Raw genomic sequence first — 40,771 nt, 5'->3', positions numbered from 1 at the left:
GAATATATCTACATAGTGACCACAAAGAATCACAATACCAGCCATAACAACAAACCAAGGAATACGTTTATAATCACTATTCATTAATAGTAAAAATGGAAATACAAAGTTCATCGCTACCATACCAAAGAATGGTAGATTATAATCTTCAATACGTGTTACAAAATAAGTTACTTCTTCAGGTATATTTGAATACCAGATTAACATAAATTGAGAAAACCATAAGTAAGTCCAGAAAATACTAAAACCAAACATAAATTTAGCTAAATCATGTATATGACTATCATTTACATGTTCTAATAAACCTTTAGATTTTAAATAAATCGCAATCATAGCAATTACAGTAATACCACATACAAGCATACCAGCTAATAAATACCATCCAAATAAAGTACTAAACCAGTGTGGATCTACACTCATTATCCAATCCCAAGACATCATTGACTCCGTATAGATAAAGAATACTAGGAAAGCTGCAGAAATTCTGAAGTTCTTTTTAAAATATCTATTATCATTTACATCAGTATTATCTTGTGCAACAGAAAACTTTCTTGAAAAATGGCGATATGCATACCAACCTCCTAAGAAAATTAAACCTCTAATAAAAAACCAAGGTTTATTTAACCAGCCAGATTTTCCAGCTACTAAAGCATCATAATTATCATGACCTTCGGTAGTCATACCTTCTTTTAACCAGACAAACAAATGACTATCTGCAAGAAAAGCAATTGCTAATACAATTAAACCACCTGGAAGTACATAAGCTGTTATCCCTTCCATAACTCTAAACAGTACTGGTGACCAACCTGCTTGAGATGCATATTGAACAGCATAAAATGCTAATACACCCAATGCAATCATAAAGAAGAAAAAGGCAGCAACATATAATGCAGAATAGGGTCTGTTATGTATTTGGTGTAATACATGTTCTTCATGACTCATTCCATGATCTTCATCTGCATGTGACGCTCCATGCGCTTCTTCACCATGACTATCTTCTACATGTAAATCAGCTTCTGCATGAGAGTCCGTATGAGTGTCCTCAGCATGGGCATCTCCATGTCCATGATGTTCTTCGGCTAAACGCTCTGTAATGTTTGCTTCGGTATATCCTTGTGAGTCAAAGAATCCATAAGCTACACCAAGTGCGCCAAGTACTATCATAATAATAGCACCCATTTTCAATCGATTTGAAATTTTATATTCCATTTATATAATCTTTATCTAAATCTTATTTTTCTAAATCTGCCTTTAGTTTTTCAACATAAGCAACAACTTGCCAACGCTCTGTCTCATTCAATTGGTTAGCATAAGAACCCATCGTATTTTTACCGTAATAAATTACGTGGTAAATACTACCTGTTGTAATTGCTCTACCAGCATCATCATAACTAGGAACACCTAATATTTTTTCACGCTGTACCAATTTCCCTTTTCCATCACCTTTAGTACCATGACAAATACCACAATAAATATCATATAATATCTTACCTTCCGTGTAATCAATTTTGGAAGTGTCTAATGGATTTTTAAGATTTTCTTTCGCAAACGCAAAGCCTTCATTTGTGTTTTCAATCTCGAAAGGCATAAAATCACCTCTTGGAATTGAACCTTCAGCAGGCAATTGTCCTTCTACTCCATTAGCAAAGGCATCAGATTCTTGATACGCTTCATATCCAACTGGTTCATACATATTTGGCATAAACTGATAGTTTGGTCTAGAGTTCTTTTGGCAAGACACAAGTCCAACTAATAGTACTAATACTACGATATATTTTAAGGATGTCTTCATATTAATGTGCATCTTCATCTTTATCAACAATATTTATCTCAACAGCTCCTGTTTCTTTTAACAATGCACTTAATGAGTCTTCATTATCATGCACAGCAATTTCCATTAAGAAATGATCATCTGTTGTTCTTGGATCTGGATTCTCTGCTTTTTTAAACGGCCACATTCTACTTCTTAAGTAAAAGGTAATTACCATTAAATGAGCTGCAAAAAATACCGTAAGTTCAAACATAATAGGAACAAATGCTGGCATATTTTCTAAATAACTAAAACTTGGTTTACCACCAATATCTTGTGGCCAATCTTTAATCATTATAAAATTCATCATTACAATAGAAACTGCAAGACCTACACAACCATACATAAATGATGTAATAGCGATACGAGTTGGAGCAAGTCCCATTGCCTTGTCTAGTCCATGGACCGGAAAAGGTGTATATATTTCTTCAATGTGATGCTTTTCTGCCTTAACCTTTTTAACGGCAGACATTAACACATCATCATCTGTATAAATAGCATGAATTACTTTTGAAGCTTCCATAGACTATATTAGTTGTTTAATAAATTTTTAGCTTGTCCTGACCAATCATCACGTTCTGCTCTTCCAGGGAAAGAACCAGTAATTGAATCTAACAAGTCGTATTCTTTTTTAGTCATCTTACTCACCTGAAGGAAAGAATAAATACCTATACTATTAAGTACCTCTTCCATCTTTGGTCCAATACCATTTATAATTTTTAAGTCATCAGCAGATTGTGTTGCTGAATCAAAAGCGCCTATAGATCCTAAAAGATCATTGACCTTACCCGAATTATCTTCAGTTGTTGATGTTTCTATTTTCTTTGGCGACACATCGTTTGCAATTAAACTTGATGTTCTTGCATCTGCACCTGTACCTACTAAACTATCACCACGTTCTCTAATATTCTTATAACGTTCACCAGATGACTTTAAAATTGTTTTAACCTCTGCTTGTGCAATTACTGGGAATGTACGTGCATACAATAAGAATAACACAAAGAAGAAACCTATCGTTCCGATAAAGATTCCGATATCAACAAATGTTGGAGAGAACATAGACCATGATGATGGTAAATAATCTCTATGTAATGATGTTACGATAATTACGAAACGCTCAAACCACATACCAATATTCACAACAATTGAAATAAAGAAAGAGAACATAATACTCGTTCTTAATTTTTTGAACCACATAAATTGCGGAGAGAACACGTTACAACACATCATAGACCAATAAGCCCACCAGTAAGGTCCTGTCGCTCTGTTTAAGAAGGCGTATTGTTCGTACTCAACACCAGAATACCATGCTATAAATAACTCTGTAATATATGCCACACCTACAATAGAACCTGTAATCATAATTACAATGTTCATTAGTTCGATATGCTGTACTGTAATATAATCTTCAAGGTTACACACTTTTCTCATAATAATAAGAAGTGTATTTACCATGGCAAATCCTGAGAAAACTGCACCTGCAACAAAATAAGGTGGAAAAATAGTTGTATGCCAACCTGGTATAACCGATGTTGCGAAATCAAATGATACAATTGTATGTACAGAAAGTACTAAAGGTGTCGCTAAACCAGCAAGTACTAAAGACACTTCTTCAAAACGTTGCCAATCCTTTGCTCTACCAGACCAACCAAAACTTAATAATGAATAAATTTTCTTTTGGAATGGTTTAACAGCTCTATCTCTAATCATTGCAAAATCTGGCAATAAACCTGTCCACCAGAATACTAATGATACAGATAAATACGTAGAAATCGCAAATACATCCCAAAGTAGAGGTGAGTTAAAGTTTACCCATAACGAACCGAATTGATTAGGAATTGGTAATACCCAATATGCTAACCATGGACGACCCATGTGAATAATTGGGAATAAACCTGCTTGCACTACTGAAAATATTGTCATGGCTTCCGCAGAACGGTTAATTGCCATTCTCCATTTTTGACGGAAGAGTAAAAGTACTGCAGAAATCAGAGTTCCTGCGTGACCAATACCAACCCACCAAACGAAGTTAGTAATATCCCAAGCCCAGTTTACGGTCTTATTAAGACCCCAAACTCCAATACCAGTTGAAATGGTATAAATAATACAACCTATTCCCCAAAGGAATGCGACCAATGCAATGCTGAAAACAATCCACCATGCTCTGTTGGCTTTACCTTCTACAGGTCTAGCTACATCAACAGTAACATCGTGATACGATTTTTCTCCGGTTACTAAAGGTCTTCTAATAGGTGCTTCGTAATGAGACGCCATAATTATATACTTGTTTCTTTAATTTATTATGCTTTTGATGTGTTTCTCACTTTTGTCTGGTAAATCACGTTAGGTTTTGTTCCAACGCTTTCTAACAAGTGATACATACGATCATCTTCTTTTAATTCTGCAATCTTACTGTGCTTGTCATTAACATCACCGAATACCATTGCTCCGTTTCCACATGCTGCAGAACAAGCTGTTTGGAATTCCCCATCTTTAACCTCTCTACCATCACGCTTAGCATCTAGAATTGTTTTTTGTGTTTTTTGAATACACATAGAACACTTTTCCATCACACCACGAGAACGTACTACAACATCTGGATTTAATACCATACGTCCTAAATCATCATTCATGTAGTAATCAAACTCATCATTCTGACTATATAAGAACCAGTTAAAACGACGTACTTTATAAGGACAGTTGTTTGCACAATATCTAGTACCTACACAACGGTTATAAGCCATCTGGTTTTGACCTTGGCGACCATGTACTGTCGCTGCAACAGGACAAACCGTTTCACAGGGTGCATGATTACAATGCTGACACATTACAGGCTGAAAAGCTACTTGAGGATTATCAGCAGGACTTTCCATCTCACCAAACTCACTCAATGAGCTATTTAAACCTGAAATATTATGCTTCTTTTCGTTATCTCCTTCAAATGAATCTTCAGACGAATAGTATCTATCAATACGCAACCAGTGCATATCTCTACTTCGTCTTACTTCAGCCTTACCAACTACTGGAACATTGTTTTCAGCGTGACATGCAATTACACATGCACCACAACCTGTACAAGCGTTTAAGTCAATAGATAAATTGAAGTGATGACCAACTGAACGATCAAATGAATCCCATAAATCTACTTCAGGCTCAGTAACTTTAACAGGATTATGATTTAAAGACACTACAGGAACTTTATTCCAGCCATGCTCTTTATCTTCTCTATTGTATGTGTTAAATATCTCTAAATTAGTTTCTTTAATGATATCTCCACGCCCCATTAAAGTATTATGCAACTGCGTACAAGCAAACTCATGATCACCTGTAGTCTTGGTAATCGTTACATCTTGAGCTCTATTAAAGTTCTGATATAATGGATAAGCATTAACACCTGTTTGCATTTCAGGTTTTAAACCTGCTGTTCTACCATAACCAAATGATAAACCTACAGAACCTTTAGCTTGTCCTGGCTGAATAATAACTGGCACGTTAGAAATCGTAGCATCATTTACTGTAACATCAACATAACTACCATTCAATCCTCCATTAGCAACATTCCAATTTTTCAACTCTAGTCTATCAGCATCTGCCTGAGAAATAGTTAAGTAATTGTCCCATGTTGTTCTTGTGATAGGATCTGGAAATTCTTGTAACCAAGGATTATTTGCTTGTTGACCATCACCCATACCTGTTTTGGTATATAATGATAATTCCATAGCACCACCTCTAGCAGAACTTACTAAAGCTCTAGCTGCATTGCCACTTGGAGTTTCAATAGCGTTTTCTTCATTTGTTTCTGATGAAGGTTCTACTAAAATCTCAGCATCTAATGTTGTAGAAACAAATACGCCATCCTGAACCGCTTTATTGTAAGAAGCTCCATTAAGAATATCTGCAGTCCAAACTGACTTTAAATAATCTCTGTACGAAGAACTATTTTCATTCCAAGCTAATAATACGTCTTGAAACTGCTTTGTATCAAATAACGGACGAATTGTTGGTTGCATCATTGAATAATGACCAGTTTTCATCTCTACATCTCCCCAAGATTCTAAATAGTGAGGTGTTGCTGCTATATATTGACAATTTGTTGATGTCTCATCTTGTTTCATTGAGAACGCAACCGATAAATCTGTTTGCTTTAAACCTTTAGCAAAATCTGAAGTATTTGGCAATGTGTACATTGGATTAACCCCATTCATAATGATGGCACCAACTTTACCTGCATTCATATCAGAAACTAATTGCATTACAGCTTTATCGTTTCCTTGTCTTGTTTTTATTGTTGTCTTAGGATCAAATGCTTTACTATTTAAGTAAGTATTTATTTCTAATACTACAGTCTGAGCATTAACATCTTGAATACCTGTAACTACTACAGCATTACTTCCTGCTAAACTCAATTCTTTAGCAGCTGCTTTAACTGCTACGTCTAATCCTTCTGGAAGTTTAGTTCCACCAGCAGAATTCCCTGTAACCTCACTATACAATTTAGCTAAAGCTAATTTTTGCTGAGTTGGTGTTAGTGGCACACGCTTGTCTGCATTTGCACCAGATAATGACATATTAGATTCAAACTGAATATGTCTAGACATCTTACCATGATCTGGAATACGCTTTGCAGCATAACCAGAATCAAAACCTCCGCCTTGCCAATCTCCCAAGAAATCAGCTCCAACAGAAACAATAGTCTTTGCTTTAGAGAAATCGTAATTAGCCATTCCTCTTGTTCCATACTTCGCTTCGTAAGCATCTAATGCTGCAGATTCTGAAATAGCATCATAAGCCACATGACTTACATTACCATATTTAGATTTAAAATCTGCAATTAATTTATTTGTAGATGGACTTGGTAATGATTGTGTTAAAAACACTATAGCTTTTCCATCGCTAAGTCCATTTAATTTTGAAGTCGTCTCAGACATAAAAGTCTCCCAAGAAATAGCAGTCTCACCTTTCATTGGTGACTTAACTCTTAGGTTATCATACAATCCTAAAACTGAAGCATTAACTCTAGCATTTGCGATACCTTTGGTAGCAGCGTCAGTGTTATTTTCAATTTTAATAGGCCTTCCTTCCCTTGTCTTTACTAAAACACTAGCAAAATCATAACCGTTTGCAATTGTTGTTGCATAATAGTTGGCCACACCAGGAATAATCTCGTTTGGTTGTACTACGTAAGGAATTGATTTAATTACAGGTCCTTCACAAGCTGCTAAAGAAGCTGCAGCTGTACTAAAACCAACGTATTTTAAGAAATCACGACGCGAGGTAGATGAAGACTCTAAAGCTTCTTTGTCTCCTAAAAACTCATCTGTTGGAATCTCTTCCACAAACTCATTTTGTTGTAGCGCCTCAACAATAGAACTATTTTCGTTTAGTTCTTCAACACTTTTCCAGTATTTCTTGTTTGATGACATATAATTATGAATTACTTCTTATTTAATTTAATAATGACACTTACCACATTCTAACCCGCCCATTTGCGCCACAGTTAACTGATCAACACCATACTTTTTAGATAACTCTTCATGTATCTTAGTATAGTAATCGTTGTCTTTAACTTTTACATTTGTTTCTCTATGACAGTTAATACACCAACCCATTGTTAATGGCGCGTGTTGATACATTACTTCCATTTCTTCAACTGGACCATGACATGTTTGACATTCAACACCTCCAACCATAACATGTTGTGAGTGATTAAAATAAGCAAAGTCTGGCAAGTTGTGAATACGTATCCATTTTACAGGTTGAGATTCTCCAGTATAACCAGTTCCGTCCCATCCTACTGCTTCATATAATTTCTGAATTTCAGCATCGTAATCTACACCATATTCTTTTCCTTCTGCCAAAGTTTCTGGAGCCACTTCTGAAATTGATTTGTGACAATTCATACATACATTTAATGGAGGTATTCCCGAATGTTTACTAACTCTTGCAGAAGAGTGACAGTATTTACAATCGATACCATTATCACCAGCATGTATTCTATGCGAATAATGAATTGGCTGTACTGGCTCGTATCCTTGATCAACTCCAACTTGCATAAAATAACCATACACAAAATAACCACTTGCTAACAAGAAGAATATTGCTGTTACTAATACTAAGAATTGATTTTGAACAAAAGCTTTCCATATAGGTGTGCTTTTTGCATCTGAAATAGCTTCAATACCTTTAGCCTCAGCAAAACGATTTAATGTACGCTTCACTAAAATCAGTGCCATTGCTAACAAACCAAATAAGACTGCTAATGCACCAAGAATTAAATTATTTGAAACTCCACCTGATGCTTGATCAGCTACTTCTGCCCCAGGAACAGGTGCTGGTGGCACAGGTTTTGGTAAAGCAGTATAAGCTAAAATATCTGAAATATCTTGATCCGTAAAACCCGGATAAGGTGTCATTGCAACTCCATTATACCCCTTGAAAATTTTATTAGCATAAGCATCACCAGACTTAATCAATGCTGAACTGTTACGAATCCAAGCACTAAGCCAAGCTTTATCTAAACCTTGCTCATCAGCTAGTCTTGCTTCTATATTACGCAATGCAGGACCAGTCATTGGCTTATCTAGCTTATGACAAGCAGCACAGTTAGCATTATAAAGTGCTTTTCCGTTTACTGGGTCACCTTCTTGAGCTGTAAGTGAGGTTGAAAACGTAAGTAATAAAATAAAACCGAGATGAAGAATCTTTGAGGTTAAATTACGGTAGATCACCTGTTTCATATTGTTAGTTGAATTATCTTCTAAACTTTGGTACGATTTTTTCATTCAAATGTAGACAAAGATGTTTATAAAAACTCACGCAAAAGTAATATTTAAAGTCGATTTTGGAAATGTTAGCGAACTGTTAATGCTTAATTTATACCAATTCTAAATAACATTTTTTAACCATTTGCGTTGAATATAATATCTTTGCATTTTAAATACAGAATTATGACATTTAAAACCAAATATTTAAGTATTGCTATTTTACTATTAGCGATTTCCCTTACAGCAAATGCGCAAGAAGGTAAGGTTAACGTTAGCCAAGATAATGATATTGACAAGTTATTAGAATACAAGAAGGATATTAAAACTACAAAGGTTTATAGAATCCAGGTATTTGACACTACAGATCCTGATAAGGCACAACGCGAAAAATCTAATTTTTTAAATTCTTATAGCCAATGGCCTGTAGAAATTGTTTGGAACACTCCAAATTATAAGGTTTGGGTAGGTAATTTTGCGACACAATTAGAAGTTGACAGAGCTCTGAAAAAAATTAAAAAGAAATATATGAATGCTTTCCCTTTTCAGCCTAAGTTAGATAAAAAATAAGCTCTTTAGGATTGTTTTAGTTTTCTTCTCAACGCATTTATTAGTCGAGGAATAAAAGGTCTTCCTTTTACAAAAGATCTCCTCTTATCTTTATTGTAATCTTCATAATTACATATTACTAATTCCTCTGGGATTTTGGTAAAACTATTATTAGAACCATGCATGCTATAATTGCAAATTGCATAGTTTTTATTCTCTTTGTTTCCAATGTTGAAGAATGGCGAGGAATCATTAAATGTTCTCACAGAGATATCACAATTATCTACGATATACATTTCTATGGCGAATAGCAAATAGTTATCCTTTATGTCTCCAAGTAAAGCTTTAAATTTATTGCTTGAATGAAACTTAGAATTATTAATCGAGTAATTCCTATCATTAGTGCAATAAAAAACAGAGTTATATTCGAAACGACTTAACTTTCTTAACATTGTTTCTTCACTCATACTGTCGTTCAATTTTTTATTTAAACGATCACCTCGTCTTAGGTGCACTCCAATTATTGGTTTTTCTAAACTATTCAATATTTGATCACCAATATCTTTAATGTGCTTTGGAGCTGCAACCAATGGCACTACAAATTTAACACCAACACCATGATATAATTTAGCCTTACTAAAAACATCATAGGTGTTTTTTAGGTTCCAAAAATTATCGTCTTGCAGATTTCTAATCACTAAAGTTTGAGGCGTATCATAATCGAACGGACTATTTTCAATATTTAAAATTTCGTTGGAGTCAATATTCTTTTCTATGTCTAAAAATTTTTCTTCGAGAATATGTTCAACATCGATGTTTTCCAAACTTATATATTCATCAATCAAATAACTTTCTAGAAGTTCTCCATTATTATGTTGTGAACCAAGTCGAAACCTAGGAACAACAGCTGTTCTATTACTCAACTTTGCTTCAGCCAATAAAATCATTAAACAAGAGCGACGGTCTAATAGACCTTCTCCAAATTTTTTAGATGCTTTGTAATAAAGATATCTCATTGATCAACTTTAAATTATCAGGTTCTAAATCTAACAAAAAAAGCGACCAAATGGTCGCTTTTTTATTTCTACAGTTGTTATTATTTCAACTTTTTCTTCACTTCTACTTCTTGGAATGCCTCTATAACATCTCCTATTATAATATCGTTGAAGCCTTTAATTTGCATACCACAATCGTAGCCTTTTGCAACTTCTTTAACATCATCTTTAAATCGTTTTAAAGCTTCTAAAGCACCTGTATGAACTACTACACCATCTCTAATGATTCTAATTCCAGAATTTCTAAAGATTTTACCATTCATTACCATACAACCAGCAATGTTTCCAATTTTAGAGACTTTAAATATTTCTCTAATTTCTGCAGTACCTGTAACTTCTTCTTTAACCTCTGGAGATAACATACCTTCCATAGCGTCTTTAAGATCGTTAATTGCTGCATATATAATAGAATACGTTCTGATATCAATCTCTTCTTTATCAGCAATCATTCTTGCATTTCCGACTGGTCGTACATTAAATCCGACAATAATCGCATCAGAAGCTGTTGCTAATAATACATCACTTTCTGTAATTGCACCAACACCTTTATGTATAATATTAACCTGAATTTCTTCTGTAGATAATTTCTGGAATGAATCAGTTAATGCTTCAACAGAACCATCCACATCACCTTTAAGTATAATATTCAACTCTTGGAAATCACCAAGTGCAATACGTCTTCCGATTTCATCAAGTGTAATATGACGTTGTGTTCTTACAGATTGCTCACGTTGTAATTGTGTACGCTTAGTTGCAATTTGTTTCGCCTCACGTTCATCTTCAAATACATTGAATTTATCACCTGCTTGAGGTGCGCCATCTAAACCAAGGATAGATACTGGAGTTGCAGGACCTGCCTCTTTCACATCATGTCCTCTCTCATCTTGCATCGCTTTTACCTTACCACTATTCTTTCCTGCTAAGACATAATCTCCAACTTTTAGAGTACCTGCTTGTACTAAGATAGTAGATACATAACCTCTACCTTTATCTAGATAAGCTTCTACTACTGTTCCTATTGCAGGTTTATTAGGATTAGCTTTTAATTCTAAAAGTTCTGCTTCGAGTAATACTTTTTCGAGTAATTCTTTTACACCTGTTCCCATCTTAGCAGAGATATCATGAGATTGAATTTTCCCTCCCCAATCTTCTACTAAAAGGTTCATTTGCGCTAATCCTTCTTTTACTTTTTCAGGATTAGCATCTGGCTTATCAATTTTATTTATTGCAAAAACGATTGGTACTCCAGCCGCTTGTGCATGAGAAATTGCTTCTTTAGTTTGTGGCATTATAGCATCATCTGCAGCAACCACAATAATTGCAATATCAGTAACTTGAGCACCACGAGCACGCATCGCTGTAAAGGCTTCGTGACCTGGTGTATCTAAGAATGCTATTTTTTGTCCATTTTCTAATTCTACTCCATAAGCCCCAATGTGCTGTGTAATTCCACCTGATTCTCCTGCAATAACGTTTTCTTCACGTATATAATCTAATAAAGATGTTTTACCATGATCTACGTGACCCATTACTGTTACAATTGGCGCACGTGGTAGTAAATCTTTTGGATCATCGATAACTTCTTCAATAGACTCTTCTATATCTGAAGTCACAAATTCTACTCCATAACCAAACTCTTCTGCAACAATAGTTAAGGTTTCTGCATCAAGTCTTTGATTCATCGTTACCATCATACCCAATGACATACATGCCGAAATAACTTGCGTTACTCCAACCTCCATCATTGTAGCAATCTCACTAACGGTTACAAACTCAGTAACTTTTATAGTTTTACTTTCTGCTGCTGCAATTTCTTGATCAATTTCAGTCTGTTCTCTGTGTTGATCTCTCTTATCTCTTCTGTATTTAGCCCCTTTTCCTTTATTAGATTTACCTTGTAGTTTTTCAAGTGTTTCTCTAATTTGTTTCTTTACATCTTCTTCAGTAGGCTCTTCCTTAACCACTTTTGGTCTAGAGTTACCTCCTCTTCCTTTTTGACCACCTCTTCTATTATCGAAGTTTGGTTTTCCTCCAGGTGCATTTCCGCCTTTACTAATACGACGTCTTTTGCGCTTATTAGCATCTCCTGCAGCAGCTGGTTTATCTTCTTTCTTTTTCTTAGGCTTATTAAACTGAGAAAGGTCAATTTTCTTTCCTGTCGTTGTTGGACCAGAAAGTTTTTTATATTGTGTTTTTAAAGTTTCTTCAACTGGTTCTACCACTGCCTCAGCAGTTTTTTCAGTTGATTCTTCTTTTTTAACTTCTTTTTTTGGTTCTTCTTTAGCTTCGACTTTTTCTACCTTCTTAGTTTCTGCTTTTGGTTTTGAAACTTCTTTCTTAGGCTCTTCAATCTTATCCTTAGCCTTAGGTTTAACCTCTATCTTAGGCTCTTCCTTAACCTCAGCAACTTTAGGTTCTTCTTTCTTCTCGGCTTTAGGCTTTTTATCTAAGTCGATTTTACCAACTTGCTTTGGCCCACTTAAGTCGGCTTTAGCCTTAACTACAGTAGCTTCTTTTACAACTTCCTCTTTCTTTTGCTTTTCCTCAATTTCGCGTTCACGTTTTTCGCGAAGCTCCTCTTTTTCTTTGAGTTTAGCCTCACTAACTTCTTGAGCTTTTTCACGCTTAGTTGCATCTGTCTGAAATTCATCAGAAAGCGTATCATAAACCTCTTGCGAAATTTTGGTATTTGGACTTTTCTCAATCTCTACACCCTTGGATTCTAAAAAATCCACAGCGCGATCAATAGAGATGTTTAACTCCCTTAATACCTTATTTAATCTTGTTTGAGCCATAAATGCCTGTAATATAACTTAAATATATAGTATACCTATTCAACTTCAAAATGTCAGTATAACATTTTTGAAAATTTAAGATGGTATTATTCTTCAAATTCTTCACGTAGAATTCTAATCACTTCTACGATAGTCTCTTCTTCTAAATCTGTACGTTTTACCAAATCAACAACATCTTGTTCTAAAATACTTTTTGCAGTATCTAAACCAGCTTTGCTAAATTCAGCAATAATCCATCCTTCAATTTCATCAGAGAATTCTTTTAATTCTACATCTTCTTCTGCACCTTCTCTAAACACATCAATCTCATAACCTGTTAACTGACCAGCCAAACGAATGTTGTGACCGCCTCTACCAATAGCTTTAGAAACCTCTTCTGGTTTTAACAATACCTCAGCACGCATGTTCTCTTCATCTAATTTTAAAGAAGTTACTCTTGCCGGACTTAATGCTCTTGTTACAAACAATTGAATGTTGTTTGTATAATTGATAACATCAATATTTTCATTTCCTAACTCACGTACAATCCCATGAATTCTTGATCCTTTCATACCAACACAAGCTCCAACTGGGTCAATTCTATCATCATAAGAATCTACTGCCACCTTCGCTTTTTCGCCTGGAATACGAACCACTTTTTTAACTGTAATTAAACCGTCGAATACTTCTGGAATTTCCTGCTCAAATAATTTTTCTAAGAACGTTGGTGATGTTCTAGACATTACTATCGCTGGCTTGCTTCCTTTTAATTCTACACTTTCAATAATACCTCTTACGTTTTCTCCCTTTCTGAAGAAATCTGAAGGAATTTGCTTATCCTTTGGAAGAATAATTTCGTTACCATCATCATCTAACAAAATAATTGCTCTGTGACGAATGTGATGTACCTCTGCTGTGTATATTTCTCCTTCGAGCTCTTTAAAGTGCTTGTATATATTAGTGTTATCGTGTTCGTGAATCTTAGAAATCAAGTTTTGTCTTAATGCTAAGATTGAACGTCTTCCAAGGTCAATCAACTTCACTTCTTCAGCAACATCTTCTCCAACTTCAAAATCTGGCTCTATTTTCTGAGCTTCAGATAATTCAATTTCCTGATTTGGTTCTTCTACCTCTCCATCTGCAACAACAATACGATTTCTCCAAATTTCTAAATCCCCTTTATCTGGATTTATAATGATATCAAAATTATCGTCATCGCCATATTTCTTCTTCAATGCATTACGTAATACATCTTCAAGAATCGCCATCAGCGTAACTCTATCTATTAATTTGTCGTCTTTAAATTCTGAAAATGATTCAATTAACGCTACATTTTCCATAATTGATATGAATTAAAATTTTATTTTAACTTTTGCTTCTTTAATATTTTCAAACGTAACATTGGCCTCTTTGGTTACTGTTACTTTTCCTTTTCCAACAGGTTTTGGCTCTCTAGTTTTCCACTTTAAAACCACACCTTGGTCGTTTACATCTATTAGTTCTCCTTCTAAATCCTGACTATCTAAAGTTATAATTTCTAAGTTTCTACCAACATGTTTTTTGTATTGTCTTGGTAAAGTTAATGGTGTTGCTGCGCCAGATGACAATACTTCTAGAGAAAAGTCGTGCTCATCTCTATCTATATTATGCTCAATAGCTCTACTAATGAACATACAATCTTCTACCAAGACTCCATTATCACCATCTATTACAATCTTAATTGCATTATCTCCAGACAAGACAAAATCTATTAAGAATAGATTTTGTCTTTCGTTTAATGCATTTTGCAATAAGTCTTCTACTGTTTTTCGGAACATTTCTTGATATAAAAAGAGAGGACTTTTCGTCCTCTCGTGTATTCATTTTCGTAAACAACGGTGCAAATATACGATATTTATATTGATTTTTCAAAGCTTCATTATATGGATTTATTTTCTTAGATTTATAAGACTAACAAATATCAAAATCAATGAATAAAATACTAGTCCCTACAGATTTTTCAGAACAGGCAGAAAACGCCTTAAAAGTAGCTGCAATGCTAGCAAATAAGCATGATGCAGAAATTTATCTGCTACATATGATGGAAATTCCAATGCAACAAATAGATCCGGGAGCTGTACAAAGTGATATACCTGAAGCCTTATTCTTTATGAAATTGGCTCACAAAAAATTTGAAGATTTACTAGAAAGTGATTTTCTAGAAGGGCTCACTGTGCATGAAACTGTAAAAGCTGACATTACATTTAATGAGATTAAAGATGCTTGTAAAGAGTTTGATATTGACCTTATTGTTATGGGATCTCACGGAGCTTCGGGTTTAAAAGAAATGTTTGTTGGTTCTAATGCAGAAAAGGTAGTTCGTACTTCTGATGTCCCTGTTTTAGTTATAAAAAATGAACATAGCACATTCGATATTACTGATTTTGTATTTGCTTCAGACTTTAAAAATGACAATAAAGAAACTTACAAGCAAGCTGTAAAATTTGCTAAAGCAGTTAGTGCAAAAATTCATTTATTAATGGTAAATACAGCAAATAACTTCATTACAACACATGATGCAAATACTCGTGTCAACGATTTTATTGCTGGACAAACCTTTGAAAATTATACCATCACAATCCATAATGATACTACTGTAGAACAAGGTATCTTAAATTTCTCTAAAGATATTGATGCTGATCTTATTGGTATTAGCACACATGGACGACAAGGCATTGCTCACTTTTTTAATAGCAGTATTAGTGAAGACTTGGTTAATCATGCTAATAGACCAGTGATTACATTTAAGATTTAGAAACAATAACGTATAGAAATGAAAAAATCCTAATCAATTTTGATTAGGATTTTTTTTCTGGTTGGCCCACTAGGGATCGAACCTAGACTCTTTGGTACCAAAAACCAATGTGTTGCCAGTTACACCATAGGCCAATCTCTCAAAATGAGGATGCAAATTTATAACAAAGTTTCACTTGTACAAAAAAAATACAAGAAAATAATTGAAATTACTTAACGTTAACTTAAAAACGTAGGCTGTATCGTAATTATTAGTAAATTCGCCAGCATCAATAAGAATGGTTTTCATGACAGATTTTAACTTTAAAAAGTGGAATAATATTTTAGCATGGTTTGCTTTCGCTATAGCATTTACAGTGTATGCACTAACCATTGAACCAACCGTTAGTTTTTGGGATGCTGGAGAATATATTTTAACCTCATCTAAATTGCAAGTAGGACATCCGCCTGGAGCACCACTATTTCAGATGTTGGGAGCATTTTTCTCAATGTTTGCTTTAGAGCCGTCACAAATTGGTATGATAATGAATATGATGAGTGGAGTAGCAAGTGCTTTTACCATTCTGTTTATGTTTTGGACGATAAGCATTTTACTTGTGAAATTAGTTAATTACGAAAAAGATCCAAGTCCTAGTAAAGGATATGCTATATTAGGAAGTGCTTTAGTTGGTAGTTTAGCTTTTACATTTACAGATTCGTTTTGGTTTAACGCAGTAGAAACCGAAGTTTATGCCATGGCAACCCTTATAATGGCTGTGATGTTTTACCTCGCCTTACGCTGGGAACAAGACATGCATAAACCTAGAGGCAATAGATGGCTTATCCTTATTGCCTTTGTCATTGGCTTATCTTTTGGAGTTCACTTTATGGGTTTATTAACTATTCCTGCAATTGGTTTAATCTATTATTTTAAGAATTATAAAACAATTACTATAAAGAATTTTATAATTGCCAATGTAGCTTCAGCGGCAATTTTACTTTTTATCTTTAAACTTCTATTACCTTCAACCTTAAAACTCTTTGGTTATTTAGAAGTATTTTTTGTGAATTCAATTGGGCTACCTTTTAATTCAGGCACCATAATTACAGCTTTAATTGTTATTGGTCTATTCTATTTTGGTTTGAATTTTACTAGAAAAAAAGGAATGCTACATACCAATACTCTAGTACTTGCCCTTATGTTTATTTTTATTGGATTTTCATCTTGGATGATGCTTCCAATACGTGCAAATGCTCAAGTTATTATTAATGAAAATGACCCTTCTGATGCAAGAGAATTACTAGCTTATTATAATTTAGAACAATATCCTGAGACTCATTTATTCTATGGACCACAGTTTACTGAAATTTATTCTGGACAGGATGAAGATAAGCCATTTATAGATGACAAGAAGAATTACGAACGTGATGATGAACTAGGGAAGTACGTTATCATAAACGACTGGGAGAATAGTAAACAAAACTATAACCACGGACATGCTTCTATACTACCACGAATGTGGAGTAGCGAACATGCAGAAAACTACATGATGTTTACTGGTTTAATCGACTTTAAAGTCGATCCTAATCTACAAACTCGTGCTTATAAAGAAGCCCTTAATGCTGGTCTAGATGAAGAACAAGCTGGTCAATATTCTGTACAAGAAAAACGACGATTCGATCAAATTGTGAATGATTTTAGAATGCGTATAGCTCAAGGCGAGATAGATTATGAAGATTACGATCAGTTCTTGAGACGTTATGGACAGCAATATTTAGTCATAGAAAAGCCTTCGTTTGTAGACAATACCATGTACATGTTTCAATACCAGTTTGGCTATATGTATTGGCGTTATTTTATGTGGAACTTTACAGGACGACAAAATGATATTCAAGGAAAATATGATGATTTCAATGGAAATTGGATTTCTGGAATACAATTTATTGATGAACTTCATTTAGGCCTTTCTCAAGACAACTTACCTACAGATGTAGTAGATAATAAAGCGAGGAACACATACTATTTCTTACCATTATTACTAGGCTTAGCTGGATTCTTCTTTTTATTATACTCAGATATGAAACGCTTTTGGGTATTACTTGTGTTTTTCTTATTAACAGGCTTAGCTATTCAGTTTTATACTAACGTAAGACCTTTTGAACCTCGTGAAAGAGATTATTCTGTTGTAGGTTCGTTTTATGTATTTACTATTTGGATTGGTTTTGGTGTATATGCTATTTATGATCTTTTAAAATCTAATATAAAGTCAAAACTTTTAGCACCAGCAATTACATTAGCATGCATTATTATAGTGCCTGGTGTTTTAGCTGCTAATAACTGGGATGACCATGACCGTTCAGGAAAGCACACTGCAAACGCTATGGCTCGTAAGTATTTAGAGTCTTGTGCGCCAAACTCAATTCTGTTTACAATTGGAGATAATGACTCATTCCCATTGTGGTATTTACAAGAAATTGAAGGAGTCCGTACTGATGTGCGTGTGGTTAATACCAGTTTATTTCAAACCGATTGGTATATCGATCAAATGAAGCGTAAAGCCTATGAAAGTGACCCTATTCCGTCGCAATTAACTCATAAGCAATATCGAGGTGGAACTAGAGATGTTATTATTAGAAGAGAAATAACCAAGGACACTTTACCTCTTCAAAGTTTTATGGATTTTGTCGCTAGTGAAAAACCTAGTACAAAATTTAGATATGTAGTAGAAAAGCAAGGTGAAGATCCAAGACAATATCCTAGCCACTTATTAAACTCTAATTATTTTCCAACACGTAGTATAAGTATTCCTGTAAATAAAGATATGGTTCTAAAAAATGGGATCGTTAAACCAAAGGACGCTGATAAAATAGAGGACAATCTATATACAGAAATTGAAGGTAGTTATATTTACAAAAATCGACTCTTAATGTTAGATATTATTGCCAATAACAATTGGGAACGACCAATTTATTTTACTGGTGGAGCCTTTGGTGCTGAAGATTACGTATGGCTTAAGGATTATTTACAATTAGACGGTATGTGCTACAAATTAGTGCCTATAAAAACAGCTGTTGATAGAGCTAATCCTTATGATATGGGTCGAGTAGATCCCGATTTAATGTACGACATGGTTAAATCATGGGAATGGGGAGGAAGTGGAGAAAACATTTATCATGATATTGAAACTAGACGAAACGGAATTACATACAGAGGTAATTTAGCACGACTAATTGAGCAACTTATCAACGAAGACAAATTAGATAAGGCTGAAGAAGTTGCAGATATAGCTATGAAAAAAATGCCAGTGGATAAATTTGGATTTTACTCATTACTAGAGCCTTATGTAAGTGCCTATTACGAAATTGGCAACATAGAAAAGGGGAGAGCACTTTATAAAGATGTAGCTAATAAATATCAAGAAAATTTAATGTATTACAGCAGTCTTTCGTTAGAGAATCAAGAACGAAAAGTTGGAGAGGACATTTATTTAGATATTCAACGCTATAGAGCATTGATTGATATTTTAGTTATATATAATGATAAGGAATTTGCTTTAGAAGAAACTAAGAAATTTAATGGTTACTTAGGTCTTTTTGATAAATTAATGAATCGTTATAATAATGACGAATTACCTGAAGTTCCTGATGATATCGATTTACAATCAACTGTTAAGGATACTATTAAAAATATATCACCAGAAGATTAAATTAGTATGCAGATAATTCCAGCAAAAACACCTGGATTTGTAAAAACATTATTTCCGAATTTTGTCTGGAATATCCAAACAGATAAAAAAGAACTATATCTCACTTTTGATGATGGTCCAACACCAGAAATCACGAATTGGGTACTTCAAACATTAAAAGATTTTAATGCTAAAGCGACTTTCTTTTGTATTGGAAATAATATCGAAAAGCATCCAGAAATTTTTCAACACATAATTACTGAAGGTCACACCGTTGGAAATCACACATATAATCATCTAAAAGGCTGGAAACATAAAACTAAGGTATACTACAAAGATGTTTTAAAAACGGAAAAAATTATCAATAATTTTAAAACTGATGATTCCACACCAATGTTTAGACCACCTTATGGCAAGTTTAAAAATAAGCAGAGTAAAAAACTATTAAAACGTGGTTATAGAGTTATACTTTGGGACGTTTTGTCCTATGATTGGGATAGTTCTATAAACGAGAATACGTGCTATAATAATGTAATTTCAGCAGCAAAAGAAGGTAGTATTATTGTTTTCCATGATAGTATAAAAGCATCACGAAATTTAAAACATGTGTTACCTAAAGTTTTAGAATATTATAAAAAAATGGGCTACGTATTTAAAGCCTTATAGCCTAAATGTATTCTTGAATAATTCCGATTAAAGTATTAGCATCTTGCTCACCACTGTGTCTCCATTTCATTTCACCATTTTTGTAGATAATCAAAGTCGGCAATCCCTTAACTCTAAGTGCTTCGGCTAGTTCCTTATTTTTATCCACATCAATTTTAATGACTTTGGCTTTATCTCCCATTGCAGCAGCTACATCTCTAAGTACAGGATGCATTGCAGTAGATGGATCATTCCATTCTGTATAGAAGTCTAATAGAACAGGAATATCTACATCTATTAATTCCCCAAATTTTGACATACGTTATAGTTTTTAGTCAAACGTGTTATACAAACCTACATCAAATTTTAATGGCAAACTCTAGTAAGTTCGTAATGAGCAACATAAAAATAAGCATTTTAAAACAATTAGGCTTCTTTCTTTCCTTTTTTGAGCTCTATTACTGTAATTTCTGGCCATATACCTACACGACCAGGAAAAGCTAAATACCCAAAACCTCTATTGACATTTATATATTGATCTAGCGCTTCATAGATGCCTGCCCAACGCTTGTATCGCCATTTTACTGGACTCCATTTAAACCAACCTGGTATTTCAATTCCAAATTGCATACCATGAGTATGACCACTTAATGTTAAGTGATAATGATAAGCATCATTAACTACCTCAGCATCCCAATGACTTGGGTCGTGACTCATTAGTATTTTAAAATCATCTTTATCTACTAGGCTAGACGCTTTCTTTAAATCACCAGCTTGTTTAAAACCACCTATTCCCCAATTTTCAACACCAACCAAAGCAATACGCTGTCCATCTTTTTCTATAAATCGGTTTTCATTCAAGAGTAAATCGAAACCAATATCTTTTTGAAGTGTTTTTAAATCCAAAAGATTTTGCACTTTTGCTTCATCAGAATCCCAATCTACGTAATCACCATAATCATGATTTCCTAAAACCGAATACATACCATCTTTAGCCTTTAGTTTTTTGAAGATATCCAAATAAGGATGCATCTCTGTGGCTTTATTATTTACCATATCACCTGTAAACAAAATAACATCAGATTGTTGCTCGTTTATTAAATCTATAGCGTATTCTACTTTGTCAATATTATCAAAACTGCCAGAATGTACATCACTTATTTGAGTGAGTTTATAACCATCAAAGGCATCTGGTAAATCTTCAAAATACAACGTATAGTTTAAAACCTTAAAGTTATATTTCCCTTTATAAATACCATATAAAACTGAAGCGAAAGGAATCGCTGCCATACCTAAAGCAATCTGACTCACAAACTTTCTACGAGCTGGAAAATGATTACCCTCTAGATTACTATTCTGAGTGAAGTAACTGTAAATAGCTTGTGGTACTCTAAAAATATCTTCACCAAACATGACGATAATTAATACCAATTTTGGCACAGCCATAGCTATTAAAAAACCAACAGCGTAAGAATTACTATGAGAAAATCCATCACTACGATTAAAGCCAAAAAATTGATAGATAAAATTTCCTAAAATGGCAATTGTAAACAACCAATATACAGCATACCACCAAGTACTCTTAGTTAAGGTACGTAAAGTTTGAAAGGCGTAAAAATCTGCAACACCAATGATTACAATAAAAATTATCCAACGGATCATATAAAAAAATTAATTATCAAAGATACTAATATGCTTACAGCCTTATCTTATGAAATTGTTAAAGCTTTTTAGCTGTAAATCATCTAGTGTTTTATGCTCTGTTTTAAAATGAATAATAAGTCTATCATTTGGTAGCATATCAAAGAAATTATCTGAAAAATGACCTTTGTTTTTAGTAAACAAAAACACATCCTTTTGAAGTGTTCTACTCGATAATTCAATATTAAAACCATCATTAATTTTTGTGATTTTCTTTTGAATAACTTTAGATTTTAATTTTAAGTCTTTTGGTTTTACAAAATAGAAGTATGAAATTTCATTATTGAATTTTGAAACTAAAACTACGTCATCTTTATTAAATTGAATTGTATTTAAATCTACCTCGAATTGCATAGTACTTGAGTTTGCATCAACCTCAATTGATTTAGAATTTTTCCATATCACTTTACCATCAAAATCTAATAATCGCATTGATAACTGTCCTTTTTTAGATTGAAGACTATCATTAACAATCCATGTTTTAAGTATGTTATTTTCAACTTTTGAAGAAATCAATACATCCTCAAAACTTCGCTTAGCTTTATAATGCAGAGCTTTCCAATTCCCAAAATAATCAATACTCGACCATGAAACCGCTGGCCAACAATCATTGAGTTGCCAATATAAAGTTCCCATATTATAAGGCTTTGCTCGTCGTTGTGCTTCAATACCTTTTGTAATTCCATAAGCTTGCAATAATTGGCTCATATACACATAATCTTCTGACTCAGTCGGAACAGGAAAATCACGCTTCATATAATCTTCTATTATCTGAAAACCTCTCGAATGCTTTTGATGGTTCTTAAAACCTTCCGAACTTATTTCAATTGAATCATTCTGATTGATATAGCGAATTGTTTCATAACTAGAAAAAGACTGAAAACCAAACTCACTCATAAAACGTGGCACGTTTTCTTCGAGATGTTCAAAAGGATAACCATCATGCCAAATCCACCAATCGTGTGCGTCTCCTTCCGTTTTATATTTAAGATTTCCTCGTCCATATTTAGGTGAAGACTCCCAATAATCTACATCTGTTAAACTAGCAACTGTTTTTGGCAAAATAGAATCGAACACTTTTAAGTAGTTATTCCAAATCTCTTCTTTCTCTTCCTCGCTTCTATCTGCTTGCCAGCCCCAACGATGCCAACCCTCTGAATTTTCATTATTTCCACACCATAATGCAATTGACGCATGGTTTCTAAGTCTCTTTACATTGTCATATACTTCATGCTCTACTATATTTAAAAAACCTTTATCTCCAGGATACATAGCACAAGCAAACATAAAATCTTGCCAAATTAAAATGCCTTTCTCATCGCATAAGTCGTAAAAAATGTCATTCTCATAAATACCTCCACCCCAAACTCTGAGCATATTCATATTGGCATTAACGACATCATTTAATAAGCTTTCATAATGTGCATCAGTTACTTTATTCTGCAAGCTATTTTGAGGAATGTAATTCGCTCCTTTTGCATAAACTGGCAAGTCATTGATTTTAAAATAGAATGATTCTCCATTATCATCTTTTTCGGCAATATGCTCAATAGTTCTTAATCCTTTTTTAATTGAAATGCTGTCTAGAATTTTATCATCTTTTTTAACAACCGCTTTTAAATCATACAAATAAGGCTCTCCTAGATTGTGTGGCCACCATAGCTTTGGCATCTTTATTTCAAAATTGAAAAACATTCCAAAATTTTTAGACATTTCTATATCATGAGTTCCTATGAAATTATCATTAACATAATAATCAATGTAAATATCATCTTGCCAAAAACCTTTGAATGACAAATCCGCCTCCAACACAGCTATTGAATCATTTAATTTTTTCTGAATAATTTGAAAATCTTGAATTCGAACATCATTCCAAGCTTCAAGTGTAATTGGTCGCCAAATTCCACTTGTGTTTAATTTCGGTCCCCAATCCCAACCATATTGAAACTGTGCTTTTCGAGTAAAGATACGATTGCCCTCAGGTAATTGATATGACAACTTCGTTTTTTCTGCTTCTTCATGTTTTAAAGTATGTTCAAAAACTATTCTCAAATTATTTTCAGACTTAACAAACTGTTTTACATCTATCAAATAAGAGTTAAAAGCATTATCGGATTTCAGAATTAAAATATCATTTAAATACACAGAAGCGTAAGTATCTAAGCCTTCAAAATTTAATTCTATGTTTTTCTTTTGAAGTATTTTTTCATCTACTGAAAATGTGATTTTGTATTCCCAATCAGTTTCAGAAACCCATTGTACATCCTTTTCATTGCCTCCAATAAATGGATCTTCTATTAAACTGTGATCTAGTAAATCTGAATGCACATTTCCAGGAACAGTCGCGGATTGCCAAAGTGTATCATTTACTTTTTTAAACTGCCAATTGGTATTCAATTCTATTGTAACAGGAACATCATGCTTTGGTTGACAACTAAAACATACAAGTATTAAAAGCAGTAAACTATATCGCATCTAAAATGGCTTTAATTTTTCGAGGATCTGAATAGATTAATGGTGTCGAAAATAATGAATTACACTCTTCTAATTGAGATGAAGCTGATGCGTGAATCTCTATTAATCTAATAGTTTTAAACTTATTTGCATTTTCCGAATTGATACCTCCACCTGCAAGAATGATAATTCTATTTTTTGAAATTATATTCAATTCATTGAGCAATTTCAAACCTTTTTCAGCAGAAACTTCTTGCCCAGAAGTTAAAACACGTTCTACACCTAAATCGATTAACTGATTTAATGCTTTTTTCGGGTTTGCAACCTCATCAAATGCACGATGGAATGTAAATGGTAATGGTTTTGATAACTCTATTAATTCTTTTGTACGCTCAACATCTATAGTCTTATCTGAATTTAAAACACCAGCCACAATGCCATCACAACATAAATCTTTACACAGTTGAATATCATGTTTCATAATTTCAAATTCATCTTCTGAATAAACAAAATTGCCAGCTCGAGGTCTAATTAAAACGAAAATAGGAATCTTTAAATTTTCTTTTACTTGTTTTAATAAACCATAAGAAGGCGTTATTCCTCCAACGGATAATTCTTGGCATAATTCAATGCGATGTGCACCTGCTTCTTGAGCATTTTTTACGGATTGGTATGAGTTGGCACAGATTTCTAGTTTCATATTCTTAATTAACATCATTGCGAGACGCTTTATAGCGATGTGGCAATCTGTTTGTTTTTTACTTATAATTTCAATTTAAAAGATTCCCACGTCCTTCGTCCTCAGAATGACAAATTAATTAATTATTATTTCATCAATAAACGTCCATGATTTTTGTCCTGCACCTTGTTTCCCTTCTAGTATTGTTCCATAATTAGGGATTCTAAATCGAATTTTCTTAGTTTTTCCCCCTTCAAAAGTTGATTTAAAATTAACAATCAAATTATCATATGCACTAATTTTATGAGTTTTAAATCCATCATCACCAAATGCGATTTCTATTTCTCTAGGTGCATAAATCCATTGACCTTGTCCATTATGAAATCTTGTTTCAATGGAATTAATGTGCTTTACTTCTTTTAAATCAATCGTAATTTCAATATCATCTCCCCAAAACCCTAACCATTCCTTATCACCATAACGAGTATCACTACCAGAAATTCCATTAATTAATCCTTCTGGCCCACTGCCTTGATATGCTTTATTTGGTTCATTATTAATAGTTATTGTCGCACCTACAGCTTTATGCATATTAATGTCTTGAGAAAAAATCTTTCCCAATTCTTTTTCTGAATCAAAAACCCTTGCCTTTAAGTTTATACTTTCGGTAATTGGCACAGGCTTTTCATAAATTTTAGAATTTACAGTTGGTTCTAAACCATCAGTAGTAAACCTAATGTCTTTGCCTTTAGAGGTTGTTGTCATTTGATAAACAATCTGGTTCTCTTTTGTAATTAATTCGCCTTCTATTTCATACAAATGATTAGCATAATTAATATCTAAGACATCTAATCGTTTATTAAAATTTTCAACTCTTGACACAAATTCTTTATAATTTTTTTCTTCAGAATTAGACCAAACCACTTCGCTTAATGCCAATATTCTCGGAAAAATCATGTATTCTACATGTTTAGAGTTTGGCATATATTCTGTCCAAACATTGCCTTGGGCTCCAAGCACATATTTGCCTTCTTCTGCAGTTAACTCTTCCGGAATTGGATTAAAATTATATACTTTTTCTAATGGTAAAAAACCACCAATCGCCAACGGTTCATCTCCGTTTTCGGATTGATAATGATCAAAGTAACAATATGAACCAGGTGTTAAAATAACGTTGTGCTTTTGTTTTGCCGCTTCTATTGCTCCATCAAACCCACGCCAAGACATTACAGTTGCGTTAGGTGCTAAACCTCCTTCTAAAATTTCGTCCCAACCTATAATCTGTCTGCCTTTAGAATTCAAATATTTTTCTATTCTAGAAATAAAATAACTTTGTAATTCGTGTTCGTCTTTTAAGCCTTCGTCTTTAATTCGTTGTTGGCAAGATTTACAATTTTTCCAATGTGTTTTTGGTGCTTCATCACCACCAATATGAATATACTTACTCGGAAACAACTCTAAAACCTCATCCAAAACATCTTCAAGAAATTCAAATGTTTCGTTCTTTGAACAGTAAATATCTTCAAAAACACCCCATTTTTTTGCTACATTGACTTGTTCTCCTGTACAACCTAATTCAGGATATGCAGCAATAGCAGCTTGTGCGTGTCCAGGTAATTCAATTTCGGGAATAACAGTTACAAAACGGGATTCTGCATATGCTACAATATCTTTTATTTGATCTTGTGTATAATAACCTCCATATTTTTCACCATCAAATTGATGTGGCTGGTCTCCATAATGTCCAACAAGTGTTTCATATCTAAATGCAGAAATTTCCTGAAGTTTCGGATACTTTTTTATTTCAATACGCCAACCTTGATCTTCTGTAAGATGCCAATGAAAGGTATTCATTTTCAACATAGCCAAAGCATCAATATATTTCTTTATAAAATCTACTGAAAACATATGTCTACCAACATCGAGATGCATGCCACGATAAACAAATTGTGGAGCATCAGTAATTGACATACAAGAAATATTAGCTTGTTCTGTTTTAAAACTTCCATTTTCAAATTCTGGTTGCAGTAATTGTCGCAAAGTCTGAACAGCATAAAAAGCTCCATGATCTGTTTTCGCCTTTATTTTTATATTATTCGGTGAAATTTCCAGATTATAACCTTCATCATTATCTATAGTTGTATCTACAATAAAATTTATATCATTTCCTTTACCAAGACGAATCGCTTTTCCTTGTTCAATAAATGATTTAAAAAATTCTGCTGAAACTTTTAACTCTTCTGGATAATTCAATCCTGAAGAACTACTTAAAACAAAATGACCTTTATTAACTATATGTTTTGAAGGTTTTGGAATGATTTGAACTTCAACATTATAAATTTCTTTTTCTTGACAATTAAACAACAACTGTACAAAAAGACAAATGACAACTACTTTCTTGATTTGCATTTTACTATATTAGATGCATTAAAATTAACAATCTTTTTGATGAACTTTAAGCTAACCTTCTTTTTAATTGTACTAGCTCTTTTTTTAAGCTGCAATAATTCACCTTCAATTCTCAAAGTAAAGAAAGACCAACCACTAACTAGCTATGTAAATACCTTTATTGGAACTGGTGGACATGGTCATACATATCCTGGTGCTACGATGCCATTTGGAATGATGCAATTGAGTCCAGACACACGATTAGAAGGTTGGGATGGTTGCTCTGGCTATCATTATACAGACAGCTATATTTACGGATTTTCGCATACACATCTCAGCGGAACAGGAATTAGCGACTATGGAGATGTACTTTTAATGCCAACTAATGAAACTAATTTTAATAATGGTGCTAATGGTGAAAAAGGCTATCGTGCACATTTTTCTCATGATAATGAAGTGGCGGAACCAGGTTATTATAAAGTTCATTTAGATTCAACAAATATTGATGTAGAATTGACAGTTTCAAAACGAAGTGGAATTCATAAATATCAATACCCTTCTAGTCAAGATCAGTTCTTAATCTTAGATTTAGAACATCGAGATAAAGTCTTAGATGCGAAAATCGACAAGATTTCAAATACTGAAATCGAAGGTTATCGGCATTCATCAGCATGGGCAAAGGATCAACGCTTATTTTTTGTTATTAAAACCTCTCATCCTTTTAATGACATATTGCAATCTCCTCCTGAATTCGGAATGCCTGGAGCCAGAAGAACATCATTAAATTTTATTAATCCAAATAATGAACCTATCTATATTAAAGTCGGAATTTCTTCTGTTGACATTGCTGGTGCTCGTAAAAATTTAGAAGCCGAAATAGAAAATAAGGACTTTGAAACTATTAAAAAAGAAGCTCAGAATTATTGGGAAGAACAACTTGAAAAAATTGTAATTGAAAGTGATGATTTAGATAAAAAAACCAATTTTTATTCAGCCTTATATCATACTATGTTAGCACCTCAACGTTATCAAGATGTTGATGGACGTTATAGAGGTATGGATTTAAAAATCCATAATGCTGATTTTGATTACTATTCAGTTTTTTCGCTTTGGGATACTTACCGAGCTGCGCATCCACTTTATACCATAATCGAACAAGAAAAAACCAACGATTTTATCAATACTTTTTTGGCCAAATATGATGAAGGTGGGATTATGCCAATGTGGGATTTGGCAGGAAACTATACAGATTGTATGATTGGTTATCATGCTGTACCAGTTGTTGCAGATGCTTATCTAAAAGGCATTAGAGGATACAATATTGAGAAGGCTTTTGAAGCCATGAAACATTCGTCAACAAGAGATAAATTTGGTTTAGAAGCTTATAAAAAATATGGATTTATTCCTGTAGACGAAGAAAGTGAATCGGTTTCTAAAACCTTAGAATATGCTTATGATGATTGGACGATTGCACAAATGGCTAAAGAAATGGGCAAGACTGAAGACTACAAAACATACATTCAGCGTGCACAGTATTACAAAAATGTATTTGATCCTGAAACTAAATTTATGCGAGGGCGTTTTAGGAATACGTGGTTTGCACCTTTCGATCCTTATGAAGTGAATTTTAATTATACTGAAGCTAACTCTTGGCAGTATAGCTTTTATGTACCTCAAGATGTTTCAGGTTTTATTGGTTTAATTGGAGGCAAGGATAAATTAGAAGCACAACTCGATGAGTTATTCTCTGCAAAGACTGAAACTTCAGGTCGCGATCAATCAGATATTACTGGTTTAATTGGGCAATACGCTCATGGTAATGAACCAAGTCACCACATGGCTTATCTCTACAATTTTGTAAACAAACCACACAAAACACAAGAGAAAGTTCATCAAATTTTAACCGAGCTTTATAATAATGATCCTGATGGTGTTTCAGGTAATGAAGATTGCGGTCAAATGAGTGCTTGGTATGTATTAAGTTCAATGGGTTTTTATTCAGTTACACCAGGAAGCAATCAGTATGTCATAGGAACTCCACTTTTTGATAAAGCGACTATCAATCTTGAAAGTGGGAAACAATTCAACATTATTGCTAATAATTTAAGTGATACTAATATTTATATTGAAAGTGCAAAACTGAATGGCGAAATTTTGAAAAACACCTATTTAAGTCATGATGTTATAGTTTCAGGAGGCTCTTTAGAGTTTACGATGACGAATCAACCTTCAACATGGGGAACAACAGAAGGCAACGAGCCAAGAACCGAAATCACAGACCACATCATTTTACCTTCACCATTTATAGCCAAAGGAGATATTACATTTAGAGGTTCTACAGAAGTTGTTTTAGCGACTTCAGAAAAAGATGCTGACATATTTTATGCTATAAATAATGATGACTTTAAATTGTATAAAAAACCATTTACCATATCTAAGGATGCTGAAATAAAATTATATTCAGAAAAAGGAGAATTAAAAAGTCCTGTTTTAACGACACCTTTTTACAAGATAGATCCAAATCTTAGTATTGCACTAGAAAGCGAATTTGCGAATCAATATTCTGCTGGTGGAAATGATGCTTTAATTGACGGCATAAGAAGCACTAAAAATTACAGAACTGGTAGTTGGCAAGGTTATCATAATACAGATATAATTGCGACAGTAGACTTAGGTTCTCAAAAGAGTATTTCATCAGTAAAGGTTAACTTTCTACAAGATCAAGGTGCATGGATTTTTTATCCGACAGAAGTGCAGTGTTTGGTTTCAAATGACAATAAGACTTTTAAAGCTTTACCTGTGCAAAAGATTAATTCAGCAGAAAGAAATAGTAAACTAGAAATTAAAACAATTGAATTTAAAATCCCAATCACCAACTATAAATATGTGAAAATTGTTGCTAAGAAACTTGGAAAAGTACCTGAATGGCATTTAGGTTATCCTTATGATGGCAGTAGTTGGATTTTTGTAGATGAAATTTCTATTAAATAATATGGCATTTAACGCATTAGTACCAACATTAGAAGTCAAAAACATGGATGACACCATTTTGTTTTATGAGTCTCATCTCGACTTTAAGTGCATAGACAGAGAGGAGGATGCCTGGGCCTTTATTCAAAAAGATGATATTAGTATTATGCTGTCTTCAAGATTTAATGAAGGCAAGCAGCCAAAACCTGTATTTACAGGAGGATTGTATATCTATGTTGATGATATTGATGTTATTTGGCAGATTCTAAAAGATAAAGTAACGATTAGTTATCCGATAGAAAATTTTGAATATGGCATGCGAGAGTTTGCCATATATGATTGCAATGGTTATAGAATTCAATTCGGACAAGAACTAGAAATCAATTAAATATGTCGCAACAAAAATCCTATCGTTCCTCTTTTATTTTACTAACCACCTTATTCTTTCTTTGGGGATTTATAACGGTTTTAGTTGATTCTTTAGTACCTAGGCTTCGAGAGCTTTTTACACTCAGTTATGCTCAAGCTATTTTAGTTCAATTTGCATTCTTTGGTGCTTATTTTGTATTATCAATACCTGCGAGTTACATCTTATCTAAAATTGGCTATAAACGAGGAATAATTCTAGGCTTACTAACTATGGCATTAGGTTGTCTATTATTTTATCCTGCGGCTTCTTATCGAGTTTTCGGAGTGTTTTTAGTTGCCTATTTTATACTAGCAGGCGGTATGACAATATTACAAGTTGCAGCAAACCCATTTGTTGCTGTTTTAGGAAGTGAAGATGGTGCATCGAGTCGATTAAATTTATCCCAAGCTTTTAATTCGCTAGGAACTGCAATTGCTCCTGCTGTTGGAGCCTTATTTATTCTGAGTGATAAGATTAAAAGTTCTGAAGAAATTGCTGCACTTTCTGGAGATACATTAGATACTTATTTGGCATCAGAAGCATCAGCAGTTCAAACTCCGTTTTTAGGACTTGCAGTTTTTATTGTAGCTATTTCGGTCGTTTTTGTTTTTGCTAAACTGCCAAAAATGATTAATGAAGATTCTACAGGAACCTACAAAGAAGCTTTTAAAAACAAAAACCTAATTCTTGGTGTTTTAGGTATTTTTTTTTATGTCGGAGCTGAAGTTTCTATTGGAAGTTTTTTGGTTAACTATTTTCAAGATATGAATATGGTTCCGATTATTACAGAAAGTGAAACCTTAATGAATATAGCTAATACAGTAGCAAATGTTTTTTTTAAATCCTTAGATGGTGCAGATGATAAAGCTTTACTAGGGATTTTTGTGATTTTCTATTGGTCTGGCGCAATGGTTGGTCGTTTTGTTGGTTCTTATTTAACCAAAATAATGAAACCTGGTAAAGTATTAGGAATTTTTGCTGCGATCGCAATTGCTTTGATTATCGTTTCTATTAGCACAACAGGTTTACTTTCTATGTGGAGTATTTTAGCTGTTGGATTATTCAATTCAATAATGTTTCCAACAATTTTTACATTAGCGATTGATGGTATTGGTGAGCTAAAGCCTAAAGGTTCTGGTTTACTTTGTATGGCTATAGTTGGTGGTGCAATAATCCCATTAATATGTGGAACCTTAATCGATAACATAGGCTTTAAATTGGCCTTTTTATTCATAACAGTTTGTTATGGTTATATACTTTGGTATGGTTATAAGAATTCTAAAAAAATAGCAATATGAAAAGACGACATTTTATAAAAAACGCTTCTCTAACTGGAGTTGGTTTAGCTGTAGGAAGTACTTTGATAAATTGTGATGAAGCAACTTCTAAAAAATTAGCAGATGAAGATGTTAAAGCTATTACTGACTTTAAAGGTTTTCCAATGGTTATTGCTACATGGCATGTTATAGATGCTACAGCAAAAGCCATGGAAGTTTTACAAGCAGGAGGCAATGCTCTAGATGCTGTAGAGCAAGGTTGTAGAGTTGAAGAGGCCAATGAAAAAGGGCAATCTGTTGGAAAAGGCGGATTACCAGATAGAGATGGAAATGTTACTTTAGATGCGTGTATTATGGACAAACATGGCAACTGCGGAGCTGTAGTTTATCTTAAAGACATAACGCATGCAGTTTCTGTAGCAAGACAAGTAATGGAAAACACACCTCATGTAATGTTAGCAGGTGAAGGTGCAAAACAATTTGCCGTATCTAAAGGATTTGAACCAGAAAATTTATTAACCGAAGCTTCAAAAGAAGCATGGGGAAAATGGAAAATAGAAGCCAAATACAAACCCATAATTAATATTGAAAATCACGATACCATCGGTATGTTAGCCATTGACAAGAATGGTGATATTTCCGGTGCTTGCACAACAAGTGGATTGGCATATAAATTGGGAGGACGTGTTGGTGATTCGCCAATAATAGGTTCTGGATTATTTGTAGATAATGAAATTGGTGCTGCAGTAGCAACTGGTTTGGGTGAAGAAGTTGTAAAAACTGTTGGTAGCTTTTTAGTTGTAGAATTGATGCGACAAGGAAAATCACCACAAGCAGCATGTGAAGAAGCTATTAGTAGAATCGTAAATAAGCCTAATAGTGATTACAAAAATTTTCAAGTTGGTTATATCGCAGTAAACAAAAAAGGTGAAACAGGAAGTTACTCAATTCATCAATGGTTTAGTATGACTAAATTTCAAGATGGAGTCAATGAACAAATTCAATCTAATTTTTTCAATAAGACAGAAAATTCGTAAATTGTAGGAACTAACCTTCTAAAATTTTGGCTAAATTGAAATACCCTTACCTTATTTTCTTGTTATGCTTTTCAAGTCTTTTACAATCTCAAAACAATTTAGATAAACAAAAAATCATTGATTCCTTAATTAACATTGTAGATACTTACGATGATAATTTCGAAAAAATAAGAACACTTACTAGCAATGCTGGTCAGCTCCGTTATTCTAAAGACTCTCGTATTTTAATAGACAAAGCAATTATCATTTCTAAAGCGAATAAGGATGCAAAGCAATTTGCTAATTCTTACTACTCCTTAGGTAATTTCTTCTATTATAATAGTCAATTGGATTCTGCAGTAGTATACTTAGACAAGTCAATTTCTTATGTAAACGATGACACCATGCCTTTTTTAAGAGCTTCTAACCTAATGACCAAAAGCGCCATTTATAGAAAACAAGGAAATATTTCCCTTGCTATTGCTACCATGCTTAATTCTAAACGTTCTTTAGACAAAATTGACACCTTAAGGTTAGATGAGCCACAACGTCATAAATTTAAAGGTGAAAGTTTGGTACTTAATAATTCATTGGCCAATTATTATAATCAAATGGAAGAGTTTGATAAGGCTGCTGATTATTATAATAATGCCTATAAAGCTGCACTAAGTTTAGGTTCTTTTGTTAATGCAGGAATTATTATTTCAAACAAAGGTGACTTATTACTAAATCAAGGAAAGCACAATGAAGCACTAGTACTATTTGAAGAGGGTAAAGTACTTAAAGAAAAAGGTAAGGCACCTAAGCGCTTTATTATGAGTTCAATTTTAAATATTGGTAATGCACATTCTAAATTAAAAAATTATAATGAAGCACTGATAAATTTAAATGCAGCTCATCAATTCTATAAAGATGCTGGAGTTATTGAAAATTTAACTATTTCAAAAAACTATCGAGGAAGTCTTTTTTATGAAACTAAAAAATACGATTTAGCGATAAAAGACTGTAGTAAAGCAAAACAATTAGCTATTGAAGCCGGGAATCTAGAACTAACATCTGATGCTTGCGATTGTTTATCTAAAGCTTACAAAGCTGCTGGTGAGTACAACAAAGCCTTAGAGAATTATCAGCTTCTAACTAAAACCAACGATTCTATTTTCAATGAAAATAATATCAAAAAACAAACTCAGCAAGAGATGCAATACGAGTTTAACAAAACTCAAGAACTTAACGCATTAGAACTTGAAGCTAAGGAAAAGCAAAGTAAGTTGTATTCCTATTTAGCTGGACTAGGCTTACTATTAGCTCTTGTTTTAGGATTTTTCTTTTACAGAAATAAAAAACAGAGCATTAAGCTTGCAAAGCAGAAGAAATTATTAGAAGCTACTGTTGATGAGAAAAACATACTTCTTAAAGAAACACATCATCGTGTAAAGAATAGTTTTCAAATTGTATCTAGTTTATTGTACTTACAATCAGAAAGTGTTGAGGACAAAGAAGCAAAAATCGCCATAAAAGAAGCCGAAAACAGAGTGCGTTCTATGGTCCTAATTCATCAGAGGTTATATAATAAAGACGAGCTTATTGGTATTAATACTCAAGATTATTTTAGTGACTTAGTACGTGATATTTTTGAAAGCCATCAGTTTGAATCAGAATCTATTCAATATCAACTTAACGCAGAACCATTGGTTCTAGATATTGAAACTATTACTCCTGTTGGTTTAATCTTAAATGAGCTTATTGTGAATACCTTAAAGCATGCTTTTAAGAATATGACTTCTGAAAGCAAAATTGATATTAAGTTTCATAAAGAAGGTGAGCATTTAGCATTAAAAGTTATTGATAATGGCAAAGGCTTTGAAGGTGAAGTTAAAAACACCTCTTTCGGTATTACGCTGATGAAAGCTTTATCGAAAAAATTAAATGCAACTTTAAGTTATAAATCTGAAATAAATAAAGGAACGGAAGCAACCTTAATAATGAAAAAGTATAATTTACTTTAAGGTGATACTATTAAAAAACAGTATTGACTAAAAAAAAAGAGGCTTTCACTAAAAAAAAACATTGATAAAATATTGATTCATTAGTTTGAAGTTCTAAATATATATAATTTGAAACCCCTAAATATCTACATCGTTGAAGACGAGCCATTAATTGTATCTACTATTGAAGTAGCTTTGCGTAAACAAGGTTTTTTTGCCGTTGGTGACGCAGAAGATTATACTTCAGCCTTAAGAGATATAGAATTACTAAAACCAGATTTGACACTTATAGATATTCAGCTTTCGGGAGATAAAGATGGTGTCGATTTAGCTACTGAATTAGACAAAAAAAACTTACCATATTTATTTCTTTCGTCTCAAACAGATCCTAATACCATAGAACGCGTTAAACACACTAATCCTCTGGGTTACATTGTTAAACCTTTTACAGAAACAGGTTTACGCACCAATATTGAACTCGCTTGGCATAACTATAACGATTCAAAACAACATTTTTTAACCATTAAACATGAAGGCAGACTGCATCGTATTAATCAAAACACTATCAGTCACCTTAAAGCATTTGACAACTATTGCTATATCAATACAACTACAAAAACTTATTTAGTACCTCATACACTTAAGCATGTCTCTGAGCAATTAGAAGGTAATGATTTTATAAAGACACATCGTTCTTATGTGGTCAACCTAAGACACGTCTTAAGAGTTGATAAAACCACTATTTCTCTAGAAAACGATAGCATACCATTAAGTGCATCACAAAAAAGTTTAGTAGTGAGTAAGTTAAAAAGCATATAATTAATGCTAAACGGTACCCTCTTAAAAACACATAACTAGTGTTAAACTGCACTCACTAAAAAAAAAGTTAGATTCACTAAAAACAAAATCCTAATACCTTGGTTATAAGATAGCTTTACTTAGCTATTAATCAGTTATTACGCTTTTAAACGACTTCTCTACATAGATTACCCCTTAGTTGTTTACAAAGAAGAAGGCTCCAAAACATGTTGTTATGAACGTTAAAAACCTACGCTTCAGTTTAGTACTATTTCTATTTTTTTATGCCATAAATGCCCAAGTTGGTGTCGGTAATACAGACCCTCAAGCCAGTTTAGACATTACGGCTAGTAGTGCAACAAGTCCTGCCAATAATGACGGAATTCTAATTCCTCGTATGAGTGTATTTCCTACAGCTCCTGGAGCTACTCGAGATGGTATACTTATTTTTTACACTGGCTCAGCTGCAGATGGTAAAGGTTTTTATTATTGGGATGATACCGCTAGTAACTGGATTAAAATTGTGTCAGGTAGCCTTAATGATAATGATTGGACAGTATCAGGAAACAACATTTATCGAGATTTAATTACTGCAAGAACTCTTATAGGGACAAATACTCCAGGAAATTATAATTTAACCATCACTAATAATTCTAACACTATTGACATTGGAAATATAAACTCAGGTGTAGATGCCATGGTAATTAACAAAGACCATAATACTGGAAATGGACTTGTTGTTAATCAAAATGGTACAAATAGTACTGGTAATAAATCTGCTATTGTGGGCACAAATGATTTAAATAATTTTCGAGCCGATATTGCCTTTAGTGAACATAGCTTACTTCAAACTGCTGGTGTATATGTTACCAATTCTAATATTACTTATTCGGAAGCTTCAGGGTTCTTATATCGTATCGACCAACCAACGTCAAGGGTAGGTAATTTTTATGGAAGTTGGATGGACATGAATATTAATGTTAATGTTGGAGCTTTATATGGTTACAAATCTGATATTGAAGGAGCTGGAAATGCATCAAGATATGGTTTTTACACATCAGTTCCAACTTCATCTGGTGGTACTCATTATGGATTATACTCTGAAGTTCTTAAGACTGGAAGTTATGCTGGTTATTTCAGTGGTGCCGTTTCTATTGGAACAACAAATGTAAATCATTATAGTTTACCTTCTTTTAGAGGGAATAATGGAGACATTATGCAAATTGACAACTTAGGACAAGTAAATTTTGTTAATGCCTCAACAGTATTTGCAAATACCGATAATCAAAACATTTCTGGTTCAGGACTCTCAGGTACAAACCTAACAATTGGTATTCAAAACGGCTCAAATGAAATTGTTGATGTATCAACTTTAGACCAATCTACAGAAGTTACCACTAATGCGGCTAATATCTTAATAAATACTAGCGATATAAATAATAATACTAGTGATATTATCACCAATGCCAACAACATTATCCTAAATACAACTGGCATCAATAACAATACGTCCGATATTAGTTTCAACACTTTAAATATTGGAAACAATACTACTATTATAACTAACAATACCAATAATATAAGTAACAACACTATTGATATCAATAATAACAATGTGGATATTGGAAATAATAGCACTGCTATTAGCACAAATACAATAAATTTAAACACACATATTGCAAGTGATGCTGATACTGTAATTGGGAACGAAATAATCACTTCTGGTATCTTAACTGGCACAAATTTAGAAATAGAAGAAGCCGGAAATACTACTACTATAGATTTATCTGGTTTACAGGATGGCACAGGTACTGACGACCAAGATATTGAGAACTTAATATTCAATACCTCTACAAATATTTTAACAGTTGGTATAGAAAATGGTACTGCACAAACTGTAAATCTATCTAGTTTGGATAATCCAGGAAATATTAACCAAATTACTGCAGGAACAGGTCTAACTGGTGGTGGTGCTACTGGCAATGTTACTATTAACGCAGTTGGCACAAATGGATTAACCACTAATGCCAATGATATTCGATTAGGAGGAGCACTGATCGAAAATACTACTATTAGTCAAGGCACTAGAAGCTTTGCTATTAATCTTAATAGCACAGGTGACTTCGCTATACAAGATGATAGTGATAATGTGTTTTTTGTAGAAGACTCTGGTGATATAGGTATAGGCACTTCAAACCCAGCACATCCTTTACATCTTGTAGAAAATACAGGAGATGAATTAGAAGTTATATATGTAGACAAAAATGATAATACTGCTGATGAAACCAATGGCATTTATGTTGTAAAATCTAGTGGTGGTACAGGTCGGAGTCATGCTATTCGCACACGTAATGATGGCACAGGTGCAGGGCAGAAATATGGTGTTTTTAATACTATAAGTTCTACAGCTTCTGGCAGCCAATATGGAACCAGAAACTTTATAGCAGGTGCGTCACCCAGCTTTCAGTTTGGTACTTTCAACAACCTAGATAATGCAGGTACAGGAAATCATTATGGCACATACAATGGTATGCGTGGTACTAGCGCTGCAAATTTATATGGTGTGTTTAACGAATTTCAGGAAGCATCAACAGCAGCTGAAACTACAGGTATTAGGAACTCATTTACAACTGGTACACCAGGAACTAGTGGAATGAATGGAACATATACAACATTTAGTAATACAGCTAATGGTGATTATTATGGCTCTAGAAATGTATTTAATAACTCAGCAACAGGAACAGGAAACAAATACGGAACATACAACCTTATCTCTTCTAGTGCTGGTGGTACACACTATGGAATCTATAGTAGTGCAACAAAATCTAACAGTTATGCTGGTTACTTTTTAGGGAGAGTTTCTGTTGGTACTACGACGACAAATAATTATATTTTACCAGCGTCTAGAGGTACAAACGGTCAAGTAATGGCCACTAATGCTGCTGGTGTCCTGTCTTGGCAAACACCAACTGTTGGAGATGTAACAGCTATTACTGCTGGCGCAGGACTTACTGGTGGCGGAACATCAGGAAACTTAACCGTAACTGCAACCGCCAACAACGGACTTAATGTTGACGCAGGAGCAGATCGCATACAATGGGGAGGTGCACTTACAGAAGACACTGCAATTACTTACGGAAATTTTGATACACGTTTTAACTTAAGTAACACAGGAGACTTTATTATCCAAGATAACGGAACTGGTGTTTTTGAAATCAATGATGCAGGAACAACCACATTAGGACGAGATATGGTATGGCGAGATGTTAATACAACAGGTACAATTATAGCGCAAATGCTCGATGATGGCGATGATGCTAGGTTTATACTGAGAGAAAATGGTAATGTTAGTGTGGATCTTGATACTAATTCACAGTTTGTTTTTAACGAGCAAGGTGCTAACAGAGATTTCAGAGTAGAGTCTGATAGCAATGCTAATATGCTTAGAATTGATGCTAGTGCAAATAGAGCAGGTATTGCAGGATTTCCGGATATTGATTTTCATGTATTTCATGGAAATAGTGGTACTACAAGTGGTATGAAATTACAGAACACAAATAACAATAATTGGATACGCATGTATGTATCATCAGGCACAGGTGATTTAAGATTCTATTCTACAAATCAAGGTACGACATCGATATCTAATATTAATGATGTTTCAGGAGTATATACTGCAACATCAGATAGGAGATTAAAAAAGGATTTTAAAGATTTGTATTTCTCTTGGGATAATTTCATGGAATTGCAACCATTAACATACAAATATAAAGCCGATAATGGACTTAAAAGCTACATAGGAATGGTTGCTCAAGATGTGGATAAAATATATCCAGAATTAATTTCTTATCACAAAGAAGAAGATGTATATCACATGGATTATAGTGCCACAGGAGTAGTTGCAATTAAAGCTACACAAGAATTAAAAAAAGAGGTCAAAGAATTAAATTTAAAAATGGAAACTCTTGAAGCAGAAAACAAAATTCTAAAACAGCGATTAAGCAAACTTCAGCAATTAGAAGTGCGTTTACTTGCACTAGAAAACAAAAGTAATTCGACCACTTCTGAAACTGCAAGTACAACTGAAGATTAAACAATTAATAATTGAACATTGAGTAGTAATTGTTTGAAAGAACGATTATGTTTTTGAGGAAAAAGCTGCTGTAGGGAGTGGCTTTTTCATTCTCAAATTAGGTTATAAAAAAACACTCACCAAGTGTTCTAAGCTAGCCACTAAAAAAAGTACGCATTCCCAATAAAATATTTTATCAATAACAATTAACCTATAAATTTCTATACGCTATTAATCAATATATACTTTTGAATAATCTCTTTAGGTTTATGAAAGTATGTTTAAAAATTCATTTTTATGAAAAACACAATTACTCTTAAAGAAAAAATTTTAATCATTGGATTAATTTTATTTGGCACAACATTAAGTGCTCAAAACCTTTGGATTAACGAAATTAAGTACGATGATTTTGGTGCTGATGTAGATGATACTATTGAAGTGGCTGGTGAAGCTGGTATTGATCTAAGCACCTATTCAATAGTGCTCTATAATGGTAGTAATGGTGCTATGTATAATACTACTCTGCTTTCTGGTACAATCGATGACGAACAAAATGGATTTGGTGCTATAGCTTTTAACTTTGGAGCCATACAAAATGGGCCTGACGCTATTGCTCTAGTTGGGCCCTCTAATGCGGTTATTCAGTTTTTGAGCTATGAAGGATCATTTATGGCTATTGATGGACCTGCTAACGGAATGACATCTACTGATATTGGTATTTCTGGCGCTAGCTCATCAGCTGGTTTATCCATTCAATTGCAAGGTGATGGGACAATGTATTCTGATTTTTCTTGGATAGAAGAAATCTCTCAAAGCTATAATAACATTAATCCATTACAGACTTTTGGAACACCTCCTGTTGCCGAAAATATTTGGATTAACGAAATTAAGTACGATGATTTTGGTGCTGATGTAGATGATACTATTGAAGTGGCTGGTGAAGCTGGTATTGATCTAAGCACCTATTCAA

General features: G+C 33.5%; 26 protein-coding genes, 1 tRNA gene and 1 pseudogene. 12 read left to right on the top strand and 16 right to left on the bottom strand.

Annotation, left to right across the window (positions count from 1 at the left end):
- From QZZ53_RS05005 to QZZ53_RS04980, 6 genes are all read right to left on the bottom strand, one after another.
- Positions 1-1,209 (bottom strand): quinol:cytochrome C oxidoreductase (locus QZZ53_RS05005; RefSeq protein WP_296382158.1); only part of this gene is annotated, 1,209 nt, incomplete at its 3' end.
- A gap of 22 nt (positions 1,210-1,231) precedes the next feature.
- Positions 1,232-1,792 (bottom strand): cytochrome c, encoded by a 561-nt coding sequence (locus tag QZZ53_RS05000; protein WP_296382156.1) that lies wholly within the window; start codon positions 1,790-1,792, stop codon positions 1,232-1,234.
- A 1-nt stretch (position 1,793) separates the two neighbouring features.
- Entirely contained in the window at positions 1,794-2,333 is a 540-nt protein-coding gene (locus QZZ53_RS04995) for a DUF3341 domain-containing protein (RefSeq protein WP_296382154.1), read from the bottom strand.
- 8 nt (positions 2,334-2,341) lie between these two features.
- A complete protein-coding gene (gene nrfD / locus QZZ53_RS04990; protein ID WP_296382153.1) occupies positions 2,342-4,084 on the bottom strand; it encodes an NrfD/PsrC family molybdoenzyme membrane anchor subunit in 1,743 nt (580 codons plus the stop codon).
- 26 nt (positions 4,085-4,110) lie between these two features.
- Complete coding sequence (locus tag QZZ53_RS04985) at positions 4,111-7,233, bottom strand: TAT-variant-translocated molybdopterin oxidoreductase (RefSeq protein WP_296382151.1); 3,123 nt, start codon at positions 7,231-7,233, stop codon at positions 4,111-4,113.
- A gap of 27 nt (positions 7,234-7,260) precedes the next feature.
- On the bottom strand, positions 7,261-8,547 hold the full coding sequence (locus tag QZZ53_RS04980) for a c-type cytochrome (RefSeq protein ID WP_296382149.1): 1,287 nt from the start codon (positions 8,545-8,547) through the stop codon (positions 7,261-7,263).
- Between the two features lie 210 nt (positions 8,548-8,757).
- Between QZZ53_RS04980 and QZZ53_RS04975 the strand changes: the two genes are divergently transcribed.
- On the top strand, positions 8,758-9,141 hold the full coding sequence (locus QZZ53_RS04975) for an SPOR domain-containing protein (RefSeq protein WP_296382147.1): 384 nt from the start codon (positions 8,758-8,760) through the stop codon (positions 9,139-9,141).
- A 5-nt stretch (positions 9,142-9,146) separates the two neighbouring features.
- Here QZZ53_RS04975 and QZZ53_RS04970 read toward each other — a convergent pair whose 3' ends face one another.
- The 4 genes from QZZ53_RS04970 to rimP form a co-directional block, all read right to left on the bottom strand.
- Positions 9,147-10,136 (bottom strand): hypothetical protein, encoded by a 990-nt coding sequence (locus QZZ53_RS04970; protein ID WP_296382145.1) that lies wholly within the window; start codon positions 10,134-10,136, stop codon positions 9,147-9,149.
- Positions 10,137-10,216: 80 nt separating this feature from the next.
- Positions 10,217-12,970, bottom strand: a complete 2,754-nt coding sequence (gene infB / locus QZZ53_RS04965) for a translation initiation factor IF-2 (protein WP_296382143.1) — start codon at positions 12,968-12,970, stop codon at positions 10,217-10,219.
- Positions 12,971-13,056: 86 nt separating this feature from the next.
- Positions 13,057-14,289 carry a transcription termination factor NusA gene (gene nusA / locus QZZ53_RS04960; RefSeq protein WP_296382141.1) on the bottom strand — a complete coding sequence of 411 codons (1,233 nt, stop codon included), beginning with the start codon at positions 14,287-14,289 and terminating at the stop codon, positions 13,057-13,059.
- Positions 14,290-14,301: 12 nt separating this feature from the next.
- The gene (gene rimP, locus QZZ53_RS04955; RefSeq protein WP_296382139.1) at positions 14,302-14,766 is read right to left on the bottom strand and encodes a ribosome assembly cofactor RimP; all 465 of its coding nucleotides are present in this window, start codon (positions 14,764-14,766) and stop codon (positions 14,302-14,304) included.
- A 152-nt stretch (positions 14,767-14,918) separates the two neighbouring features.
- Here rimP and QZZ53_RS04950 point away from each other — a divergent pair, with 152 nt between their 5' ends.
- On the top strand, positions 14,919-15,743 hold the full coding sequence (locus tag QZZ53_RS04950) for a universal stress protein (RefSeq protein ID WP_296382136.1): 825 nt from the start codon (positions 14,919-14,921) through the stop codon (positions 15,741-15,743).
- Positions 15,744-15,801: 58 nt separating this feature from the next.
- On the opposite strand, the gene QZZ53_RS04945 is transcribed toward QZZ53_RS04950, so the two are convergent.
- Positions 15,802-15,877: transfer RNA gene (locus QZZ53_RS04945), tRNA-Gln, on the bottom strand.
- A 152-nt stretch (positions 15,878-16,029) separates the two neighbouring features.
- Between QZZ53_RS04945 and QZZ53_RS04940 the strand changes: the two genes are divergently transcribed.
- Positions 16,030-19,428, top strand: coding sequence for a DUF2723 domain-containing protein (locus tag QZZ53_RS04940; RefSeq protein ID WP_296382134.1), 3,399 nt, complete (start codon positions 16,030-16,032; stop codon positions 19,426-19,428).
- Between the two features lie 6 nt (positions 19,429-19,434).
- Complete coding sequence (locus QZZ53_RS04935) at positions 19,435-20,073, top strand: polysaccharide deacetylase family protein (protein ID WP_296382132.1); 639 nt, start codon at positions 19,435-19,437, stop codon at positions 20,071-20,073.
- A 1-nt stretch (position 20,074) separates the two neighbouring features.
- Here QZZ53_RS04935 and QZZ53_RS04930 read toward each other — a convergent pair whose 3' ends face one another.
- The 5 genes from QZZ53_RS04930 to QZZ53_RS04910 form a co-directional block, all read right to left on the bottom strand.
- Entirely contained in the window at positions 20,075-20,371 is a 297-nt protein-coding gene (locus QZZ53_RS04930; protein ID WP_296382130.1) for a thioredoxin family protein, read from the bottom strand.
- Positions 20,372-20,478: 107 nt separating this feature from the next.
- Positions 20,479-21,714, bottom strand: a complete 1,236-nt coding sequence (locus QZZ53_RS04925; protein ID WP_296382129.1) for a metallophosphoesterase — start codon at positions 21,712-21,714, stop codon at positions 20,479-20,481.
- A gap of 42 nt (positions 21,715-21,756) precedes the next feature.
- Positions 21,757-24,228: a glycoside hydrolase family 2 protein gene (locus QZZ53_RS04920; protein ID WP_296382127.1), complete on the bottom strand. Its 2,472-nt coding sequence runs from the start codon at positions 24,226-24,228 to the stop codon at positions 21,757-21,759.
- Complete coding sequence (locus tag QZZ53_RS04915) at positions 24,218-24,907, bottom strand: copper homeostasis protein CutC (RefSeq protein ID WP_296382124.1); 690 nt, start codon at positions 24,905-24,907, stop codon at positions 24,218-24,220. Before QZZ53_RS04915 ends, QZZ53_RS04920 begins: the two co-directional genes overlap by 11 nt.
- A gap of 114 nt (positions 24,908-25,021) precedes the next feature.
- Positions 25,022-27,295 carry a family 20 glycosylhydrolase gene (locus QZZ53_RS04910; RefSeq protein WP_296382122.1) on the bottom strand — a complete coding sequence of 758 codons (2,274 nt, stop codon included), beginning with the start codon at positions 27,293-27,295 and terminating at the stop codon, positions 25,022-25,024.
- A gap of 39 nt (positions 27,296-27,334) precedes the next feature.
- Here QZZ53_RS04910 and QZZ53_RS04905 point away from each other — a divergent pair, with 39 nt between their 5' ends.
- From QZZ53_RS04905 to QZZ53_RS04870, 8 genes and pseudogenes are all read left to right on the top strand, one after another.
- Positions 27,335-30,265 carry a GH92 family glycosyl hydrolase gene (locus tag QZZ53_RS04905; protein ID WP_296382120.1) on the top strand — a complete coding sequence of 977 codons (2,931 nt, stop codon included), beginning with the start codon at positions 27,335-27,337 and terminating at the stop codon, positions 30,263-30,265.
- A gap of 1 nt (position 30,266) precedes the next feature.
- A complete protein-coding gene (locus QZZ53_RS04900; protein WP_296382118.1) occupies positions 30,267-30,632 on the top strand; it encodes a VOC family protein in 366 nt (121 codons plus the stop codon).
- A 2-nt stretch (positions 30,633-30,634) separates the two neighbouring features.
- A complete protein-coding gene (locus QZZ53_RS04895) occupies positions 30,635-31,951 on the top strand; it encodes a sugar MFS transporter (protein ID WP_296382116.1) in 1,317 nt (438 codons plus the stop codon).
- Positions 31,948-32,967 carry a N(4)-(beta-N-acetylglucosaminyl)-L-asparaginase gene (locus tag QZZ53_RS04890; protein ID WP_296382114.1) on the top strand — a complete coding sequence of 340 codons (1,020 nt, stop codon included), beginning with the start codon at positions 31,948-31,950 and terminating at the stop codon, positions 32,965-32,967. Before QZZ53_RS04895 ends, QZZ53_RS04890 begins: the two co-directional genes overlap by 4 nt.
- 35 nt (positions 32,968-33,002) lie before the next feature.
- Positions 33,003-34,952, top strand: coding sequence for a histidine kinase dimerization/phosphoacceptor domain -containing protein (locus QZZ53_RS04885; protein ID WP_296382111.1), 1,950 nt, complete (start codon positions 33,003-33,005; stop codon positions 34,950-34,952).
- Between the two features lie 108 nt (positions 34,953-35,060).
- On the top strand, positions 35,061-35,750 hold the full coding sequence (locus QZZ53_RS04880; RefSeq protein WP_296382109.1) for a response regulator transcription factor: 690 nt from the start codon (positions 35,061-35,063) through the stop codon (positions 35,748-35,750).
- Positions 35,751-35,964: 214 nt separating this feature from the next.
- On the top strand, positions 35,965-39,822 hold the full coding sequence (locus QZZ53_RS04875) for a tail fiber domain-containing protein (protein WP_296382107.1): 3,858 nt from the start codon (positions 35,965-35,967) through the stop codon (positions 39,820-39,822).
- A gap of 276 nt (positions 39,823-40,098) precedes the next feature.
- Positions 40,099-40,771, top strand: a pseudogene (locus QZZ53_RS04870) (endonuclease); the annotation flags it as partial.

This window comes from Winogradskyella sp., assembly GCF_016744625.1.
Lineage (GTDB): Bacteria > Bacteroidota > Bacteroidia > Flavobacteriales > Flavobacteriaceae > Winogradskyella.
Note: the sequence above shows the minus strand (reverse complement) of the source record. Positions and strands in the feature narration are given on the sequence as shown.

What these genes read in the sequence shown, in the direction of transcription:
- QZZ53_RS04915 (WP_296382124.1), bottom strand. Translation starts at nt 24,907, where the DNA reads ATGAAACTAGAAATCTGTGCCAACTCATACCAATCCGTAAAAAATGCT.
- QZZ53_RS04995 (WP_296382154.1), bottom strand. Translation starts at nt 2,333, where the DNA reads ATGGAAGCTTCAAAAGTAATTCATGCTATTTATACAGATGATGATGTG.
- QZZ53_RS04950 (WP_296382136.1), top strand. Translation starts at nt 14,919, where the DNA reads ATGAATAAAATACTAGTCCCTACAGATTTTTCAGAACAGGCAGAAAAC.
- QZZ53_RS04970 (WP_296382145.1), bottom strand. Translation starts at nt 10,136, where the DNA reads ATGAGATATCTTTATTACAAAGCATCTAAAAAATTTGGAGAAGGTCTA.
- nusA (WP_296382141.1), bottom strand. Translation starts at nt 14,289, where the DNA reads ATGGAAAATGTAGCGTTAATTGAATCATTTTCAGAATTTAAAGACGAC.
- infB (WP_296382143.1), bottom strand. Translation starts at nt 12,970, where the DNA reads ATGGCTCAAACAAGATTAAATAAGGTATTAAGGGAGTTAAACATCTCT.
- nrfD (WP_296382153.1), bottom strand. Translation starts at nt 4,084, where the DNA reads ATGGCGTCTCATTACGAAGCACCTATTAGAAGACCTTTAGTAACCGGA.
- QZZ53_RS04975 (WP_296382147.1), top strand. Translation starts at nt 8,758, where the DNA reads ATGACATTTAAAACCAAATATTTAAGTATTGCTATTTTACTATTAGCG.
- QZZ53_RS04890 (WP_296382114.1), top strand. Translation starts at nt 31,948, where the DNA reads ATGAAAAGACGACATTTTATAAAAAACGCTTCTCTAACTGGAGTTGGT.
- QZZ53_RS04920 (WP_296382127.1), bottom strand. Translation starts at nt 24,228, where the DNA reads ATGCGATATAGTTTACTGCTTTTAATACTTGTATGTTTTAGTTGTCAA.
- QZZ53_RS04940 (WP_296382134.1), top strand. Translation starts at nt 16,030, where the DNA reads ATGACAGATTTTAACTTTAAAAAGTGGAATAATATTTTAGCATGGTTT.
- QZZ53_RS04935 (WP_296382132.1), top strand. Translation starts at nt 19,435, where the DNA reads ATGCAGATAATTCCAGCAAAAACACCTGGATTTGTAAAAACATTATTT.
- QZZ53_RS04930 (WP_296382130.1), bottom strand. Translation starts at nt 20,371, where the DNA reads ATGTCAAAATTTGGGGAATTAATAGATGTAGATATTCCTGTTCTATTA.
- QZZ53_RS04895 (WP_296382116.1), top strand. Translation starts at nt 30,635, where the DNA reads ATGTCGCAACAAAAATCCTATCGTTCCTCTTTTATTTTACTAACCACC.
- QZZ53_RS04925 (WP_296382129.1), bottom strand. Translation starts at nt 21,714, where the DNA reads ATGATCCGTTGGATAATTTTTATTGTAATCATTGGTGTTGCAGATTTT.
- rimP (WP_296382139.1), bottom strand. Translation starts at nt 14,766, where the DNA reads ATGTTCCGAAAAACAGTAGAAGACTTATTGCAAAATGCATTAAACGAA.
- QZZ53_RS04985 (WP_296382151.1), bottom strand. Translation starts at nt 7,233, where the DNA reads ATGTCATCAAACAAGAAATACTGGAAAAGTGTTGAAGAACTAAACGAA.
- QZZ53_RS04875 (WP_296382107.1), top strand. Translation starts at nt 35,965, where the DNA reads ATGAACGTTAAAAACCTACGCTTCAGTTTAGTACTATTTCTATTTTTT.
- QZZ53_RS04980 (WP_296382149.1), bottom strand. Translation starts at nt 8,547, where the DNA reads ATGAAACAGGTGATCTACCGTAATTTAACCTCAAAGATTCTTCATCTC.
- QZZ53_RS05000 (WP_296382156.1), bottom strand. Translation starts at nt 1,792, where the DNA reads ATGAAGACATCCTTAAAATATATCGTAGTATTAGTACTATTAGTTGGA.
- QZZ53_RS04905 (WP_296382120.1), top strand. Translation starts at nt 27,335, where the DNA reads ATGAACTTTAAGCTAACCTTCTTTTTAATTGTACTAGCTCTTTTTTTA.
- QZZ53_RS04910 (WP_296382122.1), bottom strand. Translation starts at nt 27,295, where the DNA reads ATGCAAATCAAGAAAGTAGTTGTCATTTGTCTTTTTGTACAGTTGTTG.
- QZZ53_RS04900 (WP_296382118.1), top strand. Translation starts at nt 30,267, where the DNA reads ATGGCATTTAACGCATTAGTACCAACATTAGAAGTCAAAAACATGGAT.